We start from the raw sequence: 57,671 nt of genomic DNA, 5'->3' as shown, positions 1-57,671 counted from the left end.
CAGCCCGGTTTGACCATCATAAGCCATTGTCAGCTCAAAGCCTTCCAGCTCCAGCAATTGGCTCAGTAACTCTGCCAGTGCCAAATCATCGTCTACCAACAAAATCCGGCTCATAGTGACTTTTCCCACACGCTTGCCATTATCTATATATTGTGAGCAGTATACCTATTTATCAGTCAATTGTAGTCATGCTGTGTAAGAATGGGTAAAGATGCTAATTTTCAGTGGGATAGGGTGTTATTTACGGTGATTTACTCATTGAGTATCCACTATTACAGTGCAGGATATAAACTTAAGGTATCCACATGAAATCCGTTTGCAAAGTGAGGGACAAAACAATGGTTAAGCAGCTTAAAACAGGTGTGTTGGCGCTGGTAGCGGCGTCTAGTCTTTGGGCAACCGGCGCCTTTGCAGCAGATGCTGACAAGACCGATAAAGCCGATGTTACTCCGCCGCCGGCGCCCGCTTGTCCATGTCCTCAGTATATGGGGAAAGGTGCAGGTATGATGCGTGGTCAAGGCATGGGACCAGGTATGCCTGGTGGTAAGGGGATGCGCGGTGGCTTCTCTTATGGAATGGGCTTTGGCATGGACCGCATGGGTTTTATGGCCATGCATCACTTGGAACTGACAGAAGAACAGAAAACGGCTATGAAAAAGCTGTTTGATGCTCAACGCGACAGTATGCAAGCTGACCGTATTGCCCGGCACAAAGCGATGCAGGAAGTGATGACTGCGGCTAAGTTTGATGAGTCCAAAGCGAAAAAACTGCTTGAGCAGCAACAGCAATGGCGCACTCAACAGCAGCTGCAACGCATGAAGCTTCACAACCAGCTGTATAATCTGTTGACCGAAAAACAGAAGACCGAGCTTAAGAGCCAGCTGGAAAAAATGCCAATGTGGAACACAGACCAGGACGATTGACTCTGTTAAAATAGGCCCAGTTAGCGTTAATTTTCTGAGCCTAGTCGATGACACAAAGTTCCCATTATGCGTTTTGGGTAAAGCTGGCAAGTCGTGCCGCAATCGCAACTGCCTCTACACTGATCTTGATAAAGTTACTGGCCTGGCTGTGGTCTGGCTCGGCCAGTATGCTGGCGTCTGTGACTGACTCTATTGCCGATGTGATGGCATCGGTGGTTAATTTTATTGCCATTCGCTATGCACTTATCCCCGCGGATCATGATCACCGTTATGGTCATGGCAAGGCCGAACATCTGGCAACGTTGGCGCAGTCGGCTTTTATCATGGGCAGTGCCTTCTTACTCCTATTGCACGGTGGTGGACGCTTAATCACTCCAGAGCCATTGCAACACGCCACAGTCGGGATCGTGGTGTCGGTTATCGCGATTGTGCTGACGTTGGCTTTGGTCATCGTGCAGAAAAAAGCGCTGGATGCAACTGCCAGCAGTGTAGTTGCAGCCGATTCGTTGCACTATAAATCCGATCTATTTCTTAATGCCGCAGTGTTACTGGCACTAGTGTTGGCACAATACGGCTGGTGGTGGGCCGATGGTCTATTTGCCGTGCTGATTGCGCTTTATATTGGTCATCAGTCTTGGGGCTTGGGATACCGTTCCATCCAAGCGCTACTGGATCGCGAATTGGATGAAGAAACCCGTCAGCAAATCTCCGATATTGCCTGCCTAGATAAACGAGTGCAGGGAGTCCACGACCTGCGGACTCGGCAGTCAGGTCAGACTGTATTCATTCAGCTACATATGGAATTAGATGGGGCGCTATCATTGCATGATGCACATGAAATTGCTGTAGATGCTGAGAACCGTATTCTTGAATTGTTTCCGAGTGCAGAAGTGATCATCCACCAGGATCCTGATGATGTCGTGGAAGAGCGATAGTATTGATGTGATATTTGACGGTGCTCAAAATATAGTAAACTCAGCCCGTCCAACTATGGTCTAAACTAGATGGGATACTTAAGTAAAACACACTTAAGATATGCCAGAATCCCGTTATTTATAAAATAGTAATTTTATATACTAAGGTGACCTTAATGATGAATATGGGTTTGAAAAGAATATTGATGATTTCCATAATGTTCTTGGTTGCCATCTCTGTTTCTGCAGCGAGCACTATTGCTTATTTTCAACAAAAAAATGCCCTTACGAATGATATTATTAAACAAAGTCGAGACTATGTTGATGGTATGGGTAAAGTCATTGAAACCATGATTAACGAGAAAGTTGGCGGTATTAGCAAAATATCCGAAAATTTTCTTAATACTGGGATTAATGGCACAACTGATGAAATAATCGCACTCACTAAATTAATTGCAGCTGCAATGAATTCTGATAGTGCCATTGTCGCTTTTGATAACGGTGATGGTTATTGGAACCAAACAGATAGTCATTGGCCCGATCATAAATATAAGGGAAATGTAACTGAACGGCCTTGGTATAAAAATGCTCTTGCTACCTCTAATGTCACTGTTACTGAACCATATCTGGGAACTGATGGCACTTATTGGATCACTATCATTAAGAAAATTAAAGGTGGCATTGTATCGGCAGATTTAAAGTTATCATTTTTAAATCAGTTGGTTAAACCTTCTGATGAAATGCAAGATGCAGTCGTTGTGATTTTGAATCAAGACACTACCTTACTTGCATCGTCTTCCAAGTTAGTCGAAACAGGGAAAACAGCCACCAGTTACAATTGGTTTAAAGATGCGGCACTGAATGTTGTCAGCAATAATAAGACTATGATTGAATATCAAGTGAATGGTATTGATAAAATTCTTTTTTCTCAGCGTATCAATATTGGTGATAAAAAATGGTATGTGGTGGTTGGTTTAGAGAAAGATACAGTATTTGCTGCATTAAAAACTGCTAGACAACATGCAATAATAGTCACTGTTATATCGACTATTATCTGCGTTTTAATTGCATTTGCAGTTATTAACTTTTTATATCGACCAATTATTTCTCTGCGTCAAATGGTCTCTAATTTATCTAGTGGTAATGGGGATTTGACGCAACGCCTTAAAGTTACGACAAATGATGATATAGGCGAAATTTGCAAGGGAATAAATACATTTATTGCTAATCTTCAAGGGATGATGTGTGAGGTTAAGAATTCAACCGAGGTACTGCATTCAAATGTCCGGCAACTGAAAGTATTGGCGGATAATAATAGTGACATGTTGAATAGCCATGTCCAAGAAACAGAGCAGATTGCTACAGCTATTGAAGAAATGGATGCCACTGCTAATTCGATGGCGAGTGATGCTGCTAACACCGCTAAGCTGACCGATGATGCCAATCAAACGAGTGCAGAGTCTAAAAAAATTGTTGCTAAATCTCAGAAGGCGGTCAAAGCACTTATTGCGGACGTTGAACAAGCCGCTAAATATGTGCAGGAAATGAATACACATACGACAGGGATCAGTACTGTGCTTAACGTTATCGGCAAAATAGCTGAACAGACCAATTTGTTAGCCTTAAATGCTGCAATTGAGGCTGCCAGAGCTGGGGAACAAGGTCGTGGATTTGCCGTGGTTGCTGATGAAGTAAGAGAGCTGGCTAATAGAACTAAAGATAGTACGGCCGAAATCGAACAGGCAATTGAAAATCTGCTGTCGGGTAGCCAGCAAGTTGTTAATTCGATGGATGAAACAAAAAAACGCTGTCAGGAAACTGCCGTAGAGTCGGATGCAGTGGCCAATAGTCTGGATTCATTAATTGTTTTTATAAATCATATCAATGACCTAAGTGGGCAAATTGCTACTGCCGCCGAAGAGCAGAGTTGTGTTACTAAAGAAGTGAGTCATAACATGAATACTATCAGCGGTATTGTATCTGAACTTAAAAATGTGGGTTTGGCATCATCAGCCAATGCTGCCGACATTGAAAAAGTTAATGGTCAACTTGTGACCATTGTAAATAAATTCAAGTTGTAGCGCGACTTAGCTTTTTAGGTTTGAGCCAGTCACTCATAAAAGTTGTACTTCAAGTAAGACATAGCCAGCGCTCGTGGCTGGCTATGTTTCGTTATTAGTCCATCGATAGTTCTTTAAGCTTACGGGTCAAGGTGTTACGACCCCAGCCTAAGCGCTTGGCGGCTTCCTGTTTGTGGCCTTGGGTGTGTTCTAAGGCCGTCTCAAGCAAGATGCGCTCAAATGCAGGTTGGATTTCCGTTAGCAGATCGTTTTCTCCCTGAGACAGGCGCTGATCTAGCCATAGCCGTAAAGCACTCTGCCAGTCTTGGGAATTACCATTACCATTTGTCTGAATCACGGGATCTTTAAACAGTTCATGGGGTAAATCCTGAGGCAGTATCTCCTGTCCAGAGGCCATCACTGTCAGCCAGCGACAGGTGTTCTCTAACTGCCTGACGTTCCCCGGCCATGGCAGTTGTTGTAGTTTTGCAGCAGTCTCCTTGGTGAGAATTTTTGCTTCTACACCAATTTCTTTCGCCGCCTGGGATAGAAAATAGCGCGCTAACTGTGGAATATCTTCGCGGCGTTGTGATAACGGCGGTAGATGAATACGGATGACATTAAGGCGGTGGAATAGATCTTCGCGGAACTGACCTTTTTGTACCAGTAATTCCAGATCCTGGTGGGTGGCAGCAATAATGCGCACATCTACGCGAACCGGGGAGTGGCCGCCTATCCGGTAAAACTGACCATCTGCCAGTACCCGTAACAGGCGGGTTTGCACATCTAGTGGCATGTCGCCGATTTCGTCCAGAAACAGTGTCCCGCCATTGGCTTGTTCGAAGCGGCCTTGGCGCACGTTAGCAGCGCCGGTAAATGCCCCTTTTTCATGACCAAACAGTTCAGACTCAATCAACTCCTTGGGAATGGCGGCCATATTCAGCGCGATAAAAGATTGATCTCGGCGAGGGCTGTGTTTGTGTAGTGCTCCGGCCACCAGCTCTTTACCTGTGCCAGACTGACCGTTAATCAATACACTGATGGATGAGCGTGACAAGCGACCAATAGCGCGAAACACCTCCTGCATGGCCGGGGCTTCGCCGATGATTTCCGGGGTGTTGAGCTGAGACTCCACGGGTACCGGTGAATGTTCGGTGGCGTGAGTAATCGCCCGCTCAACAAGCGTAATGGCCTCATCAATATCAAAGGGTTTTGGCAGATATTCAAATGCTCCTGCTTGATAGGCACTCACTGCACTATCCAGATCCGAATGCGCGGTCATGATGATGACCGGGATATGTGGGTAATGGACGTTGATGCGTTCCAACAATGTCAGCCCATCGGTGCCAGGCATACGAATGTCAGACACTATGACGCGCGGCTGGGCAATCTGCAGCGCATCCCACAACGATTCAGCCGCTGCAAAGCTGCTGCAACTGATTTTGGCACCGCGTAGTGCCCGCTCCAGTACCCAGCGGATGGAGCTGTCGTCATCGAGGATCCATACTTGTTCACTCATGTTGTTCCCTCTTCTGCTGACCTTATAAGTTGTCCTGATCCAGATTGATAGGTAGGGTCAGGCTAAATTCTGTGTGGCCCGGCGTCGAATTACAGTCAATACGACCACCGTGCAAACGTGCAATATTGTGAGCAATGGAAAGCCCGAGACCATTGCCATCCTTACGGCCGGTAACCATCGGGTAAAACAAGGTATCAACCAACTCTGGCGCAATACCTGGGCCGTTATCGATGATCGACAGGATCAGCGCTAACTTGTGGCGTTGTGTGCCAATAGTCACCTGATGTGCCGTACGGGTACGGAGCATAATGTCGCCGGCTTTCTGTTGCTCGAGCGCCTGAATGGCGTTTTGCACTATGTTGAGAATGGCTTGTTGCAGTTGGTCTTCATCCATCGGTAAGTCTGGGATCGATGGATCGTAATCCTGCCGTAAACGAATGTTTGGTGGCAATGTAACGCTTACCAGATTCAATACTTTCTGGATCACCATGTGTATGTTTAACACTTTGTGCTGCGAAGGTTTTTGTGGCCCCAGTAAACGGTCAACTAAACTACGCAACCGATCCGCTTGTTCAATAATCAGTGTGGTGAACTCCCGCAGATGTTCATCACTCAGTTCTTTTGACAACAGTTGCGCCGCGCCGCGTAAGCCACCAAGTGGATTTTTGATCTCATGCGCCAGATTACGTACCAGAAACTGAGCCGCCTGCTGCTGTGCATCCAGCGTCAGTTGCTGGTGGATGCGCCGTTGTTGGTCCACCTGACGCAATTCCAACAGGCTGCAAGCCGATTGTTCCGCATCATGTTCCATAGGAACCAGTGTTAAATCGACGGTATGGTGTTGCCCATCCAGCGTCACTAATTGTGAGGTATTGACGGTGAGTCCTTGTTGCCCGATGACGGCGTTTTTCAGCACTTTGGCATCGATGGCTAGCATATGCAGACTGTCGGTCAGCAGTTGTTCTTTCAGCTTATGACTGGAAACTCCCAGTAGTTGTTCCGCCGCAGCATTGGCATAGGCCGGGCGTAACTCGCCGTCGATAACCAATACTGCGGTCACCAGATGATTGAGCAGTAAATTCGTGTCCATCGGCATATTCCAGATCGTTATGCACCATAATAGTGCGCCATTCTGGTGCAAGCCGCAAGTTGCTACCGAATACTAAGAAGAACGCAACTATGTGGATAACACTATGAATTAAAATAGTTATCCATTGGCTCTTTTGACACTCGGTGCTGGAATCGCGGGTTTGATTAGCCCAGCTTGGTGCAGAAAAATGGTAATTTCTGAGCTGGATGCAAGGACTTTGCCGTTTTGCTGGATTACTTTGAGTTGTAGTTTATGCTCGCCCCGATCGATATCCTTCAAAGAAAACAGCGCCGAAGTTTGGGCGTCGGTAGTGGCAATGCCATCGATATATAGCTGTAGGTAATGGCCGGATGCCAGTTGCGGCTGTACATCACCTGTTACCGTAAAGTCGCCGGCGTTGTCACGAATGGTTTCTTCATGGTGGGGGGATAGAATACTGACCTGATATATGGCCTTTTGCTCAGTTACTGCGGTAGCACCGGCAATATTGAGGGGCTTAACCGGAGCCATGCTGACTTGATTATCGGTGTTTTCATTCAACTGCACCTGTTGCGCATTGCTATGTGGCTGATCGCTGTAATGAATATTGCCATCCTTGTCCACCCATTTATAGACAGTCGCCTGAGCTACAACAGATAACAGACAAAGTACGATCAGCAAAATACGCATAACCTGTTCCTGCCATTGGTTAATGTCTTGTTAAGACTAGCCGGTAGTTGCTGTTTTGCCCAGCAAAATCAGCTGGTTCATTAATTTGTATCACTGGTGCTTGGATGTCAGTTGGAATGGCTGTTGCCAATGCAGCCAGGCATACAACTGCGCAATATCCTGCAACAGCCATTGATGAACTTCATCGCTGACAGTTGTGGCTGGTGGTAATAATGACCATTGAGGTTGCAAACGCCTGCGAAACAACGTTGACCAAGCCGCCAGTTGTTGACAAAAAGGCCGTAGTTGCGATTGCTGGCCTTGTCTTGCCAACACTACCAGCGTGCAGTGCAATGTCAGCCCCAGCCACAAAAAGCTCTGCCAGTCCTGCAGCTCTCTGGCTGAAGTGTTAGGTTCCAGTTTCATGTAACTGACCTCTAGGCTCAGCTGTCGCAATGCGGCGTGAGCCTGCCAGCGCAAAGCAATATCAGGCGTTCCATTGGCGATGCTTTGCAACCACTGTTGTTCCAGTTCAATGAAGTGGCATACGTAGTTATCCAGCCAGCGACGTGTCCAGCTCGGAATAAACAGATACATTGCCAGCACTGATAACACGACTCCGGTCAGCGTATCTAGTGCCCGGTAAAAAGCGATATAAGGTTCGGCTGGCAATAACAAGGTGATAGCAAAAACCATCATTACCGTTAGCCAGAATACATGGATCTCATAGCGGGCTTTATAGTAAGTCGCAAATGCCAGAAATAGTGTCAGACAAGTTGTAGGCAATAACCAGGCACCGGTACCGCAATACCACACCAGTGCCAAAGCCACTAAAGAACCTAGCAGCGTGCCATAAAAACGGCCCCAGATGCGCAATTGCAACTGCCCAAGTGGTGCTGCCATCAGCAGGATAAAAGCCGTTAACGTGACCCAGTAACCTTGCTGGAAGGGCAACAGTTCTACCACCAGTTGGCAACAGAATAAGGTGAAAAGAATACGCAGACCATGATGCCATTCCCTTGAGCCTTTATGCAGTGCTTTGCGCCATTGGGTTTTTATGCTGTCGGCGTCAGAAGGCCAGATAAGTTTGAGAATTGTGCGCCAATTCGCCGGTAATGGTGTACTGGGCAATAGCGCTTGTTGGATCTGTTGTTCAACGGCAGTTAACGCAGGATGCTGCCCATTTCCCAGCGGCAGATGAGGTAACGGTGCTCCTTGCAGCAAAAAAGCATCAAAGTTAGCTGCAAACTCGTACAGATAGTGTTGCAGTGCCGTCGCATTCGCCATGGAGGTTTCATGCTGACGAATACGGCCGATCTCTTCCATTGCTTCTATCAACTGCAGTTGTGAGCGTAACCCGCTGGCGATACGTTTTACTGCGCTGTTGTCCGGCATTTCCTGTAGCCAGTGAGCCAGCACCGCAATCGCGTCATCTAGCTGTTCGCGCAACGCCAGCCGCTTGCCAACATTAGCCGCATCAGAGTAACCCAGGATGGTGCACCAACTGACAAATTGTCGGGTCACTTTCGCCAGTAGCTGTTCTCCTTGCTGGATAGACAACCAAGGACCCGCTAGCACGGCACTGAGCATAGCGCTCCAACTGCCAAAGGCGGTTGACAGTAACACCATTAGCCAAGGCGTATCGGTTTCTAATAGGTGCATGGCACAAATCAGTGAGAAGCCCACATTGTAGGTAAGCAACTGAATATATTTACGTTGGTTGGAACATAAACCATATAGCAGACCGACGAGCATCAGCACCGCAATCCCCAGTAATGGTTGGATCAGACTCAGCATCGACAGTCCGGCACCGACACAACACAAAACCGCCGATAAGCTCAATAAGGTCAGGCGTTTAGGATAGGCAATATTCCGGCCCTGGACGCCCACCAACCAAGCACAGATCAGCGCATTGACACCACTGGTGGTATCTCCGACCGCTGAAAACAACAATAAGCCCGCCATCATTGGCAGACCAATACGCAGTCCTTCTGGAAGATCAGATCTGTCCGGTAACCAGTGCAGTACCAGCATTACTATTTTGGAAAACATTGGGATCAAACAAGGGGATGGATTAACTGTCATATATTTTAATCCATTCCCCGTAGTTATTTCAGCGGTTACTAACAGATATTTTTCTGTTTTTTCAAATGAACATCCCGCCCGATGCCTCGATACGTTGGGCGGTAATCCAGCGTGCTTCCTCTGATAGCAATAACGTAACGGCATCACCAATATCCGTTGGCAGTCCCGCCCGTCCCAGCGCAGTCTGCGAGGCGACATATTGATTCATTTCTGGATTATCACGTACCACACCACCACTGAAATCGGTCTCGATTGCACCAGGAGCCAGCACATTAACTCGAATCTGGCGCGGCCCCAGCTCTTTGGCCCAGTAGCGAGTGAGCACCTCAATGGCACCTTTCATCGCCGCATAAGCGCCAGCACCATTGATGGCAAAGCGTGCCAGACCACTGGAGATATTCAGCACTGAACCGCCATCACTGAGCAACGGCAGTAATGCTTGCGTCAAAAACATTGGACCTTTCAGGTGGATACGGTACAGCTCGTCAAATTGCGCCTCTGTGGTTGCCGCTAATGGCTGGTGCAGACCGATACCTGCGTTATTCACCAGATGATTCAATGCAGCCCCTTGCCAATGCTGCTGCAGCAGTGCGGCGACGGTTTTGGCAAAGTTGGCAAAAGTATTGCTGTCTGCCACGTCCAACGGCAATAGTTCAGCCTTGCGACCAAGTGTCGCCACCTGTTGTTGGACCTCGGCAGCAGCGCTAGCGTTATGTTGGTAGGTGAGGATCAGGTCGTGCCCGCGAGCAGCAAGCGCCAGCGCCATATGCTTACCAAGGCCACGGCTACCGCCGGTAATCAGAGTTATCTGTTGCATGAGTTGTCTCCGTTATCACATAAGTTGATATCGGTATCAGCATATTGATTTGCATTTTGTGGATAAACCTACTTATAAAGGATAGATATGTTCCAAATTAGGGATAATCAAAATGCAAGACAGGTTAGAAGCGATGCGTATTTTCTTGCGCGTGGCGGAGTTAGGCAGCTTTACCGGCGCCAGTGATAGTCTAGGAATATCCCGCACTCAAGTGTCTAAAACGGTGCAACAGTTGGAACAGCAATGGCAAGTACGCTTGTTGCAGCGTACTACACGCAAAGTACGGCTAACGCTAGACGGCGAACAATGCCTACAACGCTGTCAGGCGCTGCTCAGTGACTATAGTGAACTGGAAGAGCTGTTTTTGCGTCGGGAACGGTCTCTCAGTGGCCGGATCCGTATTGATATGTCGCAAGGCTTTGCCCGTCATTTGCTATTTCCAGCATTACAGGCGTTTATGGCGCAGCATCCGCAACTGATATTGGAGATCAGCAGCACTGACCGTAAAGTGGATATTGTGGCTGAAGGTTTTGATGCGGTGTTGCGTATCGGCAAACTGGAACAGGAAGGCGTTGTAGCGAAAAAGCTGGGTTATTTGCAACAAGTGAGTGTAGCTTCCGCCTCCTACATACAACGTTGTGGCATTCCGCAAACACTTAGAGATTTAGCGCAGCACCAGTTAGTGCAATATGTCACCACTTTCGGTGATGCGGGAGGCTTTGAATATCTTGATGGGCAGACACTACAAATACTGCCGATGCCGACAAGCGTGTTTGTCAATAACAGTGATGCTTATGTCGCGGCTTGCCGTGGCCATCTTGGCATTATCCAGTCGCCGTTGCTGGGCCTGAGTCAGTATCTTAAAACGGGCGAGTTACAGCAGATTTTGCCAGATATTATGGTGCCTAGTATGCCAGTGTATTTGTTGTATCCGCATCGCCGTCACTTATCACAGCGGTTGCGATTACTGAGTGACTGGTTGACGCAACTGCTCGCTACCGGAGAAGGCATAGTGTTAAGCCGCTGAATATAGGCAGGGTGGCAAAATAAGTGCCCCGGGATAAACCCGGGGCTTTATTTTTATACTCCGATGGCTTGACTCATCGGGTTGATTGCAGGGCAATCCTTACAGGCTGTAATACAGCTCAAATTCTACTGGGTGAGTTGTACGGTTAACTTTCTCTGATTCTGCAGTCTTCAGTGCGATGTAGGAATCGATGAAGTCATCAGAGAATACCCCGCCTTTGGTGAGGAAGTCACGGTCAGCATCCAGTGCCGCCAGTGCAATGTCTAGGGACTCAGAGACGGTTGGGATAGCCAGTGCTTCTTCAGCTGGCAGATCATACAGGTCCTTGTCCATGGCATCGCCAGGGTGGATCTTGTTCTGGATACCATCCAGGCCCGCCATCATCAGTGCCGCGAACGCCAAATATGGGTTAGCGGCTGGATCTGGGAAGCGAGTCTCGATACGACGTGCTTTTGGTGATGGTACCACTGGGATACGGATAGAAGCACTACGGTTACGGGCAGAGTAAGCCAGCATTACCGGGGCTTCAAAGTGTGGTACCAGACGCTTGTATGAGTTAGTACTTGGGTTGGTGAAGGCGTTCAGTGCGCGAGCGTGCTTGATGATACCGCCAATATAGTACAGACAGGTTTCAGACAAGCCTGCATATTTGTCACCGGCGAACAGGTTAACACCATCCTTAGACAAAGATTGATGTACATGCATACCACTGCCGTTATCGCCCATGATGGGTTTTGGCATAAAGGTGGCGGTTTTGCCGTAGGCATGGGCCATGTTGTGTACAACATATTTCAGCGTCAGGATTTCGTCCGCTTTGGCGGTCAGCGTGTTAAAGCGAGTTGCAATTTCATTCTGACCAGCTGTTGCCACTTCATGATGGTGCGCTTCAACTTTCAGACCCATCTCTTCCAGTACCAGACAGGTCGCACTGCGCCAGTCTTGTGATGAATCGACTGGAGGTACAGGGAAATAACCACCTTTCACCATTGGGCGGTGACCAGTGTTACCTTCTTCATATTCGTTAGCAGAACTCCAAGCCGCTTCTTTGGCGCCGATTTTGTAGAAGTTGCCGGACATATCTGAACCGAAACGCACATCGTCAAATACGAAGAATTCTGGTTCGGGGCCGATCAATACTGTGTCAGCAATACCGGTAGACTTCAGATATTCTTCCGCTTTCTTGGCGATAGAACGTGGGTCACGGTTGTAACCCTGCATGGTGGCAGGTTCGAGTACGTCACAACGGATAATGGCGGTGGTTTCTTCGGTGAACGGGTCCAACACAAAAGTAGACGCATCTGGCATCAGCACCATGTCAGATTCATTGATACCTTTCCAGCCTGCAATAGAAGAACCGTCAAACATTTTGCCGTCTTCGAAGAAATCAGCATCTACTTGATGAGAAGGTACTGATACGTGCTGTTCTTTACCCTTGGTATCAACAAAACGCAAATCGACAAACTTTACTTCCAACTCTTCAAGCTGTTTTAAAACAGATTTAACTGATGACATTCTCAAGCCTCCGGGTAGGGTATGTTTATGCCCTTTGTCAACTTTTGTGTAAGCTCTGCGCTGGGCGCCGCCTGTAATTAGGGCTTCTATAAGCCAGAGCTGTGCCAGATCTTTAACACGCTGAAATCAAAGGGTATGTTCGAATATGGCGCAAATAAAACAGTTAAGTATGCACATTTATGGTGCAATGTTGCCATTTTTTGGTGCGGGCCACGTTCTGACACATTAATGACGGAGCCTTGGAATTTCGCCGAAGGATGACCACTTACACTGCTACCTGCCTCGGTTAGAGTAGAGCGCTATTAAGGGTAAATCAACCGTTATTGTATTGTTGTAAAGATCTTAAATTTGTGCAGGTTTTTCCCGTAAACCAAGGGCTTTATGTGACTTAAACTTTTGAGAAATTAATAACGCCGGTGCAGCAAAAAAGGCCATTCAGATTAGCGAACAACCTCAGCCAAGTGTTGCCTACACAACAAACATTTCGTCTACATAGAAAATGTCCATCGCTCTGCTAAAGGTGCTAGGAATGCAATCGACTTGCCCCAACTTGGTGATATATCTGCCCAGAAAAAAACGCACGGGCTTTTCTGACGTTCTCGGGACACAGACGCGATAAGCAAATTGTATAAATTAATATCAATGACACATAGCTCAGTGTATAATCGCCGCCTTTCCGCAAGAATTAACGTATCCGGCGGCTAAAATTTCTGCCCGCTGGCATGCAGTCCCCGATGCAAACAAAGGCGTCACAAGTAAAATGTCGAGTGAACTCAATAAATTAAGAAACATCGCGATTATCGCGCATGTTGACCATGGCAAAACTACCCTCGTGGATAAGTTGTTGTCGCAGTCCGGCACACTTGCCTCCCGTGGTGAAGCGGTTGAGCGAGTAATGGACTCTAACGATCTTGAAAAAGAGCGTGGTATTACCATTTTGGCGAAAAACACTGCCATTCGCTGGCAGGACTATCGTATCAATATCGTAGATACTCCCGGGCACGCTGACTTCGGTGGTGAAGTGGAACGCGTATTGTCCATGGTTGACTCGGTATTGCTGCTGGTAGATGCAGTTGATGGCCCGATGCCACAGACTCGTTTTGTTACCAAGAAAGCCTTTGCTCAGGGACTGAAGCCCATTGTCGTCATTAACAAGATTGACCGTCCAGGGGCTCGTCCTGACTGGGTGATTGATCAGGTGTTTGACCTGTTTGTAAATTTAGGTGCGACCGATGAGCAACTGGATTTCCCAATTGTTTATACCTCGGCACTGAATGGGTACGCGTCACTAGATCCTGCCACTCATAGCGATGATATGACGCCGCTGTTCCAGACCATTATCGACAAAGTATCGCCACCAGATGCTGACGATGAAGGTCCGTTCCAGATGCAGATTTCACAGCTGGACTATAGCTCCTACGTTGGGGTGATTGGCGTTGGTCGTATCAAACGCGGCAGTGTCAAAACCAACCAGCAGGTGACTGTGGTTGGCGCCGATGGCAAAACTCGTAATGGTAAAGTTGGCCAGGTATTGGGCTATCTCGGACTGGAGCGTAATGAAGTTACTGAAGCTGATGCCGGTGACATCGTCGCGATAACTGGTTTGGGTGAACTGAAAATTTCTGACACCGTTTGTGCCACTAATAATGTGGAAGCGTTACCACCTCTGAGTGTTGACGAACCCACAATGACCATGACCTTCCAGGTAAACACTTCACCGTTTGCCGGCAAAGAAGGTAAGTTTGTGACTTCTCGTAATATTCTGGAACGTCTGCAAACTGAACTGGTGCACAATGTGGCATTGCGTGTTGAAGAAACAGATAGCCCAGATCGCTTCAAAGTGTCCGGTCGTGGTGAGTTGCATCTGTCTATCCTGATCGAAAATATGCGTCGTGAAGGTTACGAGTTAGCGGTTTCTCGTCCAGAAGTGATCCTCAAAGAGATCGATGGCGTCAAGTGCGAACCCTATGAACAACTGACCGTGGATGTGGAAGAACAGCATCAAGGCACTGTTATTGAAAAACTCGGTATCCGTAAAGCGGATATGAAAGACATGCAACCAGACGGCAAAGGCCGTGTGCGCATTGATTTTATGATCCCGAGTCGTGGCTTGATTGGTTTCCAGACCGACTTTATGACGTCCACTTCTGGTACCGGTCTGCTGTATCACTCTTTTGATCATTACGGTCCTTATAAAGAAGGTGATATCGGCCAGCGTGCTAACGGCGTATTGATCTCCAACGCCACCGGTAAAGCTTTGACATATTCACTGTTCTATCTCCAGGAACGTGGCCGGTTGTTTATTGGTCACGCGGCCGAAATCTATGAAGGCCAGATCGTGGGTATCCACAGCCGTTCCAACGATCTGACAGTGAACTGTCTGAAAGGAAAACAGCTGACCAACATTCGAGCTTCTGGTACTGACGAAGCACAGACGTTGACACCTCCGATTGTGATGACGCTGGAACAAGCACTGGAATTCATCGATGACGATGAGCTGGTGGAAGTCACACCGAAGAGCATTCGTTTGCGTAAGAAGTATCTGACTGAAATGGATCGTAAACGCGCTTATCGTCAGGGTTAATCTCTGCGGATAATCGATAGATATCCAAATAAAAAATCCCCCATTATTGGGGGATTTTTTATGGTCAACATTTAACTTCTCCATCACGGGGGGCTACTCCGGCTGGCAGATTTGACCCGCAATAATGGCGTGTACGGTTTTAACCACTAACCAGATAATGATGACGCTCAACAACATCAGCAAGACTTGAGACAACGGGTAGAAAATACTGCCAGGTAATAACTTCCCCATTTTAGCGGTGGCGATAGTCAGGGCCGCCAGTGGGAAGGAGTAAGCCCAAGAGGAGAGGAAAAAAGGGACTTTGACAAAACGCATGATGTTTGAGGCCAGCAAAATTCCCAGAAACAGCGCCACGTAATAGAGGACTCGGCCGAAGTTATCGAGTCCGCCGCTCAGACTGGTATAGGCGATAAAACCCACTGAGGGTGGAGCTAGCAGAATGAACAGCATGGGGGTCAGACGCAATGGCAGTGGTTCATGAAAAAACAGCCGATAGAGCACAATGGTCAGCAGCACTAACCAGAACAATATGCCAACGCTGAAGAGAAACCAGCTCAGCTCATAATATCCGAGTCCGGTCCCGGTTATTGGTGCAATAATATTACCTACCACCGGAATGAACCAACTGGGGTTGGCATGCGCCAAAGTGTAATGGGTGTGATGGATCCAACTCCCCATGACGTACAGCGTTAGTGAAATATGGCAAGTCACGCCGCTGAGCCACAACCATTGGCAGACTTCAGGAACATCGTGCCAGACCACAGACAGCAGCATCAGGCTGATAGAAAAAGCCGGGAAAAAATTCAATCTAATAGGATGATGAAATTCTTGTTTTACATCAATTGGATAGCGTATTGCTTTCAGTAAGTATATCAAAGTGATTAACAGCATTAATACACTGGCGATACAGCCCAAAACCCAGGATAGATAAGGGAGCAGCGTTGTACCAGCACTTCTCCAGGCAATACTGAAGCCACTAAGTCCCATGATCATCGCGAAGAAAGAGATAGGAAAAAATCTGAGCTTGGAAGCCGTGGCAATGCTCACTACGGGGTCTGATAGTTCATTCATGGTAAGTCCACCAATAAGATTTGCTGTCGTTTGCCAGTGGCTACGACATGTTTTTAGCATAAGCCAATTATATGGTAGTTGCATGAAAAAAATCTAATGTTTTGTTGTCAGTTTTATGATGGATTACTAACACTTTGATCAATAATAACTATTGCCTTTTTGGGGGGGAGATAGCCGATACAATAAAAAAGCACCATTAACGGTGGTTAATGGTGCTTTGGCAGCGCGTCAGCACAGTTTTACACTATGCCAGCGACTGATGGATTACTTGTGGTCTTCCTCTTCTAGCATCATTGGATGGTGCTTTTTCGCCCAAGCTCTGGAAACTTTCCCATAAAGCATGCCAGTAATGGAACCTTCAATCCAGGTGGCCATCCATACATGTACCACCAGTGCAATTAACATTAAGATGCCGCATGCAGAGTGGATCAGCGTTGCCCAATTCACCGTTTCTGGTGAGAACAGTGGTGCAAAGTAAGGCTGCCACATCATGACACCAGTGATCACAAACGCCAGAACAAAGATCACGAAGGCACGGAACAGCATTTTCTGACCTGGGTTATAGTGACCAACCGGCGGAATGTTGTCTTCTTTTTGCAACAGTACCCAAACCACCGCTTTCATCCAGGGTAAGTCATACTTGTTCCATTTGTTGTGGTGGTAATAGCGGATCAGCATTAACGCCAGCAGCAAACACATCGCGATACCAAAAAACGGATGCATCACTTTCGCCAATTGCGGCGTACCAACAATACCACTCAACCATTGGAAAGATGGGAAGAAGAAGGAAAACCCGGTGAGAAATGTCACCAGTCCTACAACTACAATCGTCCAGTGGCACAGGCGGTCAAAAAGCTTGTGACGCACAATCATCTGTTGCGGTTTCATTTGCCTGCCTCCTCATGGTTATCTTCTGGCACATAACCTGGTTGATCTTCTTCCACAATGTTGCGACCAACAGTCACCCGATGCATCAGTGCAAATGCAGCGGTTGCCAGCAATCCTGCAGTTCCCAGCGGTTTCAGCCAATCCTGACGGATCTCAGTGGCTGCGGGGATTTGCGGATCCTTAGGCATGCCGTAGGTTTCAGCTTTATTGATGTCATGTAGGATCATCATGTAATGGGTGCCGCCAACGCCTTCTGGGTTATACAGTCCCGCGTTGTGATAGCCACGCTCTTTCAGCTGTTGTACTCGCTTTTCGGCGTAAAACAGCATGTCTTCACGGGTACCGTAACGCAACGCACCTACCGTACAAGTTTTCACACAAGCAGGTTCCAGGCCTACGGCTAAGCGGTCAGAACATAAAGTACATTTATAGGCTTTATTGTCCTTCTTGCTGATTTTGGGCACGTTGAACGGACAGGCGCTGGCGCAATAGCCGCAACCAATACACTTGTCTGAGTCAAAATCCACTGTACCGTTAGCATGTTGCACAATGGCACCAGCCGTTGAACAGGCTTTCAAACACGCTGGGTCAGCGCAGTGCATACACGCAGTGTGGGTGAACTGCCAACGCAGTTTGTTGTCATCCATCACTTCGTGATACTGCATGATGTTCCAGCTGTCTGGCGACAGGGTCATTGGGTTCTGATAACTGCCTTGGAAAGTACCTACTTCATCACGCAGATCATTCCATTCAGAACACGCTACCTGACAGGCTTTGCAGCCGGTACATTTAGTGGCATCGAACAACTTAGTTACTTGCTTCACGGCACCGATACGGGCTTGTGAAGCGGGGGTAATGTCGGTGGTGCCAGAGCGACGAATAATATCTTGAGTAGCCATAATTAGAAGCCCTCCGCTTTAGCAATATTCACAAGGAATGCCTTGTACTCAGGCGTTTGCGTGTTAGCGTCACCCACTGCGGAGGTCAGCTCATTGACGATATAACTCTTCTGAGTCAGCGCTTCGTAGCTACCATGGCGCGGAATACCGATGGTGTGCACCGGTTTACCTTGTACCATCATGGGTTGCAGACGTTTAGTCACATACGCTTTGGTGATGATGTGTGAACGTTTCGAGGTCACTTTCACCCAATCACCGTTGGCAATGCCTTTCTCTGCCGCCAGGGTTTCATCGATCTCGATGAAGTGTTGTGGCTGAGTAATCGCGGCCAAACGACAATGAGTGGTCCAGTTGTTGAAATGTTCGGTCATTGAATAGGTCGTCCCTACATATGGGAACTCTTCATTCGTACCAAAAGTTTCACGCATGCCTTCGAATATGCGCGCAACCGGGTTATTGGTCACTTTGGGATGCAGCGGGTTGCTAGGCAACGGTGACTCAAACGGCTCATAGTGTTCAGGGAACGGACCATCTTTCAAATCACGCAAGGCGAACAGGTGACCCACACCGTCAGCTTGCATAATGAATGGATGGGCTGAGTCTTCGGCATTCAACTTGGCGTTAAAGTCAGGTACGTCAATGCCTTGCCATTTACCCTCTTTGTACTCCAGCAGCACACGGCTTGGGTCGCGTGGTTTACCATGCACGTCACATGAGGCACGGTTGTACAAAATACGGCGGTTGGCTGGCCATGCGAACGACCAGTTAGGCGTAATGCCTTTACCTGATGGATCACTGTTGTCACGGCGCGCCATCATATTGCCTTTTTCAGTCCACTGACCGCTATAGATCCAGATACCACAAGAAGTTGAACCATCGGCTTTCAATTCAGAGAAACCGTTCAGCAGTTTGCCGGTGGTGATGTCATAACCGTTCATCTCTTTCGCCAGTTCTTCCGAGCTTGGTTCATGGGCGATGGCATAATCCCATTTAATAGCTTCGATAGGTTCTGGCAGACGGCCGCCTTCTTCACGATATAAGCGTTTCAGCTCCAGCATGATGCCAGAGAGAATCGCAGGATCGGACAAGGCTTCACCCGGTGGATTCGCCCCTTTCCAGTGCCACTGTAACCAGCGACCTGAGTTCGCGATTGAACCGCTTTCTTCAGCAAAACAAGTGGTTGGCAAACGGAATACTTCAGTCTGGATATTAGCAGTATCAACGTCGTTGAACTGCCCAGCGTTACGCCAGAAGGTTGAAGTTTCGTTAGCCAGTGCGTCCAGAATCACCAAGAATTTCAGCTTTGATAAACCTTTAGATACTTTCTGTTTATCTGGCTGGGAGTTCAGGGTGTTAATCCCCTGGATGAAGTAACCGTTAACTTCACCATGAACCATCATGTCGATCTGTTTGTTGATATCGTACTGTTGGTCCCATTTTGGTAACCAGTCGTACCCGAAGTCATTTTCAGCGGTTGCATAGTCACCGTAGAAAGATTTCAGCAGTGACACAGTAAATGCTGGGTAGTTATGCCAGTAGTTAGTTGAGTTAGGGCGCAGTTGCTTAGGCGTGTAGTGCTTTAAGTAGGCTTCAAGGTTGATATCTTGATCTTGTGGCAGCTTCAGGTAGCCGGGCAGTCCCTGACATAATAGTGCTAAGTCAGTCGCACCTTGTACGTTGGAGTGACCACGCAGTGCGTTAACTCCACCCCCCATCACGCCCATATTGCCCAGCAACAACTGGATCATGGCCATGGTGCGGATGTTTTGAGCCCCGACACTGTGTTGCGTCCAACCCAGTGCATACAAGAACGTCGCGGCTTTGTTATCTACGTGAGTCGCACCAATCTGTTTACATATGTCTAAGTACGTCTCTTTAGGGGTACCTGTGATGCTGGAAACAGTATCAGGGTCGTAGCGATCAACGTGTTTTTTCAACAAGTTCAATACGCAACGAGGGTGGCTCATAGTTGGGTCAACTTTAGCGTAGCCTTCGTCATCCAACTCATAGAACCAAGAAGATTGGTCGTAAGTGTTAGTGGTTTCATCAAAACCACTAAACAAACCTTCGTTGAAGTCAAAGTCTTCACGCACGATAAATGGGGCGTTGGTATAGGCTTTTACGTATTCAACGTTGATCTGTTTGTTTTCTAACAGATAACGAATCATCCCCAGCAGGAAAGTGATGTCAGTACCTGAACGCAGTGGTGCGTAGGTATCAGCCACAGCCGCACTACGGTTGAAACGTGGGTCAACCACGATCAAGCGAGCGTTGTTGTGTTCCATTGCTTCAGTGACCCAACCAAAACCTACCGGGTGAGCTTCTGCAGCATTACCGCCCATCACAATGGCGAGGTCGGTATTTTTCATGTCGGCCCAGTGGTTGGTCATTGCACCACGGCCAAAAGTCGGCGCCATTGCGGCAGGGGTTGGCGCGTGACATACGCGGGCGATGTTATCTAAGCCCAGCATGCCGATAGCACGGCCAAATTTGTGGGTCATGAAACAACCTTCGTTAGCCTGAGCTGACGAGGTCATCATGCCTAAACTGGTCAAACGGTTAACGGTTTGACCTTTGGCGTTCTTCTCAACGAGGTTCGCATCACGTTCATCTTTTACCAGACGAGCGATCCGTTTAAATGCTTCATCCCAACTGATACGTTGCCATTCATTGCTGCCTGGTTTACGCACTTCAGGATATTGCAGTCGATGGGGGCTATTAACGTAATCCACCAATCCAGCGCCTTTAGGACATAAGGCGCCGCGGTTGATTGGGTTATCAGCATCACCTTCAATATGGAAGATGTGTTGTTCGGCATTTTTGCCATTGCTGCTGTGGCTATACATCAGCAAACCGCAGCCAACTGAACAATAACAGCAGTTATTGCGAGTTTCTTTGGCCCTGATGAGTTTAAATTCTCGGACTGCGGCAAACGCTTTGTCAGACATCAGACCCAAGGCGGAAACGGCTGATGTGGCTGCTCCAGCGGCACACAGTTTGAAAAACTGTCGTCTGTTCATACTTCACTCTCACACGCTTGTTGTTATGAGTTGTGGCACGCTGCCCTAATAGCGGCAGCGTTTAGTAGTAGGCGTAAACCCTACTTAGCGTGTGATTATTTTTTAAATGACTTTAAATAACAAATTATGACATGTGATCTAAATCTTGTTTTATATCAAGCGGGATATTGCTCTGTTTTATACATAAAAATAAATTATTAATAGAGTTTTATTCTAAAAATAATAGTATTAAAAAATTTTATATGAATTATCGGTAAAGACAAAATGACCATTCATAAATGGTAAAATTGTCCATAAATGGATTTGCAACCAATCATATGTGACATGGATCTCTTTTTGTGACAAGGCCAAGGTGACTAACGGTGTGGTGAAACGGTAACTGCGACAAAATTACCCATACTCATAGTGGGGTAAAATGAGGGGTGTATCACAAATTTGTTGTTAATATCAGTGTGTATGACAAAACGGCCAAGATGATTAATTGAAAGGAGCAATAGCTGCGAGCATTTCTGAAGGTTATTGCTGACGGATTTGAATGACCTTCACGCCTGCCACTCATAACGGCTTTGCTTCCGTCAGGCTATCGAGGAGATAAAACTGGGTAACGCTATCTGCTCCGCGGGAGTTGTGTGGCTTTATCCGCTTTGTTGCGTTTTGGCATATGTTCACCTGCAACCTTTTGGATGTTAGGCACGTTGATTTTGCTATAACAGCGGGTTTTCCGCTAACGGTGGCGATGATGCTTACATTGAGGCTTAACTATGCTGGGCGTTGGATGCCACAGGGTTAAGCCACTCACGGCGTTGCTCCATTGTTCTGCTTAACGTTGAGGCGTTTTGTACAGGCCTACCGAAGGGTAAGCCTGTGCCGTTTCAGTAGGATCAATGACCTACATGGTCAATCATTTGCAGCAACTGCATTCTGATCGCATCTGGGGTTTGGCTGTCCCAATAACCTAATAGCCACGCTATAAGCGGCAGAAAGAACATGATGGTGAGTACCCCCAGCATTAGTGAGCGCGCAGACACTGCATGATTGCCCGGTAACGCAAATCCGAGTGCTTCTTTCTTAGGACAGGCCGCAACACAACGCATACAGGCCTGGCACTCGTCGCTACGAACGGTTGTTTTAGTGTGAATAATAATATTGGCTGGGCAGGCCCGGGTACACTTGTCACATTTCATGCCTTTGCTCAGCAAACAAGCGGAATGATTGCGGCGGATTTTCAGAGGACTCATGAAACTCAGTAGTCCAAGGATGGCACCATAAGGACACAGATAGCGACAAAATCCCTGACGCCGCCATGAAGCAATCATCAGAATTAAGGCAAAGCAGCATAAGGTGATCAATCCAGGTGTAAGAAAGAACAGTGCCATCTTGAGGTCGGCAATTTTATGGTAGCTGCCTTGCAAATAGCCGGGAATTCCCATCGCTGGCATCCCAACAACCAAGTAGATGAAAGCGGCTAATAAAAGGTACTTAAGCATACGGAGCGGCCAGTCAAGCCATCTTGGTGGCATCAGCTCTTCTTTGACAAAACGTTTCCGCAGCCGATACAACTGCTCTCCAGCCAGTCCGATAGGGCAGGCCCAGCCACAGAATGCTCGTTTGCATAATATGCCAGTGAGTAACACTATCCCCAACATAATCGCTGCTGCGGGATGGGTTTGATCCCATAGCCCTAGCGACACAATGCCCTTAACTTCAATAGCCCCAGCTATTGGTAGAAACGCGTCTACCACGTTTGGACGACTGACCACAGGCGTCATTCCGGCTTTAAGCATTAGGCTATTTATGGTGTATTGCACCGCAACAATCAACAGCGCCAATGCGATAAAGTGTTGGCAAGCAGCGCGTAATTCATTGATCCGCACATCTCCCTTAGCGAGGGCTGGTTTGCGCCACTGTAGTAATGCCAAGCCAGCAATTGCCAACAGCGTACCAGCCAACAGCACCGGACTGGCACTAATAGCTAACGCTATTAGTAAAGACACTGTTGCAGCAACAGCACCATAACGTTTACCCGCCCACCACAACTGACTGGCACCATAAAGGAGTGCCAACATCAAGGTGACGGATTCAGTAATAGTCATTTGATTTTCCATATCTGAAAGTCTGTGCTTATTGTGAAAGTGTGGTCGTTAGATAGTTGCATCTGATTTGTAGGATTTGTGCGCCAGATCCAACAACGTTAATCTGTTAGCGAAAATTCGTGTGCCGACTCACACAGATGGATAGTCCAGAAAAAGCTAAAATAAGACATTAAAAATCCTGTCATAGCGTGACGTGACAATGATATTCCGCTATTCCCGCTGAAACAGATATGTTAAAATTATGTAATTTATTTATTGGGGTACCGATGCGGAACTATAGAAAAATCATTAGCAAAGCGCTCTGGTTTTTGTTGGTATTATTTTATTTTTATACTACTTATGAAGTAGTAGAGTATCTGCAACGCAGCTACAGCCGAGATATCACGGAAGATCGCGCAGGCGATTTGTCACGGCAATTGGCATTGGTACGCTATCGTCTAGAGGCTTCTGTCTCCTCGGAGATCTTTCAGGCCAACGCGCTGGCATCTTATATCTCGGTGAGTCCGCACTCGACACCACAGCAATGGCTGCCATTGGCTCGGGATATCAGTCGCAAAGCAATCCATATCCGTAATATTGCAGTAGCCCCTAACGATGTTATCAGTTTTGTTTTTCCTCTGGCCGGCAATGAAAAGGTCCTGGGCTTGGATTTTCGAGAGAAACCAGAGCAATGGCGTACCGTGCAGCTAGCCCGCGAACAACAAAACATTTTTGTTGCGGGACCACAGCGCTTATTGCAGGGCGGAGAAGGGATTATTGCGCGTATTCCGATTTTCGCTGATCCACCTTTCAATACCCAGTATTGGGGCGTCTGCAGTATCGTCCTTGATTGGAACAGATTGCTACACGATGCTGGCAGTGACTCATTCCCCGCCGATATTGAGCTGGCAATGCGTGGCATTGATGGACAGGGATTACAAGGCGCAGTGTTCTATGGCGAGCCTCAGGTGTTTAACAAGCCGCTACGCACGGAGACGGTGAATCTGGTGAGTGGTACTTGGCAGTTAGCTATCATGGCAAAGCCGAGCAATTCTTGGGAACTGTGGTTTCGTAGTAACCTCGTGCGCTTGTTGGGTTATACACTTTCAGCGGTATTGTTTATAGCGGTTATTTTGCTGCTCAATGCCTATCGCAATGCTCGCCGCTACTCCTATGAGGATGTGCTGACCAAGATCAGTAATCGGCGCCGGGCGATACAGATGTTAGAAAAATTGCAGAAACATGGTAGCTACTTTTGCATCCTCAACATTGATTTGAATAACTTTAAACAGATTAACGACACATTCGGTCATGTGGCTGGTGATGCTGTGCTGATAGAAATTGCTACCCGGCTTGAACGGGAGTTGCGGGGAAGCGACATGGTAGCGCGGATCGGCGGCGATGAATTTTTGGTGATCCTGCCACGGATCTCTGATACCAATAGCATTCTTGCAATTCAGCAAAAAATAATGAATCAGGTTTGCGCACCGGACTTTGTTTGGCAGGGGATTACTCTGCCAATACAGATGAGTATGGGCTCTGCTTGTTATCCGGTAGATGCCGATAATATTGAGGAGTTACTCCATATTGCTGATCGCGCCATGTATACAGATAAACAACAACACCGACAACGCGAGATGAGATAACGCTTATTAAAAAGTTATCAGCTCAGACCAAGATTTCGTTGCTATCTCTCGCTTAAATCCACTAAATACCCGCCAACTCATCAATAACGGCTCGTTATAACCAGATGCGATAGGCGCAACGGCGAGCACCTTGCAGAATATGCTCGGTACGTTCGACGTTAGCCTCAAGTACGGCACTAAACACTTCTCGTTCTGCACGACAAAACCCTTGGCAAGTGGCTGCCGCAGCGCAAATCGGACAATGATTTTCGAGCAACAGCAAGCTACCATCATCTACTTGTTGCCAATCTGCCATATAGCCTTCGCGGGTGCGGATTTCTGTCAGTCGCTGTAAACGCTCATGCAGGGTTGTTGCACCCATCATTGTTGGTCCAACCATTCTGGCGGCTGGACTACTGTTATTGTTGGCATCCGTTCCGGTGTTTTTTGGTCCATCGAGGCTTAGTCCGAGCGGTATTATTTGGGGCCTATTGGTTTGGGCTAGGCGTTTTCACCGCCTTGCAGGCGGTGAAAAAACGCCGCAATACTCATCTGCCGCCAGTGTCTCAAGGCTCCATGTGAGCGATGAATTTATTGGATTCATCAATGGAACGGTTCATCTCTTTCATCAACGATGAAATATCGGTTTGCAGGTTAGCAAACTCGCCTTTAATCGAGGCAATGGTCTGAGCGTTGAGATTGTGTTTTAGGAAGAGCATGTTGTCCTTCATGGCCGTCAGTACCGGGGCCATTTTACTTTCGGCGCGGCGCATGCTTTTAAGCATCTGCGTGTAGGACTTTTGTGTTTGATTCAACTTACTCTGGCTCTTCTGGCGAAGGCTGGCTTTGCTGATTTCACCGATTTCATCCTGCCATTCATCAAAAAGCGCGTCTGCTACACTTTCCACTTTATTGATGCGATCGCTGACTCTGTCCGCCGCTGATTGCGCTGATTCATATTCGTCTTTGGCTTTGTTATAGGCTTCTTCTAAGTCTCCGCCATCGTGGTGCAGTAGCGCTTGCATCTCGGCTAACGCAGAGCTGAACTGCTTTTGTGCGTCTTGCTGAGATGCTTGAGCATCTTTGACGCGATCTACCATGATATCGCGCTTGTGATACCCCATTTTTTCCATGGCGCCATAGTAGGCAGACTGACAACCTCCCAGCAGTAACATCAGGCTTATCAGACTGCTGCTAATTAATACTTTCATCAGGCGTTCCCCTATATTCAGGCTCGAAATTTGGCCGCATCAATGATGCTCCATAGATGGGCAATCGCCCCGATTATCGGTGGCACGACTAGCCACCACAGGGAATATCCTACGACTGTGATAACGAAAAACAGCAATGCTGCCAGAATACGTCCTTGAATCAGTTGTCCTAATCCTGGGAAAAAGACATTTACTAGCGCTGCAATAACGTTGCCAGCAGATCCTTGTTGTGCCATCAAATATCTCCTCAGTTTCCGATATAAAATGCCAGGCGCTTTTTATGCCGGGATTTTGTAATCTGTTTGTTATTGTACGAAGATATCGACATAAGTCATCCAACAATCATGATCACTGTGAAATCTCAGTTAAGTTTGCAAAGAACCTCGGCTATTGTCCGTAGCATTTGGTGTTATGTTTTGCACGTCAAAAGCCGCGTGTTGAATGACCAAATTAACATCCGCGCCGGTCATCTGGCTTACGTTACCTTGCTGTCGCTGGTACCTATGGTGGCAGTGACCATGTCAATGTTGTCTGCTTTCCCGGTGTTTAAAGGGGTTCGTAAAGAGATAGAAAATTTTATCTATCAGAATTTTCTGCCTGCCGCTGGCGACACGGTACAGGTGTATATTAACCAGTTTGTTGGCAATGCTTCCAAGGGTACCGCCATTGGTATTGGGGCCTTGATGGTGGTGGCGATAATGCTGATCTCGGCGATCGATAAGGCGCTGAACTATATCTGGGGCAATCGCACCAAACGGCCACTGGTGCTGTCATTCTCCATGTACTGGATGATCCTGACATTAGGCCCCATCCTGATTGGTGCCAGCTTGGCAGCGACCTCTTATGTGGTATCGCTGAAGATCTTTAATGAAGCGGATACTTACGGAGTCGGTGCATTTTTTGTGGCTCGTTTACCTTTTCTGTTTTCTGTGGCGACCTTTTTACTGCTATACACAGTCGTCCCAAACCAAAAAGTGCAGTTGTTACACGCATTGCTGGGCGCAATTGTTGCCGCTTTGCTGTTTGAAGCGGGTAAAAAGGGCTTCGCTTTTTACGTGACCCATTTTCCCACCTATGAAGCCATTTATGGTGCGCTGGCAACCATTCCTATTCTGTTCCTGTGGGTTTATCTGTCGTGGATGATAGTGTTGTTAGGGGCAGAGATAACCGCGTCTTTACCTGAGTATCTGCAAACGCTGCAACAGGTTGCGGACAGCGATGATGCTCAAGATGAGCCGCGTTGAACCGCTATCACGGCAATGGCTGGATGTTGGCGATGGTCACCTGCTACATCTGTTGCAATATGGCAATCCGGACGGCATTCCGCTGCTGTTTCTCCATGGTGGCCCGGGCAGTGGTTGTCATACCAGCGATTTGGCGCTGTTTGATCTGCAGCGTTTCCGGATGCTGTTGTTGGACCAACGTGGTGCCGGTCTGTCACAACCCTCGGCTAGGTTGGCCTATAACGATGTATTGCACCTGCTGACCGATATTGAACGCTTGCGACATTGGCTGGGACTTGAACGTTGGTGCTTGGCTGGTGGGTCATTTGGTGCAACTCTGGGGCTTATCTATAGTGGATTGTGTCCGCAAAGAGTATTGGCGCAGTGTTATTGGGGCGTATTTGTGCCTTCAACGGCTGGCCGTAGTTGGCTCTATGGTAGTCAGGGCGCCGCCAAACGTTTCCCTGTTGATTACCGTGGCTGGCGGGATAGCGTCAGTGGCGCAAGTGAAGCTGAATTATTGCAAGCTTATGCGCAGGCGTTACAAACCGAAGAACGTACAGTTACTGCCTGGTGTCGTTGGGAACGAATTTTGGCGCATCCTTGGACATTATTACCTGCAGACTATTCAATTACCGACCGCAGTTGTGCATTGATTGAAAATCATTTTGCCTGTAATCATTACTTCGAAGCCTATACCTTAATGCGTGCCACACTCAACCGTTGGCCGCAATCAACGCAGTTGCTGCAGGGAGAAGAGGATTGGGTATGTCCGACTTTTTTATTGCAGCAACTGCTAGCCGAACAGCAACCTTCTGTTACGTTGCAACTTATTCGTGGTGGGCATCATTCGTTGTTGGACACTAGGATGCAACAGGCGGTAATTGCTGCCATCGCACAAATGGCCGACAATATTGAGCCATTAATGACAACAGGAGTGACTGAGTGATAGCGTTGATCCAACGGGTGACACAGGCGAGTGTGACCGTCAACGAACAAGTGACAGGCCGCATTGGTAAAGGGCTGTTGGTACTGCTGGGGGTTGAGCACCAGGACGACGAAGCCACTGTGGCCAAATTGGCACATAAGGTGATGCATTACCGGGTATTTAGTGATGAACAGGGCAAGATGAATCTCAATGTTGCGCAGGTTGGCGGCAGTTTACTGGTTGTGTCGCAATTTACCTTGGCGGCAGATACCAGTCGCGGTTTACGCCCTAGTTTCTCTAGCGCCGCAGTACCAGATAAGGCCGATGAGCTGTATCAGGCATTTGTTACTGTCGCGATGCTGGAATGCAGGTAGAGACTGGTAGTTTTGCGGCTGACATGCAGGTGGCCCTGATCAATGATGGACCGGTGACTTTTAGTCTGCAGGCGTAGCTTATCACGGCTGCTATTTTTCTATTTAATCGAAAAAAAACTCATATTTTATCCGCTTTTTATCTAATTTATCTGTCTATAAACTGGCTCTATCAACTTAGGGAGTGTTTCCCAAGCCATTATCCAAAAACAGCGGAGTGAATTATGAGTAAGGTTTTAGTATTGAAATCCAGCATTCTCGGTGGCTATTCACAGTCAGGACTGTTGCTGGATTATCTGGCAGCATCCTGGAAAGAAAAGGGCGCGACTCTCAATGTGCGTGACCTGGCGGAAGAAGCCCTGCCAGTGCTTGATGGGGAGTTGGCTAGCGGTTTACGCGGCGGTGATAATCTGACTCCTCGTCAGCAGGACATTCTGGCTCTGTCTGATAAGCTGGTTAAAGAGATCAAAGATAGCGATACGCTGGTGATTGCGGCTCCTATGTACAATTTCACCATCCCGGTGCAACTGAAAGCCTGGATTGATCTGGTTGCGCGCGCTGGCGTGACTTTCCGTTACACCGCGTCTGGTGCAGAAGGTTTGTTAACCGGAAAACGCGCGGTTATCGTGACTACTCGCGGTGGTATTCATAAAGGTTCTGCCGTGGATTTTGTGGTGCCGTATCTGCAGACCTTCTTAGGCTTTATCGGGATCACTAACGTGGATGTGGTTTATGCTGAAGCACTGAACATGGGTGATGAAGCGCATGACCAAGGCATTGCAAATGCCAAAGCGGCCATTGATAAGCTTTCTGTGTAACGGTCAGCGGTCATTTTCCGTGATAGCGTTACCGTAAAGTTATGCGGCCCCGGCTAAGTCCCGGGGCTTTTTTTAGGCCGCTGGTTGACTGTACAACAGGTCTTGTAACGAACCGCCATTAACAGCACAACCAAAACCATTAGCACGTAAAATATCACAGCCCATCTGTGCCCGAATGCCAGCGGCACAATAAAGCACAAATGGTTGTTGCTTGTTTTGCTGCTGCTTAATCCAAGAGTCCAGCTGATTCAGCGGTACGTTAACGGCTTGCGACAAGTGGCCTTGTGCAAATTCAGTGGGGGAACGCACATCCAATATCTGGGCACCTTGACGGATCAGTTCCCAGCAGGTATTGGCAGCTACAATGCCGGAGTAGCGGGAAAGTGCGGATTGCAACATAGAAATTCCTTAATCATTAGATTTAATTTAATAAGAATAATCTAATGTTTTATGAATCACAAGTTGTATGAAAAACAATCTATAACGACAAGGCTATCCATGCCAGTGGCGGAAAATCAGCGATGTCATTGGCTAAAATACAGTGACTATTTATAGGCCCCCTTGTTCCAACGAACTGGTGTTTTGGCGCTTTTCTAATATTCCTAGGGGAATAGTGCTTTAATCATGGTTGAACAGCTGTAATATTTCCTGTCGCAGCAATTTGCCCTCGGGGTTTGTTGGGATTTTATCAACATAGAGCCAGTGGCGTGGTAGGGTAACGCGTTCAAACTGAGTCAGTAAGTGAGCTTTCAATCCATTGTTGATACTGAGTTTCTCTTCCGCCGCCAGTTGCTGTTTACCGTAGTCTGATAACTCCACTATCGCTCCTAATTGTTGACTTGGCGCTTCCAGCAATACCAGATGACTCCGTTGTACCCAAGGATGGCTATTCAATAGCCCTTCCATCTGGGTCAGCGACAACCGCTTTTCTTCGATTTTCACTGTGCGGTCGAGTCTTCCCTCTAGCCGGAACAAATCTTTATCCACCAGCATGATTTTATCTTCACAGCGTAAGACTTGGCCATTCTCTAGATAGGGTGATTGTAACAGCAGTGCATTATCTGTTGGATCAACATCCAGTACCATGGGGGCAAACGCTCGCCATAGCGTCTTTACGCTATGCTGACGGCGATAGCCAATACCACCAGTTTCAGTCGTGCCATACACTTCAATCGGCAGGCTGCCATAGCATTGACGAATGCTTTGAGCCGTTTCCAGCGATAATGGGCTACCGGAGCTGAAAATAAGACTAGGTGTATGGATTTGCCGTTCAACCCCCAGGGCATCTGCTAAGAGCGATAGTTGTGCCGGGCTACTGACCAGACACAAATTAGGAAATAGCGCAGTGTAATAGCTCAAGGTTTCCGAGTATTCCACCAAGTCCGATAGAAATGGGCGGCTGGCTGCTAATGGCCACAGAATTTTAAAGAGTAGACCATAAATATGCTGGTGGCTGACAGTAGCGATCACGCTGCAATGTGGTAAGTGCTTGGCAAACGTTTGTTCCAGCACTGTCACTTCGGCATCGAGTTGCCTTAGTGTTTTGCGGACCGCTTTGGGGGAACCGCTAGAACCAGAGGTGAACAGTATCAGTTCACCAAAATCGCTGTCCGTGGGGAGTTGCGGCCATGGCGCTAGCGGCTGACTAAACTCTTTTTCCAGCGCAAGGAATGACATACCTTCACACAAAGGCTGAGGGGCCAATACCGCATCAAATTCATGGGCGAGCTCACTGAGCGTGCCGGATTGAGTATTCGCTGGCAGGATCAATTGCTTTCCCGCAAGCAGCGCTGCACACAGCCCAACGGCAAATTGGTCACTGCTATCACAGGCAAGCAGCCAGCGCTGTTCGCTGCTTGCAACCAGCTGTTTATGCAGATGATGGACTTGGGTGGCAAACCGCTCCCCCGTTACAATATCGTGATGGTTGAAGCTGATCAGTTGATGTCCGGATGGACCCTGGCTCAACCAGGATTTCAGTAGCTCTGTCATAACGGTCTCTTACGATCTACTCAGCCAAAAGTGTTGGTATCACAATCATTCACTGCTGTATTGCCTTAACAGGCTTTCTCGTTGGCGATTTATTCCTGTTATATTATCCAAAATGAGAACAAGGCGCTGGATTAAACTCTTTCACTTATTGATTTAATTCCCCGGCGGTTACCAGATTGTAGGGAACTCCTCAGGGCTTTGGAGAATTGCTCTCTTGACATCAAACCACTAATTTTTAGCTCTTATCTATGCTATCGAAGCACAGCAGAAGCCTCTATGCCAGCTTCACTAATATTTTCAAAATCATCAAGAGTCAACTACCTAATATTGTCATGTAATTTCATTTACATAACTATTTGCCTACAGAAATGTTTAATTTGTGTGCGAGTTCGCTAAATAGCGGTTCCTAATTGCGCGTCACCTGAGGAATAGAGGTTATTCCGATAAGTCGATCTTCCGCGTCAGGGATGGCGCGGTGGAGCCCCATGGATGGAGTTATGCGTGTCGATGTTGGGAATGGCCTCTGTGATCTGGTATTGAGAACACTTATTTAGGTTTTGCCTGAAAGGCCGCTATCACTATCATGTTAGTGAAACGGTTAAACCGTTCTTGCATGGCGGGTATTTGTTAACAGACGCTTCTGTAGCTAATAAAATGCCCATCTGCTGCTAACGAAAATGCCCATGTGGTCACATGGGCATTTGTCAGTTATTGAGGTAACAGTGGTTGCAGCCGCCGTAAGACTTTCTTGAGCTTCCGGGTATTATCCGGCCCCATGCGGATCAACAACTTCTGCGCATCGGGCAGTGCCTCCAATTTGGGGTCGACAAACTTGTAATTAACACTGATGGAGCATAGTTCAATAGGCTCTTCAATAATTGGGGTTGCCAACAGCACTTTTATCGCTTGCTGTAACCGCTGATTAAACGTGATATTGGGGTAGCCTAATTCGGTAAAAGCTTTATCCAGCAGCGGTAACATCTGCTTGTAGGTTGCCAGCAATTGTTCATCATTAAGCCCGCTGACAAAATCAGCGTAGACATCGTATCGGTGATAACTGTCTGGATCTAAATAGGTTTTATTGGTGATATCCGACACGGTAAATTTTTGCGTTGGCGCTTTCATCGGACTAGTTTTACGTGCCAGTTCACCCTGAGCCAAATTGTCAACAAAGACCACAAACTGTCTGACCATGTCATTTTCATTCAATAATGGATTAATATCCATGCCGTCAGACATTTTTACTACTTTGTCATGCACAAATTTATCGCTTTCGGCGAGTGCTGGCAAAGGCTCTTGGGGCGGCGTTGTCGGTGTTGCTACCGCGGGCTGAGTTTGTGGCGTCACAACTGGTTGTGGCTCTGGCTCCGGTACCGGAGCCTCAGTTGGCAACGGTTGTTCTGGTGCGGTATCTGGCAGACTGACCGCTGCTTGTTCCTCACTTTGTTGCGGCGTTTCGTCTCTGGTCAGGTAATACCAACCGCCTCCGGCCAGTACCACTACCAATAGCGCCAGACCCCAGACAATACTGTTGCTACTGGCCACTTGTTTGCCGTGAGTAATTCGGTCTTCTTCATTGACTTGCATAGGATATCCTTTCTTCACCAACAGTGAGGAGCGCCCCCTCATTCTGCAAATTTTGGAGTGGTTGTCCACCCGACTGCCGCAGACGGACAGGTGGAAATTATGTAACAGAATCCTTTGCCGGATATTGTGCGGCAAATTGCGTGAATATCACCTGAACAGCAGCGTTTTTTTGATCAGGCTTGTACATATTGTTGTCTGTCACCCAGCCAGCGCTGGATAATGCCATCAACATTTTCCGGCGCTTGCTGCATTAAATGTTGTGCCAGCTTCTGAATGTGTGGGATCAATGCCTGATCTCGCACCAAATCGGCAACTTTCATTGTTGCCAAACCTGTCTGGCGGGTGCCCAGAACTTCACCTGGACCACGTATTTCCAAATCTTGCTGGGCGATCACAAAGCCATCATTACTTTGTCTGAGCACGCCCAGCCGTTTGGTCGCAGTCAGCGACAGTGGCGGTTGATACAGGAGCACACAATGGCTGGCGATTGCCCCTCGTCCTACTCGCCCCCTTAGCTGATGAAGTTGTGCTAGACCGAGTCGTTCGGGATTCTCTATGATCATCAGGCTGGCATTCGGCACATCCACGCCCACTTCTATGACGGTGGTGGCGACTAACAGGTTCAATGTTCCCTGTTTAAAACTGTCCATGACTTGCTGTTTTTCCGCGCTTTTCATCCGCCCGTGGACTAGCCCAATCCGCAGTTGTGGCAACGCTGTTTTTAACTCTTCCCAAGTATCTTCCGCTGCTTGGCACTGTAACACCTCTGACTCCTCAATCAAGGTACAGACCCAATAAGCTTGTCGACCATCTTCTTGGGCGGCCTTACGTACTCGCTCAATCACTTCCTGTCGGCGGTTATTGCTAATGGCAACGGTGGTTACTGGGGTTCTCCCGGGCGGCAGTTCATCAATAATGGAAGTATCCAGATCGGCATATGCGGTCATTGCCAGCGTACGAGGAATTGGCGTGGCTGTCATGATCAGTTGATGGGGGTAGTAGCCTTGTGTTGCCCCTTTTTCACGTAGTCCTAAGCGTTGATGCACACCAAATCGATGTTGTTCATCAATGATGATCAAGGCCAGTTTATGAAACTGCACCTGTTCTTGAAAAATCGCATGGGTACCGATGACCATCTGTGCACTGCCATCGGCGATATCCTGCAATGACTGTTCGCGTATTTTGCCTTTGAGTTTACCGGCGAGCCAACCAACTTTTAGCCCTAAAGGTGTAAACCAGCGGTTGAAATTCAGCGCATGTTGTTCTGCCAACAACTCAGTGGGGGCCATCATCGCCACTTGATAGCCATTTTCAATGGCTTGCAGTGCTGCCATTGCCGCAACTAAGGTTTTTCCTGAGCCGACGTCCCCTTGTACCAGTCGCATCATTGGCTGGTTTTTTGCCATATCATGGCCGATATCAGTCACAACTCGCTGTTGCGCACCGGTTGGCCGGAATGGCAGTGCCTGAAGAAATGGTTGCAATAATTGGCCTGTAGCACATAACGATACCGCTTTGTCATGATTACTGCGTTGCCGTAATTTCAGCATACTGAGGTTGTGGGCCAGCAGTTCTTCTTGCACCAACCGCTGTTGCGCGGGATGCTGTCCTTGCATCAGACTCACTAGATCCACATCGGCAGGTGGCCGATGCAGTATGCGGACCGCGGTCGCTAGGCTTAGCTGATTGGGTCGCAAAGTCTCTGGTATTAACTCTTGTAGACCACCTTCTTGCAGTAATTCCAGTGCTTGGGCACTGAGTTTTATCCAACTGGCCTGTTTCAATCCTTCGGTGGTGGGGTAAATGGGAGTAAGGTTGTCACTGAGTTCTACCGCGTCGCCTTGACGGAAGATTTTGTATTCTGGATGAATGATCTCTGCTTGGTGGTTGCCATGACGTATTTCGCCATAGGCCCGGATCATTAACCCCTGCTGCATGGCGTTACGCTGTGCAGCCGAAAAATTGAAAAAACGTAAGGTCATAGTGCCGCTAGCATCTCGCACATTGCACAACAGCATGCGTTTGCGACCATTGACTATCTGGCTCGACTGGATTTCTGCCTCTATGGTGCCATAGTCACCAGGGTGTAACTCAGCAATTGCGTAAATACGGGTGCGGTCTTCGTAGCGCAGCGGTAGGTGGAACAGCAGATCCTGTACTGTGTGAATTCCCAGCTTGTCCAGCTTGCCTGCCATTCTGGCGGCGACGCCTTTCAGCTCGGTGATGGGAATAAGATCCAGTCTCTGCAAAACGTTAGTACCGGATTACTGTGAATTTATACATATATTATCAAAGATTACCCCTTTGACAATGCTGTAATTTCTCGCAAACATCGGCGAACGTGTTATCACACCACTGCGTGGGTTACCAGCCAGCCCATGTACGCCAGATACGCCAGCAACAGCAGTAAACCATCGCGCCGACCAATACGGTAGCCGCGATGTGCTAACGGCAGCAGTAAAATGGCTAACAACAGCATGACTGAGAAGTCGAGAATACTGAATCCGGCGGCACTGACCGGATGTACCAGCGCGGTAATACCTAAGATTCCCAAGAGGTTAAACAGATTGGATCCCACCACATTGCCAATGGCAATATCGCTCTGTCCCTTGATAGCCGCTACCATGGAAGTTACCAACTCCGGCATACTGGTACCGATGGCGATGATGGTCAGACCGATGACCACCTCGCTGATCCCAAAGGCTCGTGCTAACGCTACTGCGCCGTCAACAAACAACACCCCACCGCCCACTAAGCAGCCGATACCTACAACGATAAATGCCAGTGACAGCAACGGATTGCGCGGACCAGCTTCTATCTCTTCCGCATCATTTTCATCCGCTGAGTAATAGCTGAAGACCAGATACCCTAACAGCAGTAATGACAGCAACAGCCCGTCCAGTAGGCCAAGGGTACCGTCCAGCAGTAACAGCCATACCAGCACTGAGGCAGCAATCATCAATGGAATATCTCGGCGCACCATTTGCGATTGTACGCCAACCGGACGGATCAGCGCTGTTAATCCCAGGATTAAGCCAATATTGGCAATGTTAGAACCTACCACATTGCCTAAGGCTATGCCTGGGCTGCCAGCCAGTGCCGATTTGACACTGACGGCCAGTTCTGGCGCACTGGTGCCGAATGCGACGATGGTCAGACCGATGACAAGTGGTGTCACTCCCAGACGCAACGCAATTGCGCTGGCTCCCCGGACTAACACTTCCGCGCCAAAGGTGAGGATCAGAAAGCCACCCAGAATTGACATAAAAATCAACATGTTTTCACTGCTCGTAAATAGATTATGATCGTGATTGCAGGAGTGCCAGCATAAGGGGTTTCACAAGCAAAGCAAGATTTTTTGACAGAATATGTCAAAAAGGTCCCATTACCTCTGGAACCTTTTTTGTGGATGCAAATTAAATCTCATCTTCCCAGACAATACGGGCACCTCGCAAACCGTCAGCTTTTGCCGTGTAACGCTGCTCTAATACGTGGCGTTTAATTTTTAATGTCGGCGTCAGCACATCATTCTCAATGGTCCAAGGATCATTCACCACAATGACCGCATCTACTGTCTCGTGGGATTCCAAATTGGGGTTAATGGTATCCAGCGTCGCTTTTAGCGATGCCCGCACTTCATCTCTCGGCTGTAATGTAGCGCCTTCTGAGAGTTGTACTAGCGCTACCGGATGAGGTAGTCCTGAGCCTATTACACATAAAAGTTCAACGTGCGGGTCCTGTGCCAATTTCCGTTCTATTGGTACCGGTGCTACGTACTTGCCTTTGGCGGTTTTAAAATTGTCTTTTACCCGCCCGGTGATACTGACACAGCCATCTTTATCAATCTCACAGAGATCGCCGGTACGAAAATAGCCCTCTTCATCAAAGGCGGTCGCGGTGGCTTCGGGGGCTTTGTAATACTCTTTCATCAGCCCTGGGCTCTTGACTAACAGTTCTCCATTAGCAGAACGTTTAATACTGCAGCCAACTATCGGTTTACCGACAGTACCGATTTTGTTGGCATCAAACGGATAATTGATAATGGAATAAGCACAATTTTCGGTCATTCCCCAGGCTTCACAGATGTCCAACCCAATGCTGTGGTACCACTGCACTAACGATGGTGGAATTGGTGCGGAGCCAGAGCCTTGTAGTCGTGACTTGCTAAGACCAAGACCTTGATGGATTTTGCGTTTTACTAACCAACTCAGTAGCGGAATTTTCAGCAGCAGATTGAGTTTTTTAAAGCTGCCGACCTTATCGATAATATTTTTCTGAAACAAGGTCCACAGCCGTGGAACGGAGAAGAACACTGTAGGTTGCATCCGTTGTACGTCAACGACAAAGGTCTCCAAGCTTTCCACAAAGGCAACCGGGCAGCCGGCGTAAAACGACGAACCCTCCATCGCCACGCGCTCGGTGATATGGGCCAGCGGTAAATAGGACAGCAGCCGATCCTGTTGATGAACTTTTAGATCGCGCACCACGGCATTACAGGTCCAGCTATAACTGCCAAAGGTTTGCACGGCCCCTTTGGGTTTTCCCGTGGAGCCGGACGTGTAGATAAGCGTCATTATCTGCTCTGCAGAGGGCTCTGGCGCTTCCAGTAACGGCTGCCCCATATTTAACAATTGCAACCATTGGTATTGTGCGGGCATAGTATCGTAAGGCAATGCCAGTCGCAGCAGTTCGCCGCCAACACCGGCTTCCTGCTCCGCCCAGTGATCCAATTTGCCAACAAAAATGGCCTTGCTGCCGCTATGCTCTAGGACATAACGAATCGTATCGGCATTAGCGGTCGGATAGATGGGAACACTAATGTAGCCGCCGTACATTAGTGCTAGATCCGTGATGAACCATTCGGCACAATTCTTCGACAGCAGTGCGATTTTGTCACCCGGTTGATAGCCAAGATGACGCAAAGCGCCCGCTAGACGTTGCATGGTTTGTTGTACCTGACGCCAACTGTAATCGCGGAACTGCCCTTTTACCGGCTGTCGCAAATACACCGCATCTCCCTGGACATCAGCCCATTGAGTTAGCATTTCTATCGGGCTTTTATACGATGCAGACATGGCTTTCCTCATACAGGTTAACTCGCCGTTGTACTCCCCAGAGATACAACAGTAGCGAAAACGTTATGTTTTCTAAAAGATAAAACGCTTGTTTGATTATGAGGGGCAAATTACCTTGGTGCAAATCCGATGAGCATGTACGGCTTGTTGCCATTAGAGTTTGATGGTGGTTATCTGGTGACCGATGCCATATTTTTGCGCTAACAGGTGTTGCTCAATCTGCGAGAAGTGTTTCCCCAATACAAATTTATGATGCAAGACAGTGTATTAGGCATCGTGAAACAGAACTGGATAATGGGTTGGAATATACGTCGACCCCCGCAGAGCAATATTGTGCTGATGTCTGGTTTAAAAAAGTGGGTCTTGTGCTTGCAACAGTCTTCACTAATGGTCGCTAGATAATCATTGTGTTAGAAAAAAGGCGCTATTTAAGCGCCTTTTTCGTGTTATCCGCTTTAGAGTTCTAGCACACCGTCCATTTCCACCAAGGCACCTTTAGGGAGTTGTTTGACACCAATGGCGGCACGGGCAGGGTAGGGTTGCTGGAAATAGCGTCCCATCACTTCGTTAACTTTGCCAAAGTGAGCCAAATCGACCATGTAGATATTGAGTTTAACCATATCGGCCAGTGTGCCCCCAGCAGCTTGGCATACCGCCTGCAGATTCTCAAATACTTGGATGACCTGAGATTCAAAGTCATCACCAGCAAGTTCCATGCTGGTGGGATTCAGTGGGATCTGCCCTGACAAATACACTGTGGTGCCTACTTTGACGGCCTGGGAATAGGTGCCAATGGCGGCAGGGGCTTTATCCGTCGCAACAATCACTTTATCAGCCATAATATTTGCGGACTCCTTGGTTTAGCGGTTACGGGAAATGCGCAGCACTTCCGGTAGGACACGAATACGGCGCATCACATTTGCCAGATGCACGCGATCACGAACGGAAATACGCAGATGGATCAGATATACCCGACCATCGCGTTCTTCAGTACTGATATTACTGATATTGGAGCCTTCTACAGCGATAATATTGGTGATTTTCGCTAGCGCTCCCTGATGATTAACAATCTCGATGCGGACGTTGGCCTGGAACTCTGCACCATCCACTGCATCCCACTGCACTGGAATATATTTATCGGGTTCGCTCTGATAGCCTCGGATATTGGCGCAGTTTTCCATATGCACCACCAAGCCTTTTCCGGGACTCACATGAGCGATAACTGCGTCACCGGGAATCGGACGGCAACAATTAGCAAAAGAGACCAGCATGCCCTCGGCACCACGTATAGGCATCAAGTTGCTGTCATCGTCGCCTTTTTGCGCGTCTACAGAGTCTCCTTTGAGCCGCTGAGCAACCACTAGACTCATGGCATTACCGAGGCCAATCTCGGTCAACAGTTCATCAAAATCCTTGTGTTTGGTATCGGTAACCACTTTGGCGATCTGTTCCTGACTGAACAGCTCCAGCTTGCTGTCACCTAAGGCATGGTTAAGTAAGCGTCTGCCCAGCGCAATCGCCTCATCCTTTTTAAGATTTTTCAGTACTTGGCGGATTTTAGAGCGCGCTTTACCAGTCACCACGAAATTCAGCCACGCCGCGTTAGGCTTGGCCCCTTTGGCGGTAATGATTTCAACCGTCTGCCCGGATAACAGCGGTTGACTCAACGGGTAGGACATACGATTCACTTTGGCACCCACGCAAGTGTTACCCACATCGGTATGGACTTCATAAGCAAAGTCTACCGGGGTTGCACCTACCGGCAGCTCTAGAATGCGACCTTCTGGGGTAAATACATAGATTTCGTCCGGGAACAGCTCAGTTTTAACGTTTTCGACAAACTCAAAGGAAGACGAAGCGCTTTGTTGCAATTCCAGCAGGCTTTGCATCCACTTGCGGGCGCGCAACTGTGTGGTGGTGCCGCTAGTGCCAGGAGCGGCGGCGCTTTGACCACTTTTGTACATCCAGTGTGCGGCAACCCCTTTGTCGGCCATCTGATCCATATCTTCGGTACGGATCTGGATTTCCACTGGCACGCCATGGGGGCCAATCAACGAAGTGTGCAGTGACTGATAACCGTTAGCTTTAGGGATCGCAATATAATCTTTAAATCGCAGCGGCCGCGGCTTATAAAGACCGTGCATCACGCCAAGTACGCGGTAACAGGTATCAACACTGTCAACGATCACTCGAAACGCGTAGATATCCATCACTTCCTGGAATTGCAACTCTTTGCTGCGCATCTTGTTATAGATGGAATAGAGGTTTTTTTCCCGTCCCTTAACTTTGGCATGGATGCCGGTATCTTCCAGACGGGTATGCACTGCTGCCTCAATGCCTTGGATCAGCTCTTTACGGTTGCCTCGGGCGGCCCGCACCACTTCTTTTAATACCCGATAGCGCATGGGGTAATAGGCCTGAAACCCCAGATCTTCCAGCTCGGTTTTAATATTGTGGATACCGAGTCGGTTGGCAATCGGCGCATAAATTTCTAGCGTTTCACGAGCGATACGGCGACGTTTATCTGGCCGCAAAGCGCCAAGGGTACGCATATTATGGGTACGGTCAGCCAATTTGATAAGAATGACCCGGATGTCCTGAGTCATCGCCATCATCATCTTGCGGAAGTTTTCGGCTTGGGCTTCTTTCTTGTCGCGGAATTTGATCTTATCGAGCTTGGAGACACCTTCCACTAGCTCTGCCACCGACTCGCCAAACATATTGGTCAAATCCTGGTGAGTGACATAGGTGTCTTCGATGGTGTCGTGCAGTAATGCCGCCATCAGCGTCTCATGATCGAGACGCATATCGGCCAAAATATGGGCTACAGCGACCGGATGGGTAATATAGGGTTCGCCACTAGTGCGCATCTGCCCTTCATGAGCGTCACGCGCAACCTGATAAGCCTGTTTGAGTAATTCTACCTGCTCCGGCTCCAGATAAGCGGCCGCGGCTTCCCTGAGACCTTCAAACAGATACAAGTGGCGATACTCCTACTAGCAGCCTGCCTTACAGCGACTGATGGCCTTCAGCAATGGCAGCCACGGCAGCAATTTCAGCTGCTTCACGTTCACGCACGCTCTGACGCTCATCAGCTTCCAGCGTTTGCGCGTTTACCAGACCTTGTTCAATTTCGCGCAGAGCGATCACGGTTGGCTTGTCATTTTCTTCTTCCACCAGGGGATCTTTACCCTGAACGGCGATCTGACGGGCGCGACGAGCCGCAACCATAATCATGTCAAAACGGTTGCCGATCTGCTTTACGGCGTCTTCTACAGTTACGCGAGCCATGTGTTGGAACTCCAGTGTGTTCGGTGAAAAAATGACGCAAAAGTGTACACGATGACAGCTAGTCTGCCAACAGACCTTTAAGCATATCACTGTGGGTATTGATTTGACTAGCTTGAGTCAACCTTTGGCTGCGGATAATTGCCCGCAAATCGGCCAGCGCCTGCTCAAACTGATCATTCACAATAATAAAATCGTATTCTTTATAGTGCGACATCTCGGAAACCGCTTTCGCCATGCGTGCAGCAATGACCTCGGCTGAATCCTGTCCACGGCCGGTTAGACGCCGCTCCAGCTCCGCGCGCGATGGCGGTAGAATAAAAATGCCGATCGCTTCCGGCATCTGTTGTTTAATCTGCAGTGCACCTTGCCAGTCGATGTCGAGGAACACATCAACGCCATCAGCCAGTGCTTGCTCAATCACCTTGCGGGATGTGCCATAGTAATTACCGAAAACTTCGGCCCACTCAAGAAAGGCACCTTCGGCGATCAATGTTTTGAAGTCATCGACAGAGACAAAATAATAATGCTGTCCGTGGCTTTCTCCCGGGCGAGGTTTGCGGGTGGTATGTGATACAGACACCTGCATATCTGTGGGTTTGTCGGTTAGCAGTGCAGCAATCAAGGATGATTTTCCTGCGCCACTGGGTGCCGACACAATAAATAGGTTTCCACGGGCACTCATAAATTTATATCCGGATAACGTCGGTTATTGGCTGATTGACGGAAAAACAGGGGCGACATTATAAGACCGTGGTGAAAGCCTTACCAGTGCCGCTGACATTTGAGTGTAAATTCGTTAGTCTGTCATCACATTATTTTACTGCAGCGACAAGCTTAGCAAAGAGGATATCGTGCTGTTTAAATCGCTTATCTGTTTTCGGGGCTTTGACCGTGGCTGGCGTCACCTCGCGATCAGTGTTGCCGCTTATCTGTTGTTGATGCTGCTGTGGTTGCTGTTTGGCAATGGGTATTTCATTTGGACGCCCGGTTTATTGTTGTTGGTGGCCGTGCAAGCGTCGGCCGTCCGCCGGATACGTGATGCCGGCAGACCGTTACCCATGGCCATCACGCCGATTTTTCCTTGGCTGTTAGTGTTAACGGCATTATCCAGCACCGCTGGAAGCAGTGGCATCTATCTTAAGATAGGTTTGGTTCTGGCGACCTTATTACATCTTGGGTTGGCATTGCTGCCAGCGGTTCCCAGTAAAGGCGCGGTCAATCGCCGTAGTTATATTCAGGGATATTCTGGGCCTGTGGACTTATCGCCAAAGTCCAATGGTCGTAGAGTTGAGCCTACCTTAGGTGGGGTAAGAACTAGCGTTTCAGCGGTTATGATGGCCAATACCGATGAGCAAACACTCACCACCTCAGTATTTGCCGAGACTGTAGAGAAGCCATTTGTTAATGACGATAACGCAGATGACAACGATCCACGGACTGATAGTGTTTGGCAGGATGAAGCACAACCAGGGTCTCTCTCGGCCATGCTGGCCAACTGGCGTGATGTCGGCGCTGAGGTACTGCAGCAAGCATGGCATTATCGTAAGCCACTGGGCGGTTTTACCGCAGTGTTGCTGCTACTGGCGGTGGTTATCGTGTGGTGGTTAAGCCCGGCCACAGCAGATAATGATACAACCGCTGCTACAGTGACTAGCCACCAGAACGATGTCGATGTGGTCGCAACGCGCGCCACAATAAAACTGCCCGACCATTTCGGCCTGTCGTTGCAGGGGGATGTGTTGTCCCTGAGTTGGCTTGGCGACACCTTAACTCCCGGTGTTATCTGGGATTTGGCAACCGCTAAAGGTGATAAACGCTGTGCTGAACTGGTATTTAACGATGACAGCCGTTTCCGGCCGTTGCAGGTGGCTATTGTTGACAGCAATGGACAAGTAGAAGCTAGATTCAGCCCGCTGGATACCAAAGTGTTGATTAACAATATGGCATTGCGAGGCAGCATCAAGCTCTGTGGCTATGATTTCAGCCTTAAAGGTAGCCAAGCGGCATTACAGGCCGACGCTGCTTTCAGCCATTATCTGGACTGAGGATTTTCTGTTGTCTCATGCAACTGCCGCAGTGACTACCGCATTTATTCAACATGCAGTCTTGCCACATTATGTTACTGAAGAACAACAGTGTCAGACACAGATCCAACCTTTGGGAAATGGCCATATCAACGGTACCTGGCGGGTCATTACTCCGCAAATAACCTTTGTATTGCAACGCATTAATACCACAGTTTTTCCTCAACCTTGGGCCTTGATTAATAATGCGGTGGTTATTGCGAAGCATTTATCTATGGCAAAAACGGCTTATCCATTAGCAGTGACTCAGCCGTTGGCAACCTTGAGTGGTGACTTTGCTATTGATTTAGGGGCGCAGGGTTTTTGGCGGGCGATGAGTTATATCGCCAACAGTTGCAGTGTTGAGCAATTGAGCTCTGTGCAACAGGCAACGCAGTTGGCGCAAGCATTTGGTCAGTTTGTCGCTGCGCTAGCCGATCTTAATCCTGATAGTTTGCAGGAAGTGATTCCGGCGTTTCGTTCACTCCCCGCGAGGTTGCATACGTTGCGACAGGTGGCGGAAACTGACCGTTTAAAGCGGCTTGACGGGTGTCGCCAATGGTGTGATTTTGCGTTCTCTCAGCAAGCACTATTGACTGAACTGGCTGAAATTGAACCGTTGTTGCCGCGACGCATCTGTCATAACGACACTAAGATCAACAATCTGCTGTTTGCACTGACGCAACCGTGCCCAATAGCGGTTGTGGATCTAGACACCTGCATGCCTGGACCCTTGATGTACGATTTTGGTGACATGGTGCGCAGTTGCTGTGCTGCTGTCGCGGAAGATGCAACAGAGTTACAACGGGTGCGCATGATGCCAGATTATTTTGCGGCGCTGGTGGCGGGCTGGCAACAAGCGCTCGGCACGACTATGACATCTCTTGAACGGCAGAGTCTATGGCTTGGAACCCGAGTCGTGACCTTGATGTTAGCGGTACGGTTTTTGACTGATTATCTGGACGGTGACCGTTATTTTCGCATCACGCATCCACAGCATAATCTGGAGCGGGCGGCGAACCAGTTTACCCTTTACCAGCAGTTATTAGCGCAACAATCGGTCCTCAGAGCCGTGTTGGATAAGTGATGCGCTGGTATTGGTGTTTGGCTTACTCCATAATCGGCTAGTAATGCGACTATGCTCTCAACACAAGGTTATTGTGGAGGATTATGGCCGAGGCTAAGCAGGCAGATGTTTCGTTGAAGCGTGACCCACGCAATGCTTGGTTACGCTTAACATTAAAACGTTCGCAACAGGAAGCGCTGGCATCATCGGCGATGACTGCGACCAGCGACAATTTCTTTAACGCTTTTGCTATTTCTCTTGGTGCCAGTTTATCGCAGATGGGCTGGGTGACTGGCTTACCTCAGTTATTTGGTGCCATTAGCCAGTTACTATCAGTTTGGCTCGCTAGCCATTTCCCTAGACGCCATTTCATTGTGGCTTGTGCTACCTTGCAAGCTATTGGCGTACTCGCAATGGGCTTACTGGCAGCTCTGGCGGGTGAGCACGCCGTCTGGCTGTTTATTCCATTAGCGATGCTATATCAGAGTTTTTTGAATTTGATCCAACCGCATTGGCGTGCCTGGATGGGGGCTATCGTTCCCGCTCGTCGAAGGGGAGCCTTCTTCGCGGCGCGCACTCGTTTAACGCAGGTAGCCTCGCTAGTGGTATTTCTGCTGGGGGGCACAGTCCTGAATCTGACCGACTCGTTTGCGATGGCTTGGTTAGGATTTTCGCTGCTGTTTACCGCCGTAGCTTTAGGACGTTTGGTGTCGGCATGGCTGTTGTGGTTAATGCACGATCCAGAGCCGACTACACCTCATGTTCCCGGCGTTTTTATGCAAACACTGCGACAGTTCCGGGATGCCTGGAAAGATAAAGTCTTTCGGCAGTACAGCTTATTTGTGGCGGGCATGCAGGCCATGGTTGCCATCTCAGCCCCCTTTTTTGCGGTATATATGCTGGAGGAATTGCATTTCAGCTACCTGCAATTTGTGCTGAGCAGTGTCGCGTCAATCCTGACTCAATTTATTACCTTGAACTTCTGGGGCCGTTTCAGTGATCTTTACGGTAACCGGTTAGTGATGATTATCACCTCCTGCATGATCCCTACACTGCCGCTGGTTTGGCTGTTTTCCGATAATTTCTATTACATCCTATTGATCCAGGCTTATTCCGGTATTTCTTGGAGCGGCTTTACCTTGAGTACCGCTAACTATCTTTATGATATCCGACCATTCCGCTCAGACTTTGCTTGTTACGCGGCACTGCAAGCGGCGCTGAGTGCTGGACTGGTATTTGTTGGGGCACTGTGTGGCGGTGTTATCGCCAGTGAGGCCGCCAATTTCTTAAGCTGGAGTGGTTGGTCGCTGGGGAGTCCAATTTTCGTGGTGTTTCTGGTCTCTACCGTGCTACGGGCAGTGGTAGCTTTGTGGTTTATTCCTCGCTCTGTGGAGCCAAAACTTAGGCCGCGGCCGCAATTGTTGCAACTGGTATTTCGTATTCGAGGTTTCAATGCCATTTCTGGCGTGGCATTGGACTGGTTGACGGTAGCGAAAAAACGACGTGACTAGCACGCTTTATTTTAAATTTTATTCATTTTCGTTGAATAAAAACGCAGTTGGCGCGCTATGGCTTGATTAAGTATTTCAGCTTGATACGCTAGGCAAAATTAACGTGGAGTTAACAACGTGACGTTTGCTGAAGCTACCGCAGCGTTTGCTTACTATGCCTGGGGGCCGCATATGCTAGTCCTGCTGGTAGAGGGCGGGCTGTTTTTTCTGCTGTATTCCGGTTTTGTGCCATTTCGTTATCTGAAACATGCCATCGATATCGTCCGTGGCAAATATGATGAGCCAAACGCCGACGGTTATATCAGCCATGCAGGCGCGTTATCCAGCGCAATGGCTGGTACTGTAGGCATGGGTAATATTGGTGGCGTAGCGTTAGCCATTGCTGCCGGTGGACCTGGCGCAATTTTCTGGATGTGGATGAGTGCGCTGGTGGGTATGGCCACTAAGTTTTTTACCTGTACGCTTGCCATCATGTATCGCGGCAAGGATGACACTGGGCAGGTGCAGGGCGGCCCTATGTACATTGTAATGCAGGGACTTGGTGCTAAGTGGAAGCCTCTGGCCGTGTTTTTTGCAGTTGTGGGGATGGTAGGAAACGCCCCATTGTTTAACAGTAATCAGTTGGTGCAGATCCTCAAAGAGCAGCTATTTATGGCCCCAGGTGCTGCGGCAGTTAGCGGAGAGCAGTTCTGGCTTGAACTTGGCATTGGTATTGGTGTCATGTTGCTGGTAGCTAGCGTAGTGTTGGGGGGTATTACCCGTATCGCCGCCGTGGCGATGCGACTGGTTCCGACCATGATCCTGATTTATGTTGCCTGTGCCTTATATGTCTTGATTAGTCACCTGGGGGAAGTCCCGCATTATCTGGCAATGATTATTGAAGATGCTTTTTCGATAAATTCAGTGGCTGGGGGCTTGTTAGGGACGATGTTGATTGGCGTAAAACGGGCAGCGTTTTCCAACGAGGCAGGCATCGGCACTGAAGTGATGGCGCACGGCAGTGCGCGGACAGCGGAGCCAGTGAAGGAAGGGTTGGTAGCGATGCTGGGGCCTGCAATTGATACCTTGCTGGTGTGTACTGCTACCGCGCTGATCATCCTGATTTCGGGTGTCTGGCGTTATGGTGGTATTGATGGCATTAGTCTTTCCAGTGCCGCGTTTGCGAGTACCATCCCAGGGATTGGTCCGTATTTATTAATGATGTGCGTCTTCTTTTTTGCAATTACGACGATTTTTACCCAAGCATTTTATGGCAGTCAATGTTTCCGTTTTCTGTTTGGCAGTCGTTACCTGCGTTATTACCTTTACTGTTATCTGGCAGCTATCTTATTTGCAGCGACAACCAGCTTAGGGAATGTGGTGAACATTATCGATGGTGCTTATGCGTTGATGGCGATACCCACGATGTTGTCTGCGTTACTTTTAGCTCCCAAAGTGAAAGTGGCGGCAAGGGATTACTTTTCCCGACTCGCTAGCAAGGGCATGGTGTAGCTCATTGCTTCGTATGACGTTATCTGTTTAAGATCTGCGGCTGTTTGGGGTAAGTCCGCCGGAGTAACTATGACTACTATCCACCACCCAGATTATGACTGGGTGCTGTTCGATGCTGATGATACGCTGTTTAACTTCGATGCAGAGCGAGGCTTACGGCTGATGTTCTCCCACTATGGGGTGGATTTTGGCCCGGCTGAATTTGCTGATTACTCAGCGGCAAATGTGCCTTTGTGGCAGGCTTATCAAGCGCAGCAGATTGATGCAGAAACACTGCAAAGCCGCCGTTTTGCCGCTTGGGGGCAGCGATTGGGCGTGGCACCGTTGCGATTAAACCAACAGTATCTGTTGGCGATGGCTGACATATGTGAAATGTTGCCTGGTGCGAATGAACTGCTGCGTTGCCTGCAAGGTCGTGCCAAGCTCGGCATTATCACTAACGGTTTTTCAGCATTACAACGTATCCGCTTGGATAAAGTCGGGTTAACTGAATTAATCGATGTGCTGGTGATTTCCGAAGAAGTTGGCGCACCTAAACCGGAGAAAGCGATCTTCGAGCATGCGTTGGCACAGATGAACCACCCTCAACGCACGCGAGTGCTGATGGTTGGCGACAATCCCCATACCGATGTACAGGGCGGCTTGAATGCGGGATTACACACCTGCTGGCTCAATTGCCATGGGGTGGCTCGACCGGAGGGAATAGACCCTCATTATGAAGTCAAGTCATTACCTGAGTTGCAGCAGTTACTTTGTCGTGCCGCTTAAACATAACAATAAAAAAGGCGCTAATAGCGCCTTTTTTATTGTTAACAACGTAGTCGTTTATTTGCTACCGCCGGACGCCATCTGTTCTGCGGTATATTCCATCTTCTGATGGTTTTTACCCATGGCTGCCGCTACTTCTGGTGGCATGTAGTTTTCGTCATGCTTTGCCAATACTTCGGTCGCCTGCAGTTTCCCAGGGGCGACCAGCACCCCTTGGGCAACAACACCCTGACCTTCGCGGAACAGATCCGGCAACAGATCGTCATAGGTGACGGTCACTTGGCCGCCGTTGGCGTCGTGTACAGCAAAGCTTACATCTAAACTTTTAGGATCCCTGACCACAGAGCCTTCTGTGACCATGCCTCCAATACGAATACGGTCACCGATTTCTGGCTTTACACCAGTATCGACTTTGCCGTTGATGATCTCAGACGGCGTATAGAACAGGTTAAGGTTAGAGTTCAGTGCGTACAGCAGCAAAGAGGCCACTGCTGCAACGCCGCCTACCAGCGCACTGGCGAGTACTAATCTCTTTTTGCGTCTTGAGTTCACTGTTTGTTACTCCGATGTTGCGCCAAACGTTCTTCACGCTGGACCTTTGCTGCTATCTCTTTCAGTACCCGACTTTTACGGGTGATACAGAAACCAATCAATATGCCCAATGAGCCATAAGCTATACCGTAGGACAGCCACACGTAGAAGGCATAACCTCCCATGTGGAAAAAATCTGCTACGGACTGGAATTGTGCTTGCATCATTTGACTCCTTCAGCTTGTGCCAGTTCCCTTACCCACGGGCGCATACCGTTACGTGCCAAGATTTCTGCACGGAAGCGTACCAAACTCAATGCGGCAATCATCACCCCAAAGCCTAGAATGTTGATCACCAGTGGTACCAGCATATCGGGTGGCATGGCAGTTTTACCGGTCATTTTGATAGAGCCCTGATGCAGAGAGTTCCACCAATCCACAGAATACTTAATTATAGGAATATTAATTACACCTACTATAGCCAAAATACCAGCAGCCCGAGCGGCTAATACTTTATCTTCAAACGAAGCATAGAGCGAGATCACACCCAGATACAGAAATAGCAGCACTAACTCGGATGTCAGGCGTGCATCCCATACCCACCAGGTGCCCCACATCGGTTTACCCCAAGTGGAACCAGTGACCAGCGCAATAAAAGTAATGACCGCGCCAACCGGGGCAATGGAAGCCGCCATCCAGTCAGCCAGTTTGATTTGCCAAACGAGACCTATAAACGCCGCAATAGCCATGCCGATATAAGCACTCATCGACATAGAGGCCGCTGGCACATGCACAAAGATAATGCGATAACTGTCGCCCTGTTGGTAATCCGTTGGTGAAAACACCATGCCCCAAATAGTGCCAGTAAGCAGCATTAAAGTGGCAAGAATAGATAACCAAGGAATGAATTTCCCGGCCAACTGGTATGCCCTCTGGGGCTCAGCGTAAGGATGTAACCATTTCCACATATCAGTTTGTACTCACACGTAATGAGGCGCCAATGGCAAAGGGCGCCAAAACCAAGGATCCGACCAGCAGAGCGGCAATAATCGCCAACTGACCATCATAGGGTTGTTTAGTTGCGGCAAACTCTATCGCGCCAGTGGCAAAAATCAACACTGGAATATATAGCGGTAGGATTAACAAACTCAGTAGCACCCCGCCTTTACGCAGTCCTACTGTCAGTGCCACACCAATGGCACCCAAGAGACTTAACACTGGGGTTCCCAATAATAGGGTTTCAATCAGTGCGGGATAAGCATTGCTGTCCATGTGCAGTAATACTGCCAATAATGGGGCAACAATGATCAACGGCACACCGGTCAACAGCCAGTGTGCAAGCACTTTAGACAACACCAGCAGTTGCAATGGCTGAGGGCTTAACAGCATCTGTTCTAGGCTACCATCGACAAAATCGGCCTTGAACAGTCGTTCCAGCGACAACATTGAGGCTAGCAAAGCGGCAACCCAGATAATCCCCGGTGCTACCCGGCTGAGAATTTTGGCTTCGGAGCCTATCCCCAATGGAAATAAGGTCACGACGATAATAAAGAACAGCAACGGGTTGAAAATATCACCGCGATGACGCACGGCAATCTTCAGGTCGCGCTGGAGCAGGGTGAAAAATGCCTGAGTGTAACTGATGCCTCTGTTCATCTTATTCCCTATATGAACCGATAATCCAAGCGGATTTTGCGTAATCTGTCATCGGAGATGATGCCCATATCCTGATGCGTGGTGAGAATGACACAACCGCCATTATTGGCATGGGCAATGAACAATTCTTCAAGTTCCGCCACCCCTTTTTTGTCAATAGCCGTAAAGGGTTCATCTAAAATCCAGATTTTACAATCGGTATGCCACAAGCGCGCGAGCGCTGTACGACGATGTTGACCAGCAGACAAATGCCCTGCCAAGGCGTCTTCAAAACCGGTAAGGTTAACCCTTGCCAGAATCTCTCTTGGATCAAACTGAGCGTAGCCACTGATCCTTAAGTTGAAGTTAAGGTTCTCTTCCGCCGTCAGCTCACTTTTGACGCCAGCAAGATGCCCGAGATACAGCAGAGCTTCATTGAATTCATCGCGGCAACGGACGATGGGGTCTTCTTGAAACAGCACTTCTCCACCATAGGGGCGGGAGAGGCCGGCAAGGATCCGCAGCAGGCTGGTTTTGCCCGCACCGTTGGGGCCTTCAATCTGCACAATATCGCCACCGTTGATCTCGAAACTGAGATCATCAAACAGAACCCGCTCTTCACGGATACAAGTGAGGTGGCTTGCAGACAGTAATGGTGGGTTGGATTGTGCTGTCACTTAGCCCTCGATAAACATGCACTTCTGAACGCCAACGATCCTAACATAAAGCAACAATTGGGTTTACATCTGCTTTTGATTAAGTTTCAGCAATTTGATGCGCTTCCAATAAAAGGGATCTTTTGGGAACTTTTTCATGAGTGATTAATATATTAGTGATTTATAAAACTTTATCTGTTAAGCCATTGTAAGATGAGAGTCAGCTCACAAAAAGATGTGTTTCCAGATACTTTGATGTAGGCTGATGGGGCATTGAACAAAAAGTCTGCCACATTACATAAGGCAGCTGTGTACTTGATAAGTCTTTGCTTTAGGAACGAAGTTTATGAAAAAGATAGTTATCATTGCCGCACTTGCTGCGCTGAGTTTTGCGGCCAGCGTTTCAGCTCAAGACGGCGAAGCAGTCTATAACAAGTCCTGTATGTTTTGTCATGCTAGTGGCGTGGGTGGCGCGCCAAGAGCGCATCAGGAAACTGCCTGGAAGTCATTGATGGATAAAGGCATGGATAGTTTGCTCAAGAGTGTCAAAGACGGTAAGGGCAATATGCCTGCTGGTGGAATGTGTAGCAGTTGCTCGGATGAAGAGTTTAAACAGGCCATTGACTTTATGGCGAAGAAAAAATAACGCAATGTAATCAATAAAAAAACCGGCGAATGCCGNGGCAAGGAAGTCTATCGTTGTATTCACATATATTGTCAGCAGTTAGGCTGCATAGTGATGGAATTAAATGTTCAAGTGGATCATGTGCATTTAGTGGTCAAAGTTCCACCGAAACTATCGATATCCAACTTGATGGGTGCATTAAAGGGGAAGGTGGCGCTGAAGCTATTCAGCAAATTTCCATATTTGCGAAAGAACAAAATGTGGGGAAATCACTTCTGGCAACGGGGTTATTTCGTAGATTCTGTTGGTATTAATGAAGAAATAATTCGCAGGTATGTCCGCCATCAAGAAAGAGTCGAAAAACAAGAGCAAGCTGAGCTTGCTCTTGTATAGAAGGCCCCCCTTTAGGGGGTAATCACAAAGCCACCTTCTTCAGAAGGTGGTTTTTTACTTTCGGTGAGAATGGTTACTTCACTTCAGTATCCAATACCAGCGAGCCGTTACCACCAACATCTACACTGGCTATTTTGCCTTGCAGATCGCCCGTTTGTGGTTTCACATTGCCATGCTTGGACAGCACTGCGATGATCTCAACCGCTTTAGTGTCGCTCAGCTTAACATTACCGCCCATATTGGTGGAATCATCTAGTGTCACCGTAACCGGTAAGGCCTTAGCGCTGACTTTGGTTGCGGCCACGGGTACACTTGGGCCTTCGGTTGGCCTGGCAAAGACAAACACCATATCTGTGCTACTGACCTTAGCCGCTAGCTCAGGAGCCACAGAAACCTGAACAGTCACCTTTCCTGCACTGGCTGATTGGGTTGCTGCAGTATTTTCAGCAGGTTGTTCTTGCTTCAACTTATTATGGGTAGCGTCATTTGGCATGGTTGTAGTATCGCCCTGCATACGCATTTTCGCGGTGTTAACTGCATCAATTAGCGCTGCTCTGTCAACATCGTTGCGATCACTATCGAGGATGATCTGCCAGCTATCGATAGCTTTCTGATAGTCAGCCGTGTAAAAAGCGTTCATCCCAACCAACAATAAGGTGGAAGGATCTTTGGGATCCAATTTCAGCGACTGATCAATCAGCGACTGTACAATTGGGATCATCTGCTGACCCGCTTTGTAATACAGTGCGGTAGCTTTCGGACCGAGCAGTTCGGCGTGTACGCCAACCAGATCCATTACTTTATCAAAGGCCTGTACCGCTTTATCGTACTCACCGGCAGAGATATAAGCATGACCAAGACTAAACCATGCCTGGCTGTCATCTGGCTGACTTTGTACGGCCGCTTCTAGCATCTCTACGCGTTTAGCCATCAGTTGCTCAGGCGTCATCCCTGCGTGCGGGTCCGCCGGCGAGGCTTTCACGGTTCCAACTTCTTGGTAAGCACCCAAATGGTAATAGGCATAACCTGCAAGTCCTAAAACTGCGACTGACATCAGGCTTGGCCACAGTAGGCCTCTAGGTTTGGTTGATACTTCGAGTGTTTCATCCTTCGCTTGCTTCATATCTTGCAGCAGGCTGATTTCGAGCTCTTTTTTCAGAGAGTCAAATTCCTGTTCATCCAGTAAGCCTTCACTGTGTTCTCTTTCCAGTGTCGCCAGGCGTTCATTGAACAGTTCCAGATTGGTTTTTTTACGTACTTCAGTTTCACCCGCTTCCAAGAGTTTTTTCTGGCGGAAATGCGGGATCCAGATCAGCGCTAAACTGATCAACACAACGATTGCGATGAAAATCCAGAATGTGGTCATTATTGTATTTCACTTTGGTTGGAGATAAAGCGGAAAGTCGCCTACCGCAAGCCTTGAGCGCAAATTATACGTAAAGATGTTTCATTGAACAGTAATATAACCATAGTCTTAACGGTTAAAGGCGATAGTTGGGGTTTGGTTCACAGTTCCAATTCACCACTAAAAAAGTTATGAAACTTATATGAGTAACCTCTGTCACAGCAAAGAGTCGTGTCTGATATATGAAGAAAATCCGGGCGTTGCAACAGAATGAGAGCCGTCACCCAGATTTCGCGCAAAGAGGCAGACAGGAACAAAAGCAAATACTAAAATGAGCCAAAGCTCAAATAAGATATTCTAGTTAATAAAGTATTATTTTTTATATTATTCATTAGCTTAGGTTTTTTATCCCTAAGTTGTGTGTGAGGCCGTTATTCCTTTAGGGAATGATGCGGAACGTAGAACCGAGGAAAAACCATGATTCCAGAACTTGGACATCTTTCAATGATAATCGGGCTAGCATTTGCGGTTTTGCTTGCCACTGTGCCATTGATCGGTGTTGCCCGAAAAGACCAGTACTTGGTGCGCTATGCTTGGCCACTTAGTTACGGTATGACCTTATTTATTCTTCTTGCTGTTGTTTCTCTGGCATACAGCTTTGCAGTGGATGATTTCTCAGTTGCTTATGTGGCACATCATTCCAATTCAGAATTGCCGATCTTCTTTAAGATTGCGGCAGTCTGGGGCGGGCATGAAGGGTCGCTGTTGTTCTGGGTATTTGCGTTGTCCATCTGGACCTCGTCAGTGGCCTTTTTCAGTAAAGGGTTAGAAGAGGTATTTACCGCCCGCGTACTGGCCATTTTGGCCGTTATCGTGATTGGTTTCAGTCTATTCATGTTACTGACTTCCAGCCCGTTTGAGCGCTTGTCTCCAGCGCCGATGGAAGGCCGTGACCTTAACCCGATGTTGCAGGATGTAGGCCTGATTTTCCATCCTCCGATGTTATATCTCGGTTATGTTGGATTCTCCGTGAGTTTCGCCTTTGCTATTGCAGCATTGATGAGTGGACGTCTTGACTCTGCTTGGGCACGCTGGACTCGTCCATGGACGCTTGCCGCCTGGATTTTTCTGACCGGTGGTATTGCTCTGGGGTCTTGGTGGGCGTACTACGAACTGGGCTGGGGTGGCTGGTGGTTCTGGGATCCGGTAGAAAATGCCTCCTTTATGCCTTGGTTAGTCGGTACTGCACTGTTGCATTCACTGATCGTGACTGAAAAGCGCGGCGCGTTCCGTAACTGGACCGTGTTGTTGTCGATTTTTGCATTCTCACTGAGTCTGCTCGGTACCTTTATCGTACGTTCTGGCGTGTTGACTTCGGTGCATTCATTCGCTGCCGACCCAAGTCGCGGTATGTTCATTCTGTTGTTACTTGGTCTGACTATCGGTGGCTCATTGACCCTATTCGCCTTCCGTGCCAGTGAAATGAGCAGTCCGGCTCGGTTTGAATTACTGTCCAAAGAAACCATGCTGCTGGTCTGTAACGTGCTGCTGACCGTTGCTGCTGGAACAGTACTGCTGGGGACTCTCTATCCGCTGCTGATTGATGCACTGCATATGGGGAAAATTTCTGTTGGACCTCCATACTTCAACGCCGTATTTGTACCCTTGGCTCTAGCTTTGTTTGCCTTTATGGGCATCGGCCCGAATATTCGCTGGAAGAAAGCTAAGCCGGGTGAGTTGCAGCGTCAATTGCTGCTCCCTGCTGCGGTAGCGTTGCTGTTCGGCGTTGCCATGCCATTTGTGATTGATGGTAAGTTTAACGCTTGGGTAATGTTTGGTTTGGGTTTGGCACTGTGGGTATTGTTGTCTACGCTGCGGGCGGCATACAACATAGCTAAACCGACGAACGACGCTGAACTGAGTCTGGCCCGTATTGGTCGTAGCCAGTTGGGAATGCTGATTGCACACTTTGGTATTGCCGTGTCAGTGGTTGGTGCCACTATGGTGTCTAACTACTCCCAGGAAAAAAGCGTGCGTATGGGGCCAGGGATCAGTCAGGAATTAGCTGGGTATACTTTCCACTATTTGGAAACCAAAGACGTGGTAGGTCCTAACTACACCGCTAAACAAGGGCAAGTGCGCGTGACCAAAGATGGTAAAGAAGTGGCCTTCTTGAAACCGGATCGTCGTATCTACAACGTACGTACTATGGATATGACTGAAGCGGGCATTGATTGGGGCTTCTTCCGTGACCTGTATATTACTATGGGTGATCCAGTTAGCAGTTCTGAGTTTGCGGTGCGCCTCAACTATAAACCATTTGTACGCTGGTTATGGTTCGGTGGCGTATTCATGATGATTGGCGGGCTGTTTGCCGCTTCCGATAAACGCTATCGTGCAAAGCAGAAAGTGGCCGATGCAGTAGCAAGTGATAAAAAAGCCAGTCTGGCATCTGCCTGAGACGGATAGTTTGAATATGAAGAAGTTAATACTCTTTATTCCACTGGTGTTGTTTCTGGTGATGGGGATTTTCTTGTACCGTGGGCTGTACTTGAATCCACAACAGTTGGATTCGGCCCTGGAAGGTAAACCTGTACCAGAATTCCGCCTGTCGAAGCTGGAAGACGCTAAGACCATGATCTCCAACCATGACCTTAAGGGGCAGGTGTATATCATGAATGTTTGGGCAACTTGGTGCCCTAGCTGTAAGTATGAACACCCGTATTTGCTGCAGTTGGCACGGCAGAATATCGTGCCAATCTACGGTATTAACTACCGGGATCAGCGTGGTTTGGCGGTGCAGGAACTGACACGTCAGGGTGACCCTTATACACTCAATATCTTTGACCCGGATGGTAAGCTTGGGCTGGATCTTGGCGTTTATGGCGCACCGGAAAGTTTCATTGTTGACCACAATGGTATCATCCGCTTCCGTTATGCCGGGCCGGTAGATATGCGCGTCTGGAATGAAACCATTTACCCGCTGGTGAAACAGTTGCAGCAAGAAGCGGCAACTGCCCAGCAGGGAAATGCAACACAAGGAAAAGCGTCATGAAAGCATTGCTGAAAATATTGACGAGCGCAGTGCTGGCATTTGGCTTCGCTTATCAGGTGTCAGCAACCCCGGTTGACACCTATCAGTTCAAGAATGCAGCCAACCAAGAACATGCCATGCAATTGGCTCGCAGCTTGCGTTGTCCACAGTGTCAAAACCAGGATATTGTGGACTCCAACTCGCCAGTGGCCAAAGATCTGCGTATGGAAGTGTACAAGATGGTCGATGCGGGTAAGAGTGACAGCGAGATTATCGAATTCATGACCAGTCGTTATGGCGAGTTCGTGCTGTACAAACCGCGTCTGGAAACCAAAACCTACATTCTGTGGTTAGGTCCGGTTGCCTTACTGTTGTTTGGTGCTTTGGTGGCATTTATTTTTATCCGCAAACAGCGCAGCCATGCTGAAAAACCAGCCGAGTTGTCGGCGGAAGAGCAGCAGCAACTGGCTGAATTGTTGAAGCAACATAAATGAAGTTGCTGCAATCTGCGCTATTCCTAGGATTGTCACTGCTGGCATTTGCAGGCAGTGCCAATCCTGATGCTTTGCCTAAATCAATGGTGAAGGCGAATCCCGATTCTACTGTTGATAAGATCAATATTCTCGCTCATGGTTTCCCACTGAAGCCAGTTCCTTTCACTGACGCTCAAGGGAATAGCTATGATTTTGCACAATACCGCGGGAAAATAGTGCTTATCAATATGTGGGCCACTTGGTGTCCGCCTTGTGTACGGGAACTGCCTGCATTGCAGCGTTTCGGTAAGAAATTCGATCCAAGTAAATTTGCTTTTCTACCCATTTCGATCGATCAAGGTGGAAAACAGCAGGTAGTGCCTTTCTTGTCCTCGTTGGGAATGCCAGAATTTGACAGTTTCTATGATCCCGAGATGGCACTGGATGCTATTTTCCCGCTAGATACTATTCCCGCCACCTTTATTCTTGATGGCAATGGCACTTTAATTGCGTTTGTGCGTAGTTTTGTTGACTGGGATGATCCCAAGGCCGAAACACTCATCAATACCTTTATTGAGAAAGAACAGCAGCGCCAGACTGAAGCTCACGCCGAAGTAAAGTCTTCCTAAACACCACAAAGATCCGATAAAAAGATCGCTTTTGTCTAAAAGATCGGCAAGCGATCTTTTTTCTTTAAATTCCCTCTTGCACAAAAGATTAAGCTCCCTATAATGCGCACCCACTGACACGGCAACAGCGACATGCTGGCGGTGTTGCAGGCAAGGCAGCGAAGCTGAATTGTCTGGGCGAAAAAAGATTGGCGCAAGCCAC

The 57,671-nt window shown here is 48.3% G+C and carries 50 protein-coding genes and 2 pseudogenes (1 of these 52 running past the window's edge); 21 read left to right on the top strand and 31 right to left on the bottom strand.

What is annotated here, in order from left to right; all coding sequences use genetic code 11:
• On the bottom strand, positions 1 to 114 hold the start of the coding sequence (locus IE064_RS07250; protein ID WP_133040010.1) for a response regulator. Its footprint begins 573 nt before the window's first position; only the first 114 of its 687 coding nucleotides appear in the window; the start codon lies at positions 112 to 114; its stop codon lies off the left edge, out of view.
• Between the two features lie 224 nt (positions 115 to 338).
• Between IE064_RS07250 and IE064_RS07245 the strand changes: the two genes are divergently transcribed.
• The 3 genes from IE064_RS07245 (at position 339) to IE064_RS07235 (ending at position 3,918) form a co-directional block, all read left to right on the top strand.
• The gene (locus tag IE064_RS07245; RefSeq protein ID WP_189617258.1) at positions 339 to 923 is read left to right on the top strand and encodes a Spy/CpxP family protein refolding chaperone; all 585 of its coding nucleotides are present in this window, start codon (positions 339 to 341) and stop codon (positions 921 to 923) included.
• A gap of 47 nt (positions 924 to 970) precedes the next feature.
• Positions 971 to 1,858, top strand: a complete 888-nt coding sequence (fieF, locus tag IE064_RS07240; protein ID WP_189617257.1) for a cation efflux pump FieF — start codon at positions 971 to 973, stop codon at positions 1,856 to 1,858.
• Between the two features lie 155 nt (positions 1,859 to 2,013).
• On the top strand, positions 2,014 to 3,918 hold the full coding sequence (locus IE064_RS07235) for a methyl-accepting chemotaxis protein (RefSeq protein WP_189617256.1): 1,905 nt from the start codon (positions 2,014 to 2,016) through the stop codon (positions 3,916 to 3,918).
• A 94-nt stretch (positions 3,919 to 4,012) separates the two neighbouring features.
• On the opposite strand, the gene glnG is transcribed toward IE064_RS07235, so the two are convergent.
• The 5 genes from glnG to IE064_RS07210 all read right to left on the bottom strand — a co-directional run bounded on the left by glnG (position 4,013) and on the right by IE064_RS07210 (position 10,056).
• On the bottom strand, positions 4,013 to 5,416 hold the full coding sequence (gene glnG / locus IE064_RS07230) for a nitrogen regulation protein NR(I) (RefSeq protein ID WP_133040007.1): 1,404 nt from the start codon (positions 5,414 to 5,416) through the stop codon (positions 4,013 to 4,015).
• 22 nt (positions 5,417 to 5,438) lie between these two features.
• Positions 5,439 to 6,506 (bottom strand): nitrogen regulation protein NR(II), encoded by a 1,068-nt coding sequence (gene glnL, locus IE064_RS07225; protein ID WP_189617255.1) that lies wholly within the window; start codon positions 6,504 to 6,506, stop codon positions 5,439 to 5,441.
• A gap of 117 nt (positions 6,507 to 6,623) precedes the next feature.
• Entirely contained in the window at positions 6,624 to 7,175 is a 552-nt protein-coding gene (locus tag IE064_RS07220; protein ID WP_189617254.1) for a DUF4124 domain-containing protein, read from the bottom strand.
• A gap of 90 nt (positions 7,176 to 7,265) precedes the next feature.
• Positions 7,266 to 9,239, bottom strand: coding sequence for an FUSC family protein (locus IE064_RS07215; protein ID WP_189617253.1), 1,974 nt, complete (start codon positions 9,237 to 9,239; stop codon positions 7,266 to 7,268).
• Between the two features lie 61 nt (positions 9,240 to 9,300).
• On the bottom strand, positions 9,301 to 10,056 hold the full coding sequence (locus tag IE064_RS07210) for an SDR family NAD(P)-dependent oxidoreductase (protein ID WP_189617252.1): 756 nt from the start codon (positions 10,054 to 10,056) through the stop codon (positions 9,301 to 9,303).
• A gap of 112 nt (positions 10,057 to 10,168) precedes the next feature.
• Between IE064_RS07210 and IE064_RS07205 the strand changes: the two genes are divergently transcribed.
• The gene (locus tag IE064_RS07205; RefSeq protein ID WP_189617251.1) at positions 10,169 to 11,083 is read left to right on the top strand and encodes a LysR family transcriptional regulator; all 915 of its coding nucleotides are present in this window, start codon (positions 10,169 to 10,171) and stop codon (positions 11,081 to 11,083) included.
• 99 nt (positions 11,084 to 11,182) lie between these two features.
• Here IE064_RS07205 and glnA read toward each other — a convergent pair whose 3' ends face one another.
• Positions 11,183 to 12,595 carry a glutamate--ammonia ligase gene (gene glnA, locus IE064_RS07200; RefSeq protein WP_133040001.1) on the bottom strand — a complete coding sequence of 471 codons (1,413 nt, stop codon included), beginning with the start codon at positions 12,593 to 12,595 and terminating at the stop codon, positions 11,183 to 11,185.
• Between the two features lie 760 nt (positions 12,596 to 13,355).
• On the opposite strand from glnA, the gene typA reads away from it, so the two are divergent.
• Positions 13,356 to 15,179: a translational GTPase TypA gene (gene typA, locus IE064_RS07195; protein WP_133040000.1), complete on the top strand. Its 1,824-nt coding sequence runs from the start codon at positions 13,356 to 13,358 to the stop codon at positions 15,177 to 15,179.
• Between the two features lie 93 nt (positions 15,180 to 15,272).
• On the opposite strand, the gene IE064_RS07190 is transcribed toward typA, so the two are convergent.
• The 5 genes from IE064_RS07190 to IE064_RS07170 form a co-directional block, all read right to left on the bottom strand.
• A complete protein-coding gene (locus IE064_RS07190) occupies positions 15,273 to 16,250 on the bottom strand; it encodes an SLAC1 anion channel family protein (protein WP_189617250.1) in 978 nt (325 codons plus the stop codon).
• Positions 16,251 to 16,514: 264 nt separating this feature from the next.
• Entirely contained in the window at positions 16,515 to 17,138 is a 624-nt protein-coding gene (locus IE064_RS07185) for a formate dehydrogenase subunit gamma (RefSeq protein WP_133039998.1), read from the bottom strand.
• Complete coding sequence (gene fdxH, locus IE064_RS07180; protein WP_189617249.1) at positions 17,135 to 18,037, bottom strand: formate dehydrogenase subunit beta; 903 nt, start codon at positions 18,035 to 18,037, stop codon at positions 17,135 to 17,137. The genes IE064_RS07185 and fdxH overlap by 4 nt, the downstream gene beginning before the upstream one ends.
• A gap of 2 nt (positions 18,038 to 18,039) precedes the next feature.
• Positions 18,040 to 21,057 (bottom strand): formate dehydrogenase-N subunit alpha, encoded by a 3,018-nt coding sequence (gene fdnG, locus IE064_RS07175; RefSeq protein WP_189617248.1) that lies wholly within the window; start codon positions 21,055 to 21,057, stop codon positions 18,040 to 18,042.
• An 881-nt stretch (positions 21,058 to 21,938) separates the two neighbouring features.
• Positions 21,939 to 23,150, bottom strand: coding sequence for a 4Fe-4S binding protein (locus tag IE064_RS07170; RefSeq protein ID WP_189617247.1), 1,212 nt, complete (start codon positions 23,148 to 23,150; stop codon positions 21,939 to 21,941).
• A gap of 266 nt (positions 23,151 to 23,416) precedes the next feature.
• On the opposite strand from IE064_RS07170, the gene IE064_RS07165 reads away from it, so the two are divergent.
• The gene (locus IE064_RS07165) at positions 23,417 to 24,775 is read left to right on the top strand and encodes a diguanylate cyclase (protein WP_189617246.1); all 1,359 of its coding nucleotides are present in this window, start codon (positions 23,417 to 23,419) and stop codon (positions 24,773 to 24,775) included.
• Positions 24,776 to 24,869: 94 nt separating this feature from the next.
• Here the strand turns inward: IE064_RS07165 and IE064_RS07160 are convergent, their stop codons facing one another.
• The 3 genes from IE064_RS07160 to IE064_RS07150 all read right to left on the bottom strand — a co-directional run bounded on the left by IE064_RS07160 (position 24,870) and on the right by IE064_RS07150 (position 26,201).
• Entirely contained in the window at positions 24,870 to 25,139 is a 270-nt protein-coding gene (locus IE064_RS07160; protein ID WP_229799898.1) for a helix-turn-helix transcriptional regulator, read from the bottom strand.
• Positions 25,140 to 25,320: 181 nt separating this feature from the next.
• Entirely contained in the window at positions 25,321 to 25,965 is a 645-nt protein-coding gene (locus tag IE064_RS07155) for a DUF2959 domain-containing protein (protein WP_189617245.1), read from the bottom strand.
• A 17-nt stretch (positions 25,966 to 25,982) separates the two neighbouring features.
• Complete coding sequence (locus tag IE064_RS07150; protein ID WP_133039990.1) at positions 25,983 to 26,201, bottom strand: hypothetical protein; 219 nt, start codon at positions 26,199 to 26,201, stop codon at positions 25,983 to 25,985.
• Positions 26,202 to 26,318: 117 nt separating this feature from the next.
• On the opposite strand from IE064_RS07150, the gene IE064_RS07145 reads away from it, so the two are divergent.
• The 4 genes and pseudogenes from IE064_RS07145 (at position 26,319) to IE064_RS07130 (ending at position 29,305) form a co-directional block, all read left to right on the top strand.
• Entirely contained in the window at positions 26,319 to 27,209 is an 891-nt protein-coding gene (locus IE064_RS07145; protein WP_373295252.1) for a virulence factor BrkB family protein, read from the top strand.
• Positions 27,196 to 28,137, top strand: a complete 942-nt coding sequence (locus tag IE064_RS07140) for an alpha/beta fold hydrolase (RefSeq protein ID WP_189617243.1) — start codon at positions 27,196 to 27,198, stop codon at positions 28,135 to 28,137. The genes IE064_RS07145 and IE064_RS07140 overlap by 14 nt, the downstream gene beginning before the upstream one ends.
• Positions 28,134 to 28,567: pseudogene (gene dtd, locus IE064_RS07135) on the top strand (D-aminoacyl-tRNA deacylase). Before IE064_RS07140 ends, dtd begins: the two are co-directional and overlap by 4 nt.
• A gap of 144 nt (positions 28,568 to 28,711) precedes the next feature.
• A complete protein-coding gene (locus tag IE064_RS07130) occupies positions 28,712 to 29,305 on the top strand; it encodes an FMN-dependent NADH-azoreductase (protein WP_189617242.1) in 594 nt (197 codons plus the stop codon).
• A gap of 72 nt (positions 29,306 to 29,377) precedes the next feature.
• Here the strand turns inward: IE064_RS07130 and IE064_RS07125 are convergent, their stop codons facing one another.
• The 10 genes from IE064_RS07125 to gmk form a co-directional block, all read right to left on the bottom strand.
• Positions 29,378 to 29,704, bottom strand: a complete 327-nt coding sequence (locus tag IE064_RS07125; RefSeq protein WP_189617241.1) for a rhodanese-like domain-containing protein — start codon at positions 29,702 to 29,704, stop codon at positions 29,378 to 29,380.
• Between the two features lie 219 nt (positions 29,705 to 29,923).
• Complete coding sequence (locus IE064_RS07120) at positions 29,924 to 31,297, bottom strand: AMP-binding protein (RefSeq protein WP_189617240.1); 1,374 nt, start codon at positions 31,295 to 31,297, stop codon at positions 29,924 to 29,926.
• A gap of 708 nt (positions 31,298 to 32,005) precedes the next feature.
• Complete coding sequence (locus tag IE064_RS07115; protein WP_189617239.1) at positions 32,006 to 32,884, bottom strand: DUF3014 domain-containing protein; 879 nt, start codon at positions 32,882 to 32,884, stop codon at positions 32,006 to 32,008.
• A gap of 173 nt (positions 32,885 to 33,057) precedes the next feature.
• Positions 33,058 to 35,133 (bottom strand): ATP-dependent DNA helicase RecG, encoded by a 2,076-nt coding sequence (gene recG, locus IE064_RS07110; RefSeq protein WP_189617238.1) that lies wholly within the window; start codon positions 35,131 to 35,133, stop codon positions 33,058 to 33,060.
• A 98-nt stretch (positions 35,134 to 35,231) separates the two neighbouring features.
• On the bottom strand, positions 35,232 to 36,161 hold the full coding sequence (locus tag IE064_RS07105; protein WP_189617237.1) for a calcium/sodium antiporter: 930 nt from the start codon (positions 36,159 to 36,161) through the stop codon (positions 35,232 to 35,234).
• 139 nt (positions 36,162 to 36,300) lie between these two features.
• Positions 36,301 to 37,959, bottom strand: a complete 1,659-nt coding sequence (locus IE064_RS07100) for an AMP-binding protein (RefSeq protein WP_189617236.1) — start codon at positions 37,957 to 37,959, stop codon at positions 36,301 to 36,303.
• A gap of 455 nt (positions 37,960 to 38,414) precedes the next feature.
• Positions 38,415 to 38,798, bottom strand: coding sequence for a deaminase RidA (ridA, locus tag IE064_RS07095; protein ID WP_133040423.1), 384 nt, complete (start codon positions 38,796 to 38,798; stop codon positions 38,415 to 38,417).
• A gap of 21 nt (positions 38,799 to 38,819) precedes the next feature.
• Positions 38,820 to 40,940: a bifunctional GTP diphosphokinase/guanosine-3',5'-bis pyrophosphate 3'-pyrophosphohydrolase gene (gene spoT / locus IE064_RS07090; RefSeq protein WP_189617235.1), complete on the bottom strand. Its 2,121-nt coding sequence runs from the start codon at positions 40,938 to 40,940 to the stop codon at positions 38,820 to 38,822.
• A 28-nt stretch (positions 40,941 to 40,968) separates the two neighbouring features.
• Complete coding sequence (gene rpoZ, locus IE064_RS07085; RefSeq protein WP_133040421.1) at positions 40,969 to 41,250, bottom strand: DNA-directed RNA polymerase subunit omega; 282 nt, start codon at positions 41,248 to 41,250, stop codon at positions 40,969 to 40,971.
• A 58-nt stretch (positions 41,251 to 41,308) separates the two neighbouring features.
• Positions 41,309 to 41,932, bottom strand: a complete 624-nt coding sequence (gene gmk / locus IE064_RS07080; RefSeq protein ID WP_189617234.1) for a guanylate kinase — start codon at positions 41,930 to 41,932, stop codon at positions 41,309 to 41,311.
• Positions 41,933 to 42,101: 169 nt separating this feature from the next.
• Here gmk and IE064_RS07075 point away from each other — a divergent pair, with 169 nt between their 5' ends.
• From IE064_RS07075 to yjjG, 5 genes are all read left to right on the top strand, one after another.
• Complete coding sequence (locus IE064_RS07075) at positions 42,102 to 43,295, top strand: hypothetical protein (protein WP_189617233.1); 1,194 nt, start codon at positions 42,102 to 42,104, stop codon at positions 43,293 to 43,295.
• Between the two features lie 10 nt (positions 43,296 to 43,305).
• On the top strand, positions 43,306 to 44,400 hold the full coding sequence (locus IE064_RS07070) for a phosphotransferase enzyme family protein (RefSeq protein ID WP_229799897.1): 1,095 nt from the start codon (positions 43,306 to 43,308) through the stop codon (positions 44,398 to 44,400).
• 83 nt (positions 44,401 to 44,483) lie between these two features.
• Positions 44,484 to 45,890, top strand: coding sequence for an MFS transporter (locus IE064_RS07065; protein WP_189617231.1), 1,407 nt, complete (start codon positions 44,484 to 44,486; stop codon positions 45,888 to 45,890).
• Positions 45,891 to 46,007: 117 nt separating this feature from the next.
• Positions 46,008 to 47,381 carry an alanine/glycine:cation symporter family protein gene (locus IE064_RS07060; RefSeq protein WP_229799895.1) on the top strand — a complete coding sequence of 458 codons (1,374 nt, stop codon included), beginning with the start codon at positions 46,008 to 46,010 and terminating at the stop codon, positions 47,379 to 47,381.
• Positions 47,382 to 47,450: 69 nt separating this feature from the next.
• Entirely contained in the window at positions 47,451 to 48,149 is a 699-nt protein-coding gene (gene yjjG / locus IE064_RS07055; RefSeq protein ID WP_189617230.1) for a pyrimidine 5'-nucleotidase, read from the top strand.
• A gap of 57 nt (positions 48,150 to 48,206) precedes the next feature.
• On the opposite strand, the gene ccmE is transcribed toward yjjG, so the two are convergent.
• The 5 genes from ccmE to ccmA are packed head-to-tail and all read right to left on the bottom strand — an operon-like array spanning position 48,207 to position 50,991.
• Positions 48,207 to 48,701 (bottom strand): cytochrome c maturation protein CcmE, encoded by a 495-nt coding sequence (gene ccmE, locus IE064_RS07050; RefSeq protein WP_133040415.1) that lies wholly within the window; start codon positions 48,699 to 48,701, stop codon positions 48,207 to 48,209.
• The gene (gene ccmD, locus IE064_RS07045; protein ID WP_229799893.1) at positions 48,698 to 48,907 is read right to left on the bottom strand and encodes a heme exporter protein CcmD; all 210 of its coding nucleotides are present in this window, start codon (positions 48,905 to 48,907) and stop codon (positions 48,698 to 48,700) included. The genes ccmE and ccmD overlap by 4 nt, the downstream gene beginning before the upstream one ends.
• The gene (locus IE064_RS07040) at positions 48,904 to 49,647 is read right to left on the bottom strand and encodes a heme ABC transporter permease (RefSeq protein ID WP_133040414.1); all 744 of its coding nucleotides are present in this window, start codon (positions 49,645 to 49,647) and stop codon (positions 48,904 to 48,906) included. Before IE064_RS07040 ends, ccmD begins: the two co-directional genes overlap by 4 nt.
• A gap of 1 nt (position 49,648) precedes the next feature.
• On the bottom strand, positions 49,649 to 50,335 hold the full coding sequence (gene ccmB / locus IE064_RS07035) for a heme exporter protein CcmB (RefSeq protein ID WP_133040413.1): 687 nt from the start codon (positions 50,333 to 50,335) through the stop codon (positions 49,649 to 49,651).
• 8 nt (positions 50,336 to 50,343) lie between these two features.
• Positions 50,344 to 50,991, bottom strand: coding sequence for a cytochrome c biogenesis heme-transporting ATPase CcmA (ccmA, locus tag IE064_RS07030; RefSeq protein WP_189617229.1), 648 nt, complete (start codon positions 50,989 to 50,991; stop codon positions 50,344 to 50,346).
• Between the two features lie 325 nt (positions 50,992 to 51,316).
• Here ccmA and IE064_RS07025 point away from each other — a divergent pair, with 325 nt between their 5' ends.
• Both IE064_RS07025 and tnpA read left to right on the top strand, forming a co-directional pair.
• On the top strand, positions 51,317 to 51,616 hold the full coding sequence (locus IE064_RS07025; RefSeq protein WP_189617228.1) for a c-type cytochrome: 300 nt from the start codon (positions 51,317 to 51,319) through the stop codon (positions 51,614 to 51,616).
• 36 nt (positions 51,617 to 51,652) lie between these two features.
• Positions 51,653 to 51,988: pseudogene (tnpA, locus tag IE064_RS07020) on the top strand (IS200/IS605 family transposase); the annotation flags it as partial.
• A gap of 73 nt (positions 51,989 to 52,061) precedes the next feature.
• Here tnpA and ccmI read toward each other — a convergent pair.
• The gene (gene ccmI, locus IE064_RS07015; protein ID WP_189617227.1) at positions 52,062 to 53,354 is read right to left on the bottom strand and encodes a c-type cytochrome biogenesis protein CcmI; all 1,293 of its coding nucleotides are present in this window, start codon (positions 53,352 to 53,354) and stop codon (positions 52,062 to 52,064) included.
• Between the two features lie 456 nt (positions 53,355 to 53,810).
• Between ccmI and IE064_RS07010 the strand changes: the two genes are divergently transcribed.
• Genes IE064_RS07010 through IE064_RS06995 form a run of 4 tightly spaced genes read left to right on the top strand, consistent with a single transcriptional unit; the run spans position 53,811 to position 57,469 of the window.
• The gene (locus IE064_RS07010; RefSeq protein WP_133040409.1) at positions 53,811 to 55,793 is read left to right on the top strand and encodes a heme lyase CcmF/NrfE family subunit; all 1,983 of its coding nucleotides are present in this window, start codon (positions 53,811 to 53,813) and stop codon (positions 55,791 to 55,793) included.
• A 16-nt stretch (positions 55,794 to 55,809) separates the two neighbouring features.
• The gene (locus IE064_RS07005) at positions 55,810 to 56,388 is read left to right on the top strand and encodes a DsbE family thiol:disulfide interchange protein (RefSeq protein WP_133040408.1); all 579 of its coding nucleotides are present in this window, start codon (positions 55,810 to 55,812) and stop codon (positions 56,386 to 56,388) included.
• Positions 56,385 to 56,861: a heme lyase NrfEFG subunit NrfF gene (gene nrfF, locus IE064_RS07000; RefSeq protein ID WP_189617226.1), complete on the top strand. Its 477-nt coding sequence runs from the start codon at positions 56,385 to 56,387 to the stop codon at positions 56,859 to 56,861. The genes IE064_RS07005 and nrfF overlap by 4 nt, the downstream gene beginning before the upstream one ends.
• Positions 56,858 to 57,469, top strand: coding sequence for a TlpA disulfide reductase family protein (locus tag IE064_RS06995; protein ID WP_189617225.1), 612 nt, complete (start codon positions 56,858 to 56,860; stop codon positions 57,467 to 57,469). The genes nrfF and IE064_RS06995 overlap by 4 nt, the downstream gene beginning before the upstream one ends.
• Positions 57,470 to 57,671 lie beyond the last annotated feature (202 nt).

It is taken from the genome of Shewanella fodinae (assembly GCF_014651955.1).
In the GTDB taxonomy this organism is placed as follows: Bacteria; Pseudomonadota; Gammaproteobacteria; order Enterobacterales; family Shewanellaceae; genus Shewanella; species Shewanella fodinae.
Note: the sequence above shows the minus strand (reverse complement) of the source record. Positions and strands in the feature narration are given on the sequence as shown.

Bases quoted from the DNA above. Each gene is read 5' to 3' on its own strand.
- IE064_RS07010 (WP_133040409.1), top strand. From the start codon at position 53,811: ATGATTCCAGAACTTGGACATCTTTCAATGATAATCGGGCTAGCATTT.
- IE064_RS07245 (WP_189617258.1), top strand. From the start codon at position 339: ATGGTTAAGCAGCTTAAAACAGGTGTGTTGGCGCTGGTAGCGGCGTCT.
- IE064_RS07155 (WP_189617245.1), bottom strand. From the start codon at position 25,965: ATGAAAGTATTAATTAGCAGCAGTCTGATAAGCCTGATGTTACTGCTG.
- IE064_RS07115 (WP_189617239.1), bottom strand. From the start codon at position 32,884: ATGCAAGTCAATGAAGAAGACCGAATTACTCACGGCAAACAAGTGGCC.
- glnA (WP_133040001.1), bottom strand. From the start codon at position 12,595: ATGTCATCAGTTAAATCTGTTTTAAAACAGCTTGAAGAGTTGGAAGTA.
- IE064_RS07185 (WP_133039998.1), bottom strand. From the start codon at position 17,138: ATGAAACCGCAACAGATGATTGTGCGTCACAAGCTTTTTGACCGCCTG.
- yjjG (WP_189617230.1), top strand. From the start codon at position 47,451: ATGACTACTATCCACCACCCAGATTATGACTGGGTGCTGTTCGATGCT.
- IE064_RS07150 (WP_133039990.1), bottom strand. From the start codon at position 26,201: ATGGCACAACAAGGATCTGCTGGCAACGTTATTGCAGCGCTAGTAAAT.
- rpoZ (WP_133040421.1), bottom strand. From the start codon at position 41,250: ATGGCTCGCGTAACTGTAGAAGACGCCGTAAAGCAGATCGGCAACCGT.
- IE064_RS07165 (WP_189617246.1), top strand. From the start codon at position 23,417: ATGCGGAACTATAGAAAAATCATTAGCAAAGCGCTCTGGTTTTTGTTG.
- IE064_RS07170 (WP_189617247.1), bottom strand. From the start codon at position 23,150: ATGACTATTACTGAATCCGTCACCTTGATGTTGGCACTCCTTTATGGT.
- nrfF (WP_189617226.1), top strand. From the start codon at position 56,385: ATGAAAGCATTGCTGAAAATATTGACGAGCGCAGTGCTGGCATTTGGC.
- glnL (WP_189617255.1), bottom strand. From the start codon at position 6,506: ATGGACACGAATTTACTGCTCAATCATCTGGTGACCGCAGTATTGGTT.
- IE064_RS07105 (WP_189617237.1), bottom strand. From the start codon at position 36,161: ATGTTGATTTTTATGTCAATTCTGGGTGGCTTTCTGATCCTCACCTTT.
- glnG (WP_133040007.1), bottom strand. From the start codon at position 5,416: ATGAGTGAACAAGTATGGATCCTCGATGACGACAGCTCCATCCGCTGG.
- gmk (WP_189617234.1), bottom strand. From the start codon at position 41,932: ATGAGTGCCCGTGGAAACCTATTTATTGTGTCGGCACCCAGTGGCGCA.
- IE064_RS07005 (WP_133040408.1), top strand. From the start codon at position 55,810: ATGAAGAAGTTAATACTCTTTATTCCACTGGTGTTGTTTCTGGTGATG.
- IE064_RS07120 (WP_189617240.1), bottom strand. From the start codon at position 31,297: ATGACAGAGCTACTGAAATCCTGGTTGAGCCAGGGTCCATCCGGACAT.
- IE064_RS07210 (WP_189617252.1), bottom strand. From the start codon at position 10,056: ATGCAACAGATAACTCTGATTACCGGCGGTAGCCGTGGCCTTGGTAAG.
- ccmD (WP_229799893.1), bottom strand. From the start codon at position 48,907: ATGATGCAAGCACAATTCCAGTCCGTAGCAGATTTTTTCCACATGGGA.
- IE064_RS07125 (WP_189617241.1), bottom strand. From the start codon at position 29,704: ATGTTGCAATCCGCACTTTCCCGCTACTCCGGCATTGTAGCTGCCAAT.
- IE064_RS07235 (WP_189617256.1), top strand. From the start codon at position 2,014: ATGATGAATATGGGTTTGAAAAGAATATTGATGATTTCCATAATGTTC.
- IE064_RS07065 (WP_189617231.1), top strand. From the start codon at position 44,484: ATGGCCGAGGCTAAGCAGGCAGATGTTTCGTTGAAGCGTGACCCACGC.
- ridA (WP_133040423.1), bottom strand. From the start codon at position 38,798: ATGGCTGATAAAGTGATTGTTGCGACGGATAAAGCCCCTGCCGCCATT.
- IE064_RS07190 (WP_189617250.1), bottom strand. From the start codon at position 16,250: ATGAATGAACTATCAGACCCCGTAGTGAGCATTGCCACGGCTTCCAAG.
- ccmB (WP_133040413.1), bottom strand. From the start codon at position 50,335: ATGAACAGAGGCATCAGTTACACTCAGGCATTTTTCACCCTGCTCCAG.
- IE064_RS07205 (WP_189617251.1), top strand. From the start codon at position 10,169: ATGCAAGACAGGTTAGAAGCGATGCGTATTTTCTTGCGCGTGGCGGAG.
- fdnG (WP_189617248.1), bottom strand. From the start codon at position 21,057: ATGAACAGACGACAGTTTTTCAAACTGTGTGCCGCTGGAGCAGCCACA.
- fieF (WP_189617257.1), top strand. From the start codon at position 971: ATGACACAAAGTTCCCATTATGCGTTTTGGGTAAAGCTGGCAAGTCGT.
- IE064_RS07215 (WP_189617253.1), bottom strand. From the start codon at position 9,239: ATGACAGTTAATCCATCCCCTTGTTTGATCCCAATGTTTTCCAAAATA.
- IE064_RS06995 (WP_189617225.1), top strand. From the start codon at position 56,858: ATGAAGTTGCTGCAATCTGCGCTATTCCTAGGATTGTCACTGCTGGCA.
- fdxH (WP_189617249.1), bottom strand. From the start codon at position 18,037: ATGGCTACTCAAGATATTATTCGTCGCTCTGGCACCACCGACATTACC.
- typA (WP_133040000.1), top strand. From the start codon at position 13,356: ATGTCGAGTGAACTCAATAAATTAAGAAACATCGCGATTATCGCGCAT.
- IE064_RS07130 (WP_189617242.1), top strand. From the start codon at position 28,712: ATGAGTAAGGTTTTAGTATTGAAATCCAGCATTCTCGGTGGCTATTCA.
- IE064_RS07100 (WP_189617236.1), bottom strand. From the start codon at position 37,959: ATGTCTGCATCGTATAAAAGCCCGATAGAAATGCTAACTCAATGGGCT.
- IE064_RS07140 (WP_189617243.1), top strand. From the start codon at position 27,196: ATGAGCCGCGTTGAACCGCTATCACGGCAATGGCTGGATGTTGGCGAT.
- IE064_RS07220 (WP_189617254.1), bottom strand. From the start codon at position 7,175: ATGCGTATTTTGCTGATCGTACTTTGTCTGTTATCTGTTGTAGCTCAG.
- IE064_RS07160 (WP_229799898.1), bottom strand. From the start codon at position 25,139: ATGATGGGTGCAACAACCCTGCATGAGCGTTTACAGCGACTGACAGAA.
- IE064_RS07040 (WP_133040414.1), bottom strand. From the start codon at position 49,647: ATGTGGAAATGGTTACATCCTTACGCTGAGCCCCAGAGGGCATACCAG.
- ccmI (WP_189617227.1), bottom strand. From the start codon at position 53,354: ATGACCACATTCTGGATTTTCATCGCAATCGTTGTGTTGATCAGTTTA.
- IE064_RS07025 (WP_189617228.1), top strand. From the start codon at position 51,317: ATGAAAAAGATAGTTATCATTGCCGCACTTGCTGCGCTGAGTTTTGCG.